Below are 56,049 nucleotides of genomic sequence, written 5' to 3'. Positions count from 1 at the left end.
GCAGGTCGATATGGCGCGGCGCAATGCCGTTTTCGACAAAGGTCGGACAGGTCGACAGCGACAGCGTCGGTTGTGCGATGTACGCGTGGGGCTTGGCCTTGATCCGCTCGCGGAACGCATCGATTTCCGCAGTCGTCGCCGCCGGCCCCACAAGCATCCCGTAACCGCCGGAGCCCTGGGTTTCCTTGACCACCAGATCCGCAAGATTGGCCAGCACGTGGGAAAGTTCAGACGGGTTGCGGCATTGCCAGGTCGGCACGTTTTTCAGGATCGGTTCTTCGTCGAGGTAGAAACGGATCATTTCGGTAACGAACGGATACACCGATTTGTCGTCCGCCACGCCGGTGCCGATGGCATTGGCCAGCACCACATTGCCGGAGCGATACGACGACAGCAGTCCCGGCACGCCGAGCATCGAATCCGGGCGGAACGCCAGCGGATCGAGGAACGCATCGTCGAGCCGGCGGTAGATCACGTCCACCGCTTTCGGGCCGTCGGTGGTGCGCATGAAAACCTTGTCATCACGCACGAACAGATCCGCGCCCTCCACCAGCTCCACGCCCATTTCCCGGGCGAGAAACGCATGCTCGAAAAACGCGCTGTTGAACCGCCCCGGGGTCAGCACCACGACACTCGGGTTGTCGATCGGGCTTGAGCTTTTCAAGGTGTCGAGCAGCAAGTTCGGGTAATGGTCGATGGGAGCGATGCGCTGGGCCGCGAACAGCTCGGGGAACAGACGCATCATCATCTTGCGGTCTTCAAGCATGTAGCTCACGCCGCTCGGCGTGCGCAGGTTGTCCTCGAGCACGTAATACGTGCCGTCGCCGTCGCGCACCAGATCGACGCCGGAGATGTGCGAATAGATATCGCGGTGCAGATCCAGCCCTTGCATCGCCAACTGGTATTGCTCGTTGGCCAGCACCTGCTCGGCGGGAATGATCCCGGCCTTGATGATGCGTTGCTCGTGGTAAAGGTCGGCGAGGAACATGTTCAACGCCTTGACCCGCTGAATGCAGCCGCGCTCGACAATCCGCCATTCACTGGCGGGAATGCTGCGCGGAATGGTGTCGAAGGGAATCAGGCGCTCTGTCCCTTGCTCGTCCCCGTAGAGCGTGAAAGTGATTCCGGCGCGATGAAACAGCAGATCGGCCTCGCGTCGCCGCTGGGCCAGCAGTTCATCAGGCGTCTCGGCCAGCCAGCGGGCAAACTCCCGGTAATGCGGGCGGATCTGGCCGCCGGCATCGTACATTTCATCAAAATAGGTGCGGATCATGCCGTACTCCTTGTCACTCCGGACCTACAGGCCTTCGCAAGGCCCGTGCCATCGGCATAAACGCTTTGATTTCAATCGGTTGGATATTGACGCCGCATGCACCGCACCATTCCTGTGCGGCAAATGCTCCCACCTGATCGCCCCCGCCTCATTGCGACGCAGTCACGTCGCCTATCACCAGCATAGTCAGAGTTGATTTCACTGCCCGTCGGCGGCTGCGGATAATCCGCGCATCCGCTGCAAAAACGTCGCTGACGAAGCACGCAGCCTCACTGTTCCGGCTTGCCTTGGCAGCCCTCCCGGCCTTAACTCTGACCGGTTTCCTCTCCTTGCGGTCTTCCCTTTCAGCCACCTCTTCAGGTGGCTTTTTTTTGCGCCGGTTTCTTGTTTCAGGGTTTTGCCATGCAGCTTTCGCAACGGCAGACACGACAACGGCCGACCCGAAGGTCAGCCGTTGCTCGACGTGTTGCGTCAGTTATCAATTCAAACGATGCCGGTTGCGGATCTCCTGTTTCACGCCCCAGCCCTCGATGATGCCGCCCAAGGGCTCGACCACCGCCGAAAAGCCCTGCTCGAAATCGCCAATGTCATCGTAGGTTGCGTACATCACCTTGCTCAACTCCAGAGACCAGGCGCCGTCGTCGCGCGCACTGACCTGGGCATTGATGGATTCACCGCGAAACTTGCCTGCCGCCCTGCGCGCCCGCTCCTCGTCCGGGAAAATGGCGTAGAACTCGATGGGATGGAATCGTGAAAAATCGAAACCGCCTTCTTTCATGCGGCGCAGCACGCTGCTGCTGATGTCTTCTTGATAGGCTGTGCTCATGAATCGTCCCCCTCGCATAGATGGATAGACTTTCCGTATTCCCTGCACCGGCCCCATGGCCTTGGTGCTACGACAACCGCGTTGCCGGCGGGAAACAAGCATGTAGCTGACAAGACCAGACCTTAGCGATCCGTTCGCTGATCTCGCTTGCAGAGTAGCCCCAAGATAGAGCCGCTGCCAAGGCCTGGTACGTAATGTAAAAGAAGATTCAGATTGGGGTGATGCTGCGGATTTCGATGCTGTTCTGGGTTTTCAGGTTTTTAACGCCGGCATCGGCGGTGCGCCCTTCCAGATCGTTCAGGTCAAGCTCGGCGGCGACCGGCAGCAATCGTTCTTTGATGAGGCGGGCTGCCCGTTCATGGCTGGGGCATTCCTCGCACTCGAAGACTTCGTTGATCGTTTCACCATGATCGTCCACGAAAGTGACTTTCCACTTTGACATCAGAGCCTCCTCGACCAAACCCGCAAGTGGGCTTACTCCTATCTCGACTTTTGTCAGGACTGATCGTTCAAAAGGTTTACATCGCTGCAACATGAAAAAAGCCGAGGCCGGCGTGATTTCGCACACCGGCCTCGGCTTTTTCTTTACCCGCGAACGATCAGTCGTTGCTTGGCTTGTTCACCGCTTGCAGCACGTACTGCGGCAAGGCAAAAGCACCGATGTGGATTTCCGGGTTGTAGTAGCGGGTGACGATGCCGCTGCCGATGAAGCGCTGTTGCAGAACTTCACGGCTCAGCTTGCGGTAGGCCGGATTGGTCGAGCCCCAGGCGAACGTCATCGAACCGCCGATGTAGGTCGGCACGGCCGCCTGATAGAAGTGCCAGTCCGGGAACAGGCTGCGCAGGCGACCGGCGGTGGTTTTCACTTCTTCGATCTGCATGAACGGCGTGCCGTTCTGGGTCACGAGGATGCCGCCCTCGTTCAGGCAGCGGTGGCAGGCCTGGTAGAAGTTTTCCGAGAACAGCACTTCGCCCGGGCCGATCGGGTCGGTGGAGTCGGAAATGATCACGTCAAACTTCTCGGTGGTGGTCGCGACAAAGCGCATGCCGTCGTCGATCACCAGGTTCAGGCGCGGATCATCGTAGGCGCCGCTGGAGTGGTTCGGCAAAAACTCTTTGCACATGTCGACCACGGTGCCGTCGATCTCGACCATGGTGATGTGCTCGACGCTGGCGTGTTTGGTCACTTCGCGCAGCATGCCGCCGTCGCCGCCGCCGATGATCAGCACGCGCTTGGCGGTGCCGTGGGCGAGGATCGGCACGTGGGTGAGCATTTCGTGGTAGATGAACTCGTCGGCTTCGGTGGTCTGGATCACGCCGTCCAGCGCCATCACCCGGCCCATGCGAGGGTTCTGGAAGATCACCAGATGCTGGTGTTCGGTGCGCACTTCGTGCAGCAGTTTTTCCATGCGAAAACGCTGGCCGTAGCCTTCGTAGAGGGTTTCCAGGTATTCGCTGGTCTTGGTGACGGTCATGGTGAAGTGCTCCGATGAATGCGCGGGCGCCAATCGTCAGGTTCGATTGCCCGGGAAAGGCGCGCATTCTACGTTGCCGAAGATGACAGGTCGAACCTCAGTTCATCGGCCCGACCCCATCAGGGTGCGAACGGTCAGATCCGCACATTGCCCCGCGGTCCGGCAATCGCCCAAATGATCAGGCCGAGCACCGGCAGCAGGATGATCAACAACACCCAGAGGATTTTCATCCCGGTCTCGGCGCCGCTTTTCAGCACATTGATGATCGCCCAGATGTCGAGCGCAAGAATGATCAGGCCGACCAGGCCGTTGAACGTGGAACCCATGGTGTCGCTCCAGAATAGTGGCGTGCACTTTTAGGATAGACGGTCGCGCCCAGGGTTCCCTTTTATTGCGTTCAGACGTGAACGGCGACCTTCAGGGCTTCCAGCGACGGCGCGGCGGCAATGCCGGCTTCGGCGCACAGTTCCAGCACGCGCGGTACATCGTTGCCGTAGACCAGCACCACTTGCAGCTCATCGTCGAGCAACTGGCTGAAGTTCATCAGCGTGTAACCGCCGTTTTCCTTGTTCAGGCTGCTCATCTGCACCTGGATACGATTGAGCGCGGTCAGCGCCTCGGTCTTGGCCAGTTGCTTGGGCTTGAGGTTGAACTCGACGCCCGGGCCGAACGACGCGACGATCTGCGCGAACAGGTCAACGTAGGTGTCGGCCTGAAACAGCACGGTCTCGGGCAGACTGCCGACCACCACCCACTCGCCCAGCGGAATCGGGAAAGTGTCGTCGTAGTTGATGTCCGGATTGGCGGTCAGAAATGCGTCGGCATCGGCGTAGGCCTGCGCCGCTTCATCGGCGACCTTGAGGATCTCGTCTTCGCCCATGCAGCCGGAGCTGATTTTGCTGATGAGTTCGGCGAGTGCGGCTTTCATGGGGGCGGATCCTGTGGCGAAGAAAATTTGAGGGCGCGAAGGATAGCGCATTCTCGCCTTCGCCACAGAGCAGGTTCCGGCCAGCGGCTTCAGCCCAGCAGCTTTTCCAGCTGTGCGGTGGTGTCCACGGCGCCCATGGTCCGGGCCGCGTCCAGGGCGGTGACGCCATTGGCATCCTTGGCTTTCGGATCGGCGCCCTGGTCGATCAGGTAATCGACGATTTCAACCCGGTTGAACATCGCCGCCATCATCAGCGCCGTGCGGCCATCGAAGGAGGCGCCTTCAATCTGCGCCCCACCCTCGACCAGAGCCTTGACCACGGCCAGATCTCCCTTGAATGCCGCGCCGGCAATCGGACTCTGGCCGTTGCCGTTGCGCTGTTCCGGATCGGCCTTGTGCTTGAGCAGCACTTGCACCGCGTCCACGTGACCGTAGTAACTGGCGAGCATCAGCAGAGTGTCGCCCTTGCTGTTGGTCAGGTTCACCGGCAGACCGGCAGTGATCAGGCGATCGAGCATCACCGCATCACCCTCGCGCGCCTTGTTGAATACCTGCTCGGTGAATTCGGCGGCTTCTTCGGGGGTCATCTGGCGGCTTTGGTCGGACATGGGGCAACTCCACTTTCGGTCAATCGGAAAGCCGACAGTTTCCCGAGCGCAGCGATAGCTGTCATCCCCTTTTTTCCAAGACCGTCGATAGCCAATATCAATAGCGGTACTTGCCTGCCCGGATATCCGCGAGGATTTCATCTGTCACCTGCACGTAGGTTTCGGTCCCCGGCAGCCAGGCATAAATCGGGTCATCCCCCGTCAGGCCGGGGTCGAAGCCTTCGTTTTTCAGGCGCGTCTTCTGGTATTTGAAGGTGCCGGTGGTTTCCATCTTGACCTTCACCCGCAGGAACAGCGGCACCGCGTAGGCCGGCATGCGTTGGCGGGCGAAGGCCAGCAGCTCGGCGAAATCCAGGGTCGCCAGCGACTCGGCCGGGGTGATCGCCGCCATGCCGGCGCGGCCATTGGTGTTGGGAATTTCCACGCCATAGGCCACCGCTTCGGAAATGTGCGGGTGCTGGAGCAGCAGATTTTCGACCTCGGTGGTCGAGACGTTCTCGCCCTTCCAGCGATAGGTGTCGCCGAGGCGGTCGACAAACTGTGCATGACCGAAACCGATGTTGCGCAGCAGGTCGCCGGTGTTGAAGAAGCGATCGCCCTTGGCGAACACGTCCTGCAGCACGACCTTGGCGGTTTTCTGTGGATCGGTGTAGCCGTCCAGCGGCGCCTTGTCGTCGATCCGCGCCAGCAACAGGCCCCGCTCGCCCCGGCCGACCTTGCGCATGAATCCGTCATCACCACGAATCGGCTCGCCGCTGTCCTGGTCGTAAGCCACCAGCTCCCAGGCCATCAGCGAGAAACCGATGGTGTTGTCGAAATTGAGAATATTGGTGAAGCCGATATTGCCGTCGCTGGCCGCGTACAGCTCGCAGATGTGATCCACGCCGAAGCGGGTCTTGAACTCGGCCCACGCACCGGGCCGCAAACCGTTGCCAATCATCTTGCGCACGTCGTGACGGCTGTCGTCGGCGCTGAGCGGCTGATCCACCAGATACCGGCACAACTCGCCGACATAACCGATGGTGGTGGCGCGATAACGCCGCACATCGCTCCAGAACTGCCGGGCGCTGAACTTGCGACGGATGGCGAAGCCCGAAGCGCCATTGACCGCCGAACCCCAGCACACACAAAGTCCGGTGGCGTGGTAGAGCGGCAAGGTGCAATAGACGATGTCGTCCGGGCGCATGTCGAGGGCGATCAGGCCGAAGCTCGCCGAACTGCGCATCCAGCGGCCGTGTTTGAACACGCCAGCCTTGGGCAAACCGGTGGTACCGGAGGTGTAGATATAGAAGCAGGGGTCGTCGAAAAAAATCTGCCGACTGCTGGCCGGGTTGTCGCCGCAAGCGTCGGCACTGGCGCTGATCAGGTTGATGTAGCCCTCGGGCGCGATGCCCGGATGGCTGAAGGTATCCTGATCGGCGACGAACCAGGCACGCGCCGCCGGTATCGATACTTGCTCGCGTACCGCCGCAAATGCCGGCAGCAACTCTTCACCGACGACAATCGCCGCCGGCGTCACCAGATTGATGCTGTGGATCAGCGTATCGCGGGTCTGCGAGGTATTGAGCAGCGCGCTGACGGCGCCCACTTTGGCCAGGGCCAGAATCGTCACCAGCAATTCCGGGCGGTTTTCGATGAACACCGCCACCACATCGCCCTTGCCGATGCCCTGCCCGATCAGGTAGTGGGCGATGCGGTTGGCCCACTGGTTGACCTGCGAATAACTCAGCACCACCTCGCCCGACAGCAGCGCGGGGCCCTCGGGATTGCGCAGGGTCGCCTGCTCGAAAGTCCAGCCCAGGCCACAGGTCTGGGTCGGATCCGTGACGTTGGCCACCTTCATGCCTTTCACCACCCGAGGGATGGCTTTGGCAATCATCGGCAGTTTGCGGAGCATCATGCCCCAGGTAATCGTGTCGCTCGGCGCGTGGCGCATGGCAGCTCCCGTTCGACCTTGACGTGCAGGCCGGATTTTTATTGTCGGGCAATCGGGTGAGGAAACCGGCGCTTCTTGCGCGAGGGTCGAGGCGGAAAATACGTCAGGCCTTCGCGGGCTGTACACGCGGTTTTTGCAATGTTTTGTATCCGCCCCGGCGCTACTACACGCAGCGTGATTACCGCCGGGGGTATTGGTTCCATCGGATCGACCATGATCCCGCAAAATGCAGGATGCACGATGGCCATTCATGCAGATTGCACGACAACCGAAATGAACTAAATTCACAACCTATTGATTTATATAGATTTTTAAAAAATAACCATACTGGCACAATCGCTGCAACTCCCTATGCATGCTTGCCATTCAAGTGCATACGGAGCTGAAAGACATGAACCTGATCCAAGAAAAATTTACTTCCCTGTTCTCCAACTTCGCCGTCACTACCCAGCCACGTCCCGATGGCGGGATCCTGCTAACGCTGAAGAGTGCCGATGGCAAAGTATTCAAGCGCGCGCTCACCTATCAGCAATTGCACACCGGTGACCAACTGTCGTGGGCGATCAGCGCGATTCGCCGTGATCTGGCGGAACAAGCCAGCGAGCTGCCGCAGATCGGCATGCTGCAAAGCCAACAGCGTTTTGCCCTGCCGACCTATCATTCGATGTAATTCGAACACCGTATATACAAACAGGCCGTGGAGCTTTCGCTTCACGGCCTGTTTTTTTTACTCGTCGAGTGTGTGGACTCAGAACGCTTCCGGTTCGATCCCGGTGAAACTGTCGACGGTCACATGCCCTTCCAGTTCCCCGCCCTCACGGGCGAGCCCGCAGGTTTGCAGGCCGGCAGCCTGGGCAGCGTCGAGTTCCTGGACAATGTCGGACAGGAACAGGATCTCCTGCGGTTCGACTCCGATGGCCTGCTGGATGTTGCTGTACGACTGCGCGTCGCGCTTGGGCCCCGACGTGGTGTCGAAGTAGCCGCTGAACAATGGCGTCAGATCCCCTGCTTCGGAGCAGCCGAAAATCAGCTTCTGCGCCTGGATCGAACCGGACGAATAAACAAACAGTTGATAGCCGGCCTGATGCCAGCGCTGGAGCGCTTCAACGGCGTCCGGGTAAACATGCCCCTTCAACTGCCCGGCCTGATACCCCTGTTCCCAGACCATGCCCTGCAACGCTTTCAGCGGTGTGGCCTTGCGGTCTTCGGCGATCCAGCTCAGCAGAATTTCCACGACCCGCTCGACGTCAGCCTGCGGTTCGTTGCTGTCGCGGCGCACCGCGTCCAGTTGTTCGGCAACATCGGCGCGCTGGGCGTTCTGGCGAACGAAGTCCGGCAGGTGTTTGGCGGCATACGGAAACAGCACGTCGAACACAAAACTCACCGCGCTGGTGGTGCCTTCGATGTCGGTGAGAATGACCTTGATCGACATCGGCTCAGTCCTCCAGACGCGGGAAGCGGCCGGCGATGTCTTCGCCGGTGAAGTTGGCGACCCAGCCTTCAGGATTGTTGAACAGACGGATCGCCACGAAATGCGGGTTCTCGCCCATGTCGAACCAGTGTTTGGTGCCGGCCGGCACCGAAATCAGGTCGTTCTTTTCGCACAGCACGGCGTAGACATAATCGTCGATGTGCAGGGTGAACAGGCCACGGCCGGCGACGAAGAAACGTACTTCGTCTTCGCCATGACGATGTTCTTCGAGGAACTTGGCACGCAACTCGGCTTTTTGCGGGTGATCGCTGTTGAGGCTGATCACATCGACCGTGATGTAACCGCGCTCGGTCATCAGTTTGTCGATCTGTTCTTTATAGGCACCGATCACTTCTTCCTGGCTGGCACCGGGCTGGATCTTTGCGGCGGCTTGCCAGCGGTCGAAGCGCACGCCCTGCTCGGCCAGGGTCGAGGCGATGTCTTCGAAATGGGTCAGCACCTTGTTCGGAATCTCGGGGCTGGAAACGTGATAGACGGACAGGCTGCTCATGGGGCATTCCTCGGTATCGGCCTTGCCGTCCGGTTCTTTCAGACCGGTCGGGCACTGCATTCATCAGGCAAATGGGCTGGTTCTGGTGAAGTCAGCCTTGGCGGTTCATGACGCTGCGGGTCTTCAACTCGCATTCAAACAGGAATTCAAAGGCCTCGATCTGGCGCAACGCATCACTCATCTGCGCGCCCCAGGTGTAGAGGCCGTGGCCGCGAATCAGATAACCCACGCAATCGGGATGGGCGTCGAGCCAAGGCTGCACCTTGGCGGCGAGGCGTGCAATGTCTTGATCGTTGTCGAAGATCGGCACCCGCACCCGGGATTCGTGGGTCGAGATGCCGCTGAAGGCTTTTTGCAGTTCGTAATCTTCGAACTCGATGAAATCTTCCGGCGTCAGGCGCGACAGCACCGTGGCGTTCACCGAGTGGGTGTGCAGCACCGCGCCGATCTCCGGGCGCCAGCTGTAGAGCTGGGTGTGCAACAGCGTTTCGGCGGACGGTTTTTTGCCCGGTTCCAGGCTGTTGCCGGACAGGTCGGTGGCGAGCACGTCGTCCAGGCCCAACTGGCCCTTGTGCTTGCCGGATACGGTCAGCAGCGCTTCGCTCGGCGACAGGCGCGTCGAGTAATTGCTGCTGGTGGCCGGCGACCAGCCGCGACCATAAAGAAAACGCCCGGCGTCGACAATTTGCCGGGCAAGCTGTTCACGGGTAAGGCTCATGGCCTGTCCTCTTGCATTCGAATGGCAATGATAACGGCAGCGGCGAGCGCTGCGAGACTGGCAATACTAAAGGTCAATGTCGCGCCAAGGGCATTCCAGCTGTAACCGGAATACAACGCGCCAAGCGCACCACCGGTGCCGGCCAACGCTGCATACAGCGCTTGGCCCTGCCCTTGCTGGCGCGCGCCGAAGCTACGTTGCACGAACGCGATGGCAGCGGCATGAAAGCTGCCGAACGTCGCCGCGTGCAGCACCTGGGCAAACAGCAAGACCCCAAGGAATTCGGCGAAAGAACCTAGCAGCAACCAGCGCAATGCCGCCAGCAGGAAACTCGCCATCAGCACCCGCCGCAGGGAAAACCGCGCGAGAATCCGGCTCATCGCCATGAACATCAGCACTTCCGCTACCACGCCGACCGCCCAGAGCATGCCGATCACGCCACGGCTGTAGCCCAGCCGTTCGAGGTGCAGGGTCAAAAACGTGTAATACGGCCCGTGACTCAGCTGCATCAGCGCCACGCAACCGTAGAACGCCAGCACCCCGGGATTGCGCAACTGCTTGAGAAAGCCCTCCCCGGTCGGCCGATTGCCTTGGGCCGGTTGCGCGTTCGGCACCCACAGACTACTGAGCACGATCCCGGCCATGATCAGCACCAGCGCCGCCGGGTAGATGTCGAGGCTGAGCCATTCGAACAGGCGACCGAGGGCGACCACGGTGATGATGAAACCGATCGATCCCCACAGGCGGATCTGGCTGTAGCGGGAAGTCTGGCTCTGTAAATGCGCCAGGGTGATGACTTCGAACTGTGGCAGCACCGCGTGCCAGAAGAAAGCGTGCAAAGCCATGACCATCGCCAGCCAGGCGTAGGTCTTGCTGACGAAAATCAGCGAGAAAGTCAGCAGCGTGCACACCGCGCCGAAACGCACGATGGCCAGGCGCCTGCCGGTGTAATCACCGAGCCAGCCCCAGATGTTCGGCGCCACGCAGCGCATCAGCATCGGGATCGCCACCAGCTCGCCGATGCGCGCGGCGCTGAATCCGAGGTGATCGAAGTACAGCGCCAGAAACGGCGCCGTCGAACCGAGCAAGGCGAAATAGAACAGATAGAAACTGGACAGCCGCCAGTACGGGAACGCCGCCACGGTCAGACCGCGACGGCTTTGAGGTCATCCATCAAAGCTGACCCAGCACCGGGGTGCTCACCCGCACATCGGCGTTCTGACCACGGTGACGCAACAGGTGATCCATCAGCACGATGGCCATCATCGCCTCGGCAATCGGCGTGGCGCGGATGCCCACGCACGGATCGTGGCGGCCCTTGGTGATCACGTCGACCGGATTGCCATCGATGTCGATCGAGCGACCCGGGGTGGTGATGCTCGAGGTCGGCTTCAAGGCCAGGTGCGCGACGATCGGCTGACCCGAAGAGATCCCGCCGAGGATGCCGCCAGCGTTGTTGCTGAGGAAACCTTCGGGCGTCAGCTCGTCGCGGTGTTCGGTGCCGCGCTGGGCGACGCAGGCAAAACCGGCGCCGATTTCCACGCCTTTGACCGCGTTGATGCTCATCAGCGCATGGGCCAGTTCGGCATCGAGACGGTCGAAGATCGGCTCGCCCAGGCCCGGCATCACGCCTTCGGCAACCACGGTGATCTTCGCCCCGACGGAGTCCTGATCGCGGCGCAACTGATCCATGTAGGCTTCCAGCTCCGGCACTTTGTCCGGATCCGGGCTGAAGAAAGCATTCTGCTCGACCGACTCCCAGGTCTTGAACGGGATTTCGATCGGCCCGAGCTGGCTCATGTAGCCGCGAATGACGATGCCCTGACTGGCCAGGTATTTCTTGGCGATGGCGCCGGCCGCGACGCGCATGGCGGTTTCCCGCGCGGAGCTGCGACCGCCGCCGCGGTAATCGCGCTCACCGTATTTGTGGTGGTAGGTGTAGTCGGCGTGGGCCGGGCGGAACAGGTCCTTGATCGCCGAGTAGTCCTTGGACTTCTGGTCGGTGTTGCGGATCAGCAAGCCGATGGAGCAGCCCGTGGTGCGACCCTCGAACACGCCGGAGAGGATTTCGACTTCGTCGGCTTCCTGGCGCTGGGTGGTATGGCGGCTGGTGCCCGGCTTGCGACGGTCGAGGTCGCGTTGCAGGTCCTCAAGGGAAATCTCCAGGCCCGGCGGGCAGCCGTCAACAATGGCGACCAACGCCGGACCATGGCTTTCGCCCGCGGTGGTGACAGTGAACAGCTTGCCGTAGGTATTGCCGGACATGCAGGACGCTCCGTGAAATCGAACCCAAATTCGTGATGCGCGCCAGTATACGCAGGCTAACCGAGTAGTTCATCCTCGAACCTTAGCGGTGTGGGTGAGTCCAACCGACACCTTGGCAAATGATGGCGTGATGATGCTGCGAGTTTTGATCTTGAGCCTTTCCCTGTTTACCGGCTTTGTCCAGGCGACTGTCCTGCAACGTCCGGTCACGTTGACCACCGACAACGGCGAACTTTTCGGCTCGCTGTTGTTGCCAAAATCCGACAACCCCGTGCCGGTTGTCCTGATGCTTTCCGGCTCGGGTCCTACCGATCGTGACGGAAACAACCCCGACGGCGGGCGCAATGACAGCCTCAAGCGACTGGCCTGGGTGCTGGCCAAACACAATGTCGCCAGTGTGCGTTTCGACAAGCGCGGCGTGGCCGCCAGCCTGGCGGCCACGCCGGACGAGCGAAACCTGTCGGTGGAAGCCTATGTGGCGGATGCCGTGGCCTGGGGTCAGAAGCTGAAAGCCGATCCGCGCTTCGGTCCGTTGATCCTGCTCGGCCATAGTGAAGGCGCACTGATTGCCAGCCTCGCGGCTCCAAAGATCGATGCGGCTGCGGTCATTTCGCTCTCCGGCACGGCCCGACCGATCGATCAGGTACTGCGCCGGCAACTGGCCCGCAGCCTCCCTCCTCCTTTGATGCTGCGCAGCAATGAACTGCTCGACAGTCTCAAGGCCGGGCGCACCGACGACAATGTGCCGGCGCCGTTGCAGGTGATATTCCGTCCGAGTGTGCAGCCGTACCTGATTTCGCTGTTCCGTCAGGACCCGGCGGCAGCCTTCGCCCAGCTGAAAATGCCGGCGCTGATCGTGCAAGGCAGCAACGACATTCAAGTCCAGGTCGATGATGCGAAATTGCTCAAGGCTGCCAAACCGGACGCGCAACTGGCGCTGATCGAGGGCATGAACCACGTCTTGCGCATCGTGCCCAACGACCTGAAGCGGCAACTGGCCTCCTACAAGGACCCGAATTTGCCGCTGGCGGCGGAACTGGGGACACGCGTCCTTGAGTTTATTGACGGAATTCGCACCCGTTGAACTCTTTTTGCCCTCTAGTCTTGTAGAAAACGGCCGATAAGCCTTTGTCGCCAGCGTACTGGCTGGCGGCAAGCAGCTTGGACAGGATCTCGCCGTTATGACCGATACCCAGACTTCACCCGACACCACCGCTGAAAAAGACGCACCGCCAGCGGTCGAGCTGCCCTGGGCGGATGTCCACGTCGAGCACCACAAGATGCTCCGCCTGGCGCCGTTGCAGACCGACCGCACCACCGGCGGACGGCCGCTGCGCTTCGTCGAATTCGGTTACGCCGAGCGCAACAGTAAAGAACACAGCCTGATGCGCATGGCGATCAAGTTGCCTGCCCAGCGCGTGCGTAAAGAACAGAATCACCTGGATGTGTGGGTCGATCACACGACCAAACGTGTGCATTTCGGCCCGGACAGCGGTTTGCAGATCGAACCGCTGAACCGTGGCATCGGCCGCTTCATGGCCGCCCAAGGCATCAACTGGGCAAAAAAGCGCTGGCCCGCCTACACCGTCGACGGCATGGACCTGAACAACAAGGACGCGCTGAACGAAGACACTCGCCTGCGCCGCGATCACTTTTTGCGGGTGCATGGCTTTGATGTGGTGTACGCCGACGCCCAGCATTTGAAGGGCAGCGTCAAAGAAGTGAAGGTTGGAGACCTGCTTGGCGACTGGAACAGCGAAAAGCTGCAGATCGTCGAAATTCTGGAAGCTGCGCAGATGTTGCAACAGGCCGAGCAGAATCTGGCCGAGCAGGAAGTGAAGCTGAAGAAACAGGAAGACAAAGTCAGCAAGTTCAAGCGCGAAGACGCCGGGTTGCGGTTCACCATTACTTGCCTGGTGGCGTTTGCGGTGTTTCAGGCCGGGTTGCTGATCTGGATTGCGACGCACCGCTGACTGATCGATCCCAGGCTCTGCGTTCAGCCTGAGGTGGGGCGCGGAGCGTCCCGGGCTGCATTCCCACGCAGAGCGTGGGAACGATCAGAGCAATTTAGACGCGGGAAGCGAACAGCGCCTGATGATCGCGGCACTGTTCGGCGGTCAGCATGAACACGCCATGTCCGCCACGCTGGAATTCCAGCCAGGCGAAATCGACTTCCGGATACAGCGCCTCGACGTGTACCTGGCTGTTGCCCACCTCGACAATCAGCAAACCTTTCTCGGTCAGGTGATCCGCCGCTTCGGCGAGCATTCGGCGCACCAGGTTCAAACCGTCATCGCCGCAAGCCAGACCCAGCTCCGGCTCGTGCTGGTATTCGTCTGGCATGTCAGCGAAATCTTCCGCATCGACGTAGGGCGGGTTCGACACGATCAGGTCGAAACGTTGACCCGGCAAACCGTCGAAACCATCGCCCTGCACGGTGAACACCCGCTCATCGACGCCATGACGTTCGATGTTCTGGTTCGCCACTTCCAGCGCTTCGAACGACAGATCCGCCAGCACCACCTCAGCGTTCCGGAACTCGTAGGCGCACGCGATGCCGATGCAGCCGGAGCCGGTGCACAGGTCGAGAATCCGCACCGGCTCGTCGCCGATCCACGGGGCAAACCGGTTTTCGATCAGCTCGCCAATCGGTGAACGCGGGATCAGCACGCGCTCATCGACGATGAACGACATGCCGCAGAACCAGGCTTCGCCCAGCAGGTAAGCGGTCGGAATGCGCTCTTCGATGCGGCGCTTGAGCAGGCGCTGAAGATTGACCAGTTCATCGTCTTCCAGTGCGCAATCGAGGTAGCTGTCGGCGATTTCCCATGGCAGGTGCAAGGCGCCAAGCACGAGCTGCCGGGCTTCGTCCCAGGCATTGTCGGTGCCATGGCCGAAAAACAGATCCTCCCCATGGAAGCGGCTGACGGCCCAACGGATGTGGTCGCGCAGGGTACGAAGTCGGGAAGTGATCACGGGGCAGAACTCCAGAAAAAACGACTGGCGATTCTAGCAGCCAAAACGCGCCACGACGACGCAGGAAAAACTCCGAGGCGACGGTAGGACTCTTCCGATTTTCTCTTCAGCTATTGAACAGATCGTGTAACTTGACAAGGCTGCAGGCCAGCAACGACGGTGCCTACGATGGTAGCGATTCACAGAACCGCTCAGCCAGAGGACAATGTCGCAAAAGCCCCACCCGAAGGAGCCCCAGAATGTCCGTTCCAAAAACGATGTTTCAACTCAGCGGTCGCGGTTACGCAGCGGCCACGTTGAGCCATGCCACCGTGGTCATCATCGATGCCCAGAAAGAGTACCTCAGCGGCCCGCTGGCCCTGAGCGGCATGGACGCGGCTGTCGCGAACATCAAGCAACTGGTTGCCGCCGCCCGCACAGCCGGCCGACCGATCGTGCACGTGCGTCACCTCGGCACCGTCGGCGGTCTGTTCGACCCGCAGGGCGAACGCGGCGAGTTCATCCCCGGCCTGGAACCCCAGGGCGATGAAACCATCATCGGCAAGTTGCTGCCGAGCGCTTTCCACGGCACCGAACTCTACGATCGCCTGCAAACCATCGGCTCGCTGGACCTGATCGTCTGCGGTTTCATGAGCCACTCCAGCGTCAGCACTACCGTACGCGCGGCGAAGAACCTGGGCTTCCGTTGCACCCTGGTCGAAGACGCCTGCGCCACCCGCGATCTGCCGTTCAAGGGCCGCGTGCTCAGCGCCGAACAGGTGCAGGAAGCGGAAATGGCGATCATGGCCGACAACTTCGCCACTCTCGCGCTGACCCAGGATCTGATCTGATCGACCGTAAATGAGCGGCTCGGCCCGCCGCTCATCTGCAAAAGCCTCGCATTTGCTTCAATTACCCTAGCCTCAGGAACAACCCGGTCAACTCCCGGTCGAAGGGCCGATACCCATTGAGGAAGGTCGGAATGAAGTTATCCGATGGATTTGACGCACGCCGCTTGCGGCCCAAAGGCCAAAGCAACTGGCGATTTCGATTCGGCGCGGCGATCGCGGCCATTCTGGCGACGTTCGGCGTGTTGCTGGCGATGACCGGGGTCGCCAGCCTGCTGGGGCGCCCGCCAGCGCTCGGCGACCTGAACGCAACCCCGCTCGGCTCGGCGATCATTCTCGCAGTGGGCCTGCTGTTCCTGTATTTCGGCGTGGCCCTGTGGCGTCGTTGCCGGCGTCGCGCGCGGCAATCGCGGGAGCTGAACATGTCCCCGCACCTGATGAAAAAACACGATTGAATCGACGGCCTGGCTTTTTGCCGGGCCGTTTTGTGTCTGTTTGGGTAAACTGGCCGCCCTTCGCGGAGGCTGACATGCAAGACGACGATTTTTCCCTGTTCAAAAGTGCGATCCAAGGCGTCAAGCCGATCAAGCACGACCGCGCCGACACCGGCAAACCCAAGGCTGACCGCGCACAGATCGCCAAGCTGCGCCAGTCCGCCACCGTGCGCACCGACACCACGACCGTTGACGGCCTGTCCGATCAGTTCGTGATTGACGTCGGCCCCGAAGACGAGCTGATGTGGGCCCGCGACGGCGTGCAGGAAAGCCAGATGCGCAAGCTCAAGATCGGGCAGATTCCATTCGAAGGCAGCCTTGACCTGCACGGCATGAGCGTCGAAAAGGCCCGCGAAACCCTCTGGGCGTTTCTCGCCGAAGCCACCAAATTCGAAATCCGCTGCGTGCGCGTCACCCACGGCAAGGCTGTGCGTCTGGACGGCAAGCGGCCGATGATCAAAAGCCACGTCAACACCTGGCTGCGCCAGCATGCGCAAGTGCTGGGTTTCTGCTCGTGCCAGGCGAAACATGGCGGCGCCGGCGCGGTTTACGTGATGCTCAAACGCACCATGATGGAAGGTCGCGACGAATAAACCCGTCACACCGAACTTGCAGGGTCGTGTCCGCCACCGTACCCTTGCCCTTTGCGAAAATCCCCACAGGTAGTTTCATGTCCCTGGAACAGAATTACACCGCGATTCTCGGCCAATTGGGCGAGGACGTCTCCCGCGAGGGCCTGCTCGACACGCCAAAGCGTGCCGCCAAAGCCATGCAGTACCTCTGCCGCGGTTATGAACAGACGCTCGAAGAGGTCACCAATGGTGCCCTGTTCAGCTCCGACAACAGCGAAATGGTGCTGGTCAAGGACATCGAGCTCTACTCGTTGTGCGAACACCACCTGCTGCCGTTCATCGGCAAGGCCCACGTCGCGTACATCCCGAGCGGCAAAGTGTTGGGCCTGTCGAAGGTCGCACGGATCGTCGACATGTACGCCCGCCGCCTGCAGATCCAGGAAAACCTGAGCCGCCAGATCGCCGATGCGGTCCAGCAGGTCACCGGCGCGCTGGGCGTGGCCGTGGTGATCGAGGCCAAGCACATGTGCATGATGATGCGCGGTGTCGAGAAACAGAATTCGTCGATGATCACCTCGGTGATGCTCGGTGAGTTCCGTGAAAACGCGGCGACTCGCAGCGAGTTTCTCAGCCTGATCAAGTAATTCGCGACAGAAAAAAACCGGCGTTGATCGCCGGTTTTTTTTCGTCCATGAAAAATCGGGTAAGCTGCGCGCCTTCTTCAATGTCCCTGTGAGGCTTGTAACGTGTTCGTCAAAGCGCTTCGTGTCGGTCTCGGCCAACTGATCATCTTCGTTGATTTCCTGACCCGCCCGGGCAAGAAACAGCGCCCCGCCGCTGCCCAGGCTCAGGTTGATGCTGCCGCCAAGGACCTGACGCTGTATCAGTTCCACGCCTGCCCGTTCTGCGTGAAGACCCGCCGCAGCCTGCGCCGCCTTAATGTGCCGGTGGCCCTGAAGGATGCGAAGAACAACGAGCAGGATCGCCAGACCCTGCTGGAACAGGGCGGCAAGATCAAGGTGCCGTGCCTGCGCATTGAAGAGAACGGCCAGACCACCTGGATGTACGAGTCCAACACGATCATCGACTATCTGAACCAGCGGTTCGCCGCAGTCTGAATCAAAAAAAACCGGCCTGATGGCCGATTTGTTTATGCGGCCTGCGCGGCCTGGGCCTGGCGCACCACCGCCGCCAGACGTTTGAGCCCTTCGTCCAGTCGGGCCGGGTCGATGTGACTGAAGTTCAGGCGCAGATGCCCGGGGTTGCGATCCGGCTCGGGGAAGAAAGGTTCGCCCGGCATGAACGCCACATCGTTGGCCAGCGCGGTATTGAGCAACGTGCGGGTGTCCAACGGTTGCTTCAGGGTCAGCCAGAAAAACAACCCGCCCTGCGGCGTGTTCCAGTCCGCCAGATCGGCGAAGTGAGTTTCCAGTGCCGCTTGAAAGGCATCGCGGCGCTGACGATAGAAGCCGCGCAATTCGCTCAAGTGCTGCTGATATTGCTCACTGCCGATCCACTGCAACGCCTGCCACTGACCGATGCGGTTGGTGTGCAGATCCGCTGACTGCTTGAGTTTGAGCAGGTGCGGGAACAGATCCGGGCTGGCAATCAGATAACCGACACGCAGGCCCGGCAACAGGGTTTTCGACACGGTGCCGGTGTAGATCCAGCTGGACTTCTTCAGGCGCCCGGCAATCGGCTGGGCGCTGCCGCCGTCGAAGGTCAGTTCGCGATAAGGCTCGTCTTCGATCAGGGTCACGCCGAATTCGTCGAGCAATGCCGCGACGGCCTCGCGCTTGGCCTCGCTGTATCGCACGGCGGACGGGTTCTGGAAGGTCGGAATCAAATAAATGAACGCCGGGCGGTGCTGTTCCAGACGCTGGCGCAATTGCGCCAGGTTCGGTCCATCAGCCTCCAGCGGCACGGTCAGGCAAACGGCGCCGAACAGCTGGAAAATCTGCAAGGCCGCCAGGTACGTTGGCGCTTCGAGCAGGATTTCGGTGCCTTTGTCGATATATAGCTTGGCCGCCAGGTCGAGGGTTTGCTGGGAACCACTGACCACCAGCACCTGACTCGCCTCGCACGGCAAACCCAGCGCCCTCGCCTCTGCCGCCAGCGCTTCGCGCAGTGCCGGCTCGCCTTCACTCATGCCGTACTGGCCGAGAGACAGCGGCATGTCAGCCCACTCAACCTTCGGCAACATCGCTTCGGCCGGCAAACCGCCGGCGAACGACATGACTTCCGGGCGCTGGGCCGCGGCAAGGATTTCACGGATCAGAGAACTTTTGAGGCGCGAGACACGTTCGGAAAAAGCCATGGAAGTCACCGCTAGCGAGGCATGGGAAAAATGAGTCAAACTTGTTGACTGAAATTACGACACCCCACTCGGAAACGTCAATATGCTTGACCTTAAAAACTGCACCAGCCAACAACAAGCCATGGAAGCGTTTTTCTTCGGTTACCAGGCGTTCACCGCCAAGGCCGACGAAATGCTCGAGCGTCGTGGGCTGTCCCGCGTGCATCAACGCATCGTGTTTTTTATCGCCCGCTATCCGAATCTGAGCGTCAAGGAGTTGCTAGCGCTGCTCGGCGTGAGCAAGCAGGCGCTGAACATGCCATTGCGCCAATTGCAGCAAATGCATCTGGTGGACAGCGTGGCGTCCGAGGCCGACAAGCGTAAACGCCTGCTGGAACTGACCGTCGAAGGTGCGAAATTTGAGCAGGCGCTGCGTCGTGAACAGGTGACATTGCTTGAACGCGTCTTTGCCGAAGCCGGCGAAACGGCGGTCAACGGATGGCTGGCGGTGAATCTGGCGCTGGGAGCCAACCGCCCGAACAAGTGATATAGCTCGATCACCAGTCTTTTCGTCTACAAAACAAAAAACAATATTTGCTTTATTTGTACACAAAAGCATAATCCACTGCGTGCGAGTTCCTGACCTTATGGTCAACAAATTCGCGTATGCCTCAAAGGGCCGCTGCCACCCCTCATGGGTCCGGCCCTGGAAATAACAATAAAACTCTTGAGGAGTACTCGCTGTGGAAAGCCGCAAATCCGAAGCATCGACGCTGGAACTCTCGCCGCCGTTACGCACTGGCCTGCTTGAGCGCATCTTCAAACTCAGCTTGCATGGCACCACGGTGAAGACCGAGCTGATTGCCGGTCTGACAACCTTCATCACCATGGCCTACATCATTTTCGTCAACCCGAACATCATGGCCGATGCCGGGATCGATCACGGTGCAGCCTTCGTCGCCACCTGTATCGCCGCCGCGCTGGGCTGCCTGCTGATGGGCCTTTACGCCAACTGGCCCGTGGGTCTTGCACCGGGCATGGGCCTCAACGCGTTCTTCACCTACACCGTGGTTGGCACCATGGGCTACAACTGGGAAACCGCTCTCGGTGCGGTGTTCGTCTCGGGCGTGCTGTTCATGATCCTGACCTTTTCACGGATTCGCGAATGGCTGCTCAACAGCATTCCGGTCAGCCTGCGCTATGCAATGGGCGCCGGTGTCGGTCTGTTTCTCGGGCTGATCGGCCTGAAAACCGCCGGCATTGTCGTCGACAGTCCGGCCACCCTGATCAAGCTCGGCTCGTTGCACGAACCCGGCCCGCTGCTTGCCGCCATCTGCTTTCTGATGATCGCGATCCTCAGCTACCACAAGGTGTTCGGTGCGATTCTCATCAGCATCATCACCGTGACGCTCGCCGGTTGGGGAATGGATCTGGTGCACTACGAGGGCATCATGTCCGCCCCGCCAAGCCTGGCGCCGACCTTCATGGCCATGAACGTCGCCGGCGTATTCAACGTCAGCATGATCAGCGTGGTGCTGGCCTTCCTTTTCGTGCACATGTTCGACACCGCCGGCACCCTGATGGGCGTCGCCCAGCGCGCCAACCTGGTGAACCCTGACGGCCGCATCGAGAACCTCTCCCGTGCGATGAAAGCCGACAGCGCCTCCAGCGTATTCGGCGCGGTAGTCGGCGTTCCGCCGGTCACCAGCTACGTAGAAAGTGCCGCCGGAGTGGCCGCTGGCGGTCGGACTGGTCTTACCGCAGTCACCGTGGGTGTGCTATTTATAGCCGCGATGTTCTTTGCACCGCTGGCCGGCATGATTCCCGCCTACGCCACCGCCGGTGCGCTGATTTATGTAGCGATGCTGATGATGGGCGGCATGGCGCACATCGAATGGGACGAAGCGACCGACAGCATTCCGGCAATCGTCACCGCGATCATGATGCCGCTGACTTTTTCGGTCGCCGACGGTATCGCGCTGGGCTTCATTACCTATGTCGCACTGAAAGCCGGCACCGGTAAATACAAAGAGATCTCGGTCAGCCTGTGGGTGCTCTGCGCGATCTTCATCGCCAAGTTCATTTTCCTGTAAGCGCCAGGCCGTTCTCGCTTCAATACAGCCTCACCCGACCGGGTGGGGCTTTTGCACATTCTTGATAACGATAAAAAGGAGCACGTGATGAGTCTGGAAACCTGGCTGCTGTTCAGCGGCGCTGCGCTGGTGGTGATCCTGATTCCGGGGCCACTGTCGTTGCTGATGATCAGCAACAGTCTGAATTACGGTTTGCGTCGTTCGTACCCGGCGTTTCTCGGTGGTGTGTTCGCCTCGATCTGCCTGCTCAGTGCCTCGGCCCTGGGGCTGGGTGCCCTGCTGCTGGCGTCCGAGAAACTGTTCAGCGCCCTGAAAATCGTCGGCGCGATCTACCTGTTCTACCTCGCCTGGCAGAGCTGGCAGCAATCGCGCCAGCCTGCGGTGGGCGCCACAGTACCGGACGCAGCGCCTGTTCCGCGCTTTCGCGCACTGTTTGGGCGCGCCTTTGTACTCGGCGCCAGCAATCCGAAAGACATCCTGTTCTTTGCCGCTTTCCTCCCGCAATTCCTCAGCGCCGAGCAGCCTTTCCTGCCGCAGTTGCTGGTGATGATCGCGACCTGGACGGTACTCGATCTGCTGTGCAAGTTGACCTACGGCCTTGGCGCTCATGGCGCTGCGCGCTATTTGCGCAGCGGCAAGGGCCAGAGCTGGTTCAACCGCATCAGCGCCGGTCTGTTTGGTGGTGCGGGTGCAGCTTCGCTCCTGAGCAGTCACTGAGACCTTCGAGAGCACATGATGAACGGCAACATTTCGCCTGACACCTAGATATATGCACCGCACTGCGCAGCGTTGATTCACCGAACATCCGGGCTCTTCTGGCCAGATCAACGTGAATCGACCTTGCGAGTGAAATAATCCATGAGCCCCAAAAAACCGCTGAAACCCGGTACCAATACGCCCTCACCCGACGCCCCCTTCCACCTTTCCGACGTTGGGCCTCCAGCACTGCACCGGCTGCCACTGGACACTCATGCGGCAGACCAGGCATCTGTAGACCAGCCCGGCACGCCTGCTCAATCAACCCCCTCTCGTCCCGTGCCTCTGGAGATCGTCGACCTTCCGCTCGAAACGCATATCACCCCGGTCATTGTCCATGCGCCGATCGAGCATTTTTTTCTACCGCCCAATCAGTTATCCAGACTGCCGGCGCCGAATGCACTTTCCGGCATTCGAGAGCTCGGGACGCAAAGGCATTTCGTTGATCTTCAGGAAGGAGGAACCGTGCTGCTGGGCATCGACTCGGAAAATCATTACCGGGCCAGATTGAACAGCGACTACAACCCCTCCGGCCCACGTATCGAGCGGGTGGAAGGCACCCTCACCTGGCGCGTGAAGCCCTCCGACGAGAGCGCCGGCGACAATGATTCCAGATTGACTTTCAAGCGCCTGCGCACCCCGGATGACGATCCTGGGGAGGTTGTCGCGTCCAAACGCCCTTCCACTTCTACGGGTGATGACGGGTCAGATCCCTGGAAAAGATGGGCAGCGCCCCCTGAGCATGCGTCCTTCGGCAGCCTCGAAGTTGATGGCACCCGGTTTCTGCTGGTGCCACGCGGAACCGATCCGGATCACCCGATCGTTTACATCAAGAATCCGGAGCACTGGGTTTACGATTTCGATTACCTGGAGCGCATCCTCGACACTGACTTGATGCAGCAACCCCGGGGCGCCATCCGAGTTCCACCGGCCAATCAATGGGAAGTAGACCCGAACCTTCTCTTTCAACACCCGCTGAAACAATACGTTGCCGCCTATTTTCCGCGGTTGTCGGAGACCTCGGTGGCTAAAGTGGCGCGACACCAGTTCAGCCTGGCCAACGATGGCGACATGGCAACAGGTGTCGGCCTGACCCGCCTCCGTCAAACGTTCAATGACTGGAAAAGTGGCAACAGCGCACCTCGCCCGCGGCTGGCTGATCCCCTGCTGATGCTCCCGGTATTACCAACGTCCGGCAGCGGTTCGGGATTCTCCCGGACCCTGGATTTGCCGAACGCATCCCCGCAAGGCCCTCTGGAGCGGCTGGACTTCGATCTGACGAGGCAGGAATGGGACCATTTCACGAAAACGCAATCGGGTACCGAACTCAAACGGATGATGACCGGCATCCTGACACGGCAGGGCTATGATGTTTTCCCGCCGACCATGGCGAATGCCTTTCCGGCGTTGGTCTTTCGTCGAAAAAATCACCCCTTCGTCTTTTTCATCAGCCTGTATCGCGTCAAGGGCAGAAAAATTCACCAGCCTTTGAATTCCGATCCGAATGCGACCGACGCCCGGCTGAATACCCAGATCGGATACGCAGCACTGCAGGAAATCCTCCAGGCACACGCGGAGAAAAAACTGGTCTGGCTCAAGGGCGGTTCGCAGGTGCTGACTTCGCAAACGGATACCGTTTTCATTGTGAGGGATGACGAGTCGAGACTCGGAACGCTTGCCAATCTGTAATCAGGAACGCCTTTTGCGAGACGAAAAAAAGCCCGCAGTGTGAGCGGGCGAAAGACCAAAGAAGCTATATGCGCAGTCGCTTCCCGGCAGGGGCAGCTGCTTGGGGGTCAGCTGCCCCGATAGGTGGAATAGCTGTAAGGCGAGATCAGCAACGGTACGTGGTAGTGATCCTGTTCGGCAGAAATGCCGAACCGCAGCACCACCACGTCCAGGAATGCCGGCTCCGGCAACTGGACGCCACGGGCGCGGTAGTAATCGCCGGCGTGGAACTGAACCTGATAGACACCGGTACGGTAGTCATCGCCTTGCAGCAGCGGCGCATCGACCCGGCCATCGCTGTTGGTGAGTGCACTGGCGACCAATTCCAGGTGCGAACCTTCAACGCGGTACAGCTCGACCTTGATCGAGCTGCCCGGGCAACCGTGTGCAGCGTCCAAAACGTGTGTTGTCAAACGTCCCATTGATTCTGCGCGCCTGCCTGCGTGGAGCAGTCAGACCTCGCGCCTCCCGAAGTCAGTTGAAAAGGAGACCGCACCGTTTCGGAGCACGAAAAGCTGCGGCGAGCGATTGATTAAGACACTTTTCAAAAAAATTGTACACAATAAAAACGACATTTTTCCTCCTACCCCCGCCATCCTTCGATTTCCCGGTGGTTTGCCCTTCAACCTTGCATTCATTGAACCCCCAATCCATTAGCTGACTGGTCAGGCAGGTTTCTTGCAGGCTCAGGCCATTAACAGCAAAAGATGACAGCCGGTGAAAAATGCGAAAATTCAGGCTTACAAAATGAGAATAAAGTTGTATACAATCAGCCCATCGCTGTGACGCCAGCCTGCCATCCAGACCTCAGGGCGCCACACAATCTGTCAACGAATAAGAAGGAAGACTGCAGTGAGCGCTGACTACCCACGCGACCTGATCGGTTACGGCAGTAACCCTCCTCACCCACACTGGCCGGGCAATGCCCGGATCGCCCTGTCCTTCGTACTCAATTACGAGGAAGGTGGCGAGCGCAATATCCTGCACGGCGACAAGGAATCGGAAGCCTTTCTCTCGGAAATGGTCGCGGCCCAGCCTCTGCAAGGCGCGCGCAACATGAGCATGGAATCGCTTTACGAGTATGGCAGCCGTGCCGGCGTCTGGCGGATCCTGAAACTGTTCAAGGAATTCGACATTCCGCTGACCATCTTCGCCGTGGCCATGGCCGCCCAGCGCCACCCGGATGTGATCCGCGCGATGGTCGAAGCCGGTCACGAGATCTGCAGCCACGGCTACCGCTGGATCGACTACCAGTACATGGACGAGGCGCAGGAACGCGAGCACATGCTCGAAGCGATCCGCATCCTCACCGAACTCACCGGCGAGCGCCCGCTGGGCTGGTACACCGGTCGTACCGGCCCCAACACCCGCCGTCTGGTGATGGAGGAAGGCGGTTTTCTCTACGACTGCGACACCTACGACGACGACCTGCCCTACTGGGAACCGAACAACCCGACTGGCAAGCCGCACCTGGTGATTCCGTACACCCTGGACACCAACGACATGCGCTTTACCCAGGTCCAGGGTTTCAACAAGGGCGACGATTTCTTCGAATACCTCAAAGATGCGTTCGACGTGCTGTATGCCGAAGGCGCTGAAGCGCCGAAGATGCTGTCGATCGGTCTGCACTGCCGCCTGATAGGCCGTCCGGCGCGTCTGGCTTCGCTCAAGCGCTTTATCGAATACGCTAAAAGTCATGAACAGGTGTGGTTCAGCCGCCGCGTCGACATTGCGCGGCACTGGCAGGAAACCCACCCGTACCAAGGGGCTGCCCAATGAGCACCTTTCAAACCCTGCAACCGTCGACCCTGAGCCGCGACGCTTTTGTCAAAGCCTTCGCCGATATCTACGAACATTCGCCATGGGTGGCCGAGAAGGCCTTCGACCTGGGCCAGGACGCCTCGATCGACCAGATCGAAACCCTGCACCAGCGCATGAGCGACATCCTGTTGAGCGCCGATCACGCCAGTCAGCTGGCCCTGATCAACGCTCACCCGGACCTGGCCGGCAAAGCTGCCGTCCAGGGCGAGTTGACCGAAGCCAGCACCCATGAACAGGCTGGCGCCGGTATTCACCAATGCACGGCCGAAGAGTTCCAGCGCTTCACCGAGCTGAACGACGCCTACAAGGCCAAGTTCAAGTTTCCCTTCATCATGGCGGTAAAAGGCAGCAACCGGCATCAGATCCTCGCGGCGTTCGAAACGCGCATTCACAACCCGGTCGACACCGAGTTCAAGTGCGCGCTGGCGGAGATCAACAAGATCGCCCTGTTCCGATTACTGACTCTCTAGCGAGCCTGGCCCGAGAAACCTCTAGAACGCTTGTGTTTCCCAGGGCCCTGCAAGCATCCCAAGCCACTTATTTAAAGGCAGACAAGAAGAATGAAAGCTTACGCCGTACCTTTCGAGAAGTTCGTCAACCTGGCCGATGCCCGTCTGGGCACCAAAATCATCTCGGTCACCGATGACTGGTTCGCAGACGCCAATCGTCTGTTTCAGCCGACCCCGGCCGTGTGGAAGGAGGGCGTGTTCGATGACAACGGCAAGTGGATGGACGGCTGGGAGTCCCGCCGCAAGCGCTTCGAAGGCTACGACAGCGCGGTGATCCGCCTGGGCGTACCGGGTTCGATCAAAGGCGTGGACATCGACACTTCATTCTTCACCGGCAACTACCCGCCATCGGCCTCGCTGGAAGCGTGTTTCCTGGCGTCGGGCGAGCCGGATGAAAACACCCAGTGGACTGAAGTGCTGTCGGCCGTCGAGCTGCAGGGCAACAGCCACCACTACCACGAAATCAGCAACGACCAGGCGTTCAGCCACCTGCGCTTCAACATCTACCCGGATGGCGGCATCGCCCGTCTGCGCGTGTACGGCATTCCGTTCCGCGACTGGTCGGCCGTTGGCGACAACGAGCAAGTCGACCTGGCCGCAGCCCTCAACGGTGGCCGCGCCCTCGCCTGCTCCGACGAACACTTCGGCCGCATGAGCAACATCCTCAACCCGGGCCGTGGCATCAACATGGGCGACGGCTGGGAAACCGCACGTCGTCGTACCCCGGGCAATGACTGGGTGATCGTCGCGCTGGGCCATCCGGGCGAGATCGAAAAGATCATCGTCGACACCCTGCACTTCAAGGGCAACTACCCGGACAGTTGCTCGATCCAGGGCGCGTTCGTCAAGGGCGGCACCGACAGCCAGATCGAAACCCAGTCGCTGTTCTGGCGCGAACTGCTGCCGAGCCAGAAGCTGGAAATGCACGCCGAACACACCTTCGTCGAGCAGATCAAGGCACTGGGGCCGATCACCCACATCCGTCTGAACGTGTTCCCGGATGGTGGTGTGAGCCGCCTGCGCGTACTGGGCAAGGTCGCGAAGTAACACCGTAATGATCGTTCCCACGTCGAGGCGTCGAACCGTCTGCGTGGGAATGCATACCGTGACGCTCTGCGTCACAGTGGACGCGGAGCGTCCATGGCGGCGTTCCCTCGCAGAGCGTGGGAACGATCATATTCAAGAGATTAAGAAGAACAGCATGCGCACACTGACGATTGAACCGCTGACCAAAGAAGCCTTCGCCCCTTTCGGTGACGTGATCGAAACCGACGGCAGCGATCACTTCATGATCAACAACGGTTCGACCATGCGCTTCCACAAACTGGCGACGGTCGAAACCGCGACGCCTGAGGACAACGCGATCATCAGCATCTTCCGCGCCGACGCGCAGGACATGCCGCTGACCGTCAGCATGCTGGAACGCCATCCGCTGGGCAGCCAGGCTTTCATTCCGCTGCTCGGCAACCCCTTTCTGATCGTGGTCGCGCCACTTGGCGATGTACCTGTATCAGGCTTGGTCCGCGCCTTCGTCACCAACGGCAGGCAGGGCATCAATTACCATCGCGGCGTCTGGCACCACCCGGTGCTGACGATCGAAAAGCGGGATGACTTCCTGGTGGTTGATCGCAGTGGCACAGGCAATAACTGCGATGAGCATTTTTTCAAAGAGGATGAGCGTTTGATCCTCGCCCCCCACCAATAAGAGAAGGTCTGATCACTCGACAACAAGAGTGACAGGCGAGAGGTAAAGACTGTGGAAGCACATCTGTTGGAATGGCTGAACCTGAGCGTGCGCTGGGTTCACATGATCACTGGCGTGGCCTGGATCGGCGCGTCGTTCTACTTCGTCTGGCTGGAGAACAACCTCAACCGCGTCAACCCGAAAACCGGTCTGGCCGGTGACCTGTGGGCGATCCACGGCGGCGGTATCTATCACCTGGAAAAATACAAACTGGCCCCTCCGTCGATGCCGGAGAACCTGCACTGGTTCAAATGGGAAGCCTATTTCACCTGGATGTCGGGGATCGCGCTCCTTTGCGTGGTGTTCTACTCCAACCCCGTGCTCTACCTCGTGGCACCCGGCAGCGGCCTGACCGGCCCTGAAGGCGTGGCCATCGGCATCGGCTCGCTGATCGCCGGCTGGTTCATCTACGACTTCCTCTGCGATTCGCCCCTCGGCAAGAAACCGGCCCTGCTCGGCTTCATCCTGTTCGTGCTGATCATCGGCGCGGCGTATGGCTTCAGCAAGGTGTTCAGCGGTCGTGGTGCGTACCTGCATGTCGGCGCGATCATCGGCACCATCATGGTGGGCAACGTGTTCCGCATCATCATGCCGGCCCAGCGCGCACTGGTGGCCGCGATCGCCGAGAACCGCACGCCGGATCCGGCGCTGCCGGCCAAAGGCCTGCTGCGTTCGCGTCACAACAACTACTTCACCCTGCCGGTGCTGTTCATCATGATCAGCAACCATTTCCCGAGCACTTATGGCAGCCAGTACAACTGGCTGATCCTGGCCGGGATCGCCGTGCTGGCGGTGTTGGTGCGTCACTACTTCAACACCCGTCACGACAGCCACAAGTTTGCCTGGACCCTGCCGGTGGCAGCGGTAGGCATGATCAGTCTGGCGTACGTCACCGGCCCGGCGCCGATGTCGACCGCTCCGGACGTGGCCAAGGCGCCTGCGAAAATCGAGTACCAGCCGCTGCCGGAAACGGCGCTGGGTGGTGGCGCGAAACCGGCTGAAGCGGCACAACCGGCAGCACCCGCTGCGCCGGCCGCCGCTCCGGCTCAGGCGTCCAACGCCGGCCCTGCGTTCGACAAGGTGCACAACGTGATCCAGGAACGCTGCACGGTCTGCCACTCGGCCAAACCGACCAGCCCGCTGTTCAGAGCGGCGCCGGCCGGGGTAATGCTCGACACTCCCGAGCAGATCCGTCAGAACGCGGCGCGGATCCAGGCGCAAGCCATCACCACGCAGATCATGCCACTGGGCAACATCACACAGATGACCCAGCAGGAACGTGACCTGATCGGTGCATGGATCGCCCAGGGAGCCCAGACCAACTAAGCCGTAAAAACCTCGCGAGCAGGCTCGCGCCCACACGGATCATCCGGATCCTGTGGGCGCCGGCTTGCCTGCGATTGGCCGCATAAGCGGTCTGCCTGATGCAAAGAGGACAGCGGCAAGCAACCCGGCCGCTGTTCATCACAAGAATAAAAAAGATCCGAGGTGTTGCATGTCCGAGCTGTCCAAAGCGCGCATCCCCGACGCACCCGCCATTCAGCGTTTGCCCCTTTTGCAACTGATCCTGGTCGGTCTGCAACATGTTCTGCTGATGTACGGCGGCGCCATCGCGGTACCGCTGATCATCGGACAGGCCGCTGGCCTGAGTCGTGAAGAAATCGCCTTCCTGATCAACGCCGACCTGCTGGTCGCCGGCATCGCCACCATCGTGCAGTCCCTCGGCATCGGCCCGATGGGCATTCGCATGCCGGTGATGATGGGCGCCAGTTTTGCCGCCGTCGGCAGCATGGTCGCCATGGCGGGCATGCCCGGCATCGGTCTGCAGGGCATCTTCGGCGCAACCATCGCCGCCGGGTTCTTCGGCATGCTCATCGCGCCGTTCATGTCCAGGGTCGTACGCTTCTTCCCGCCGCTGGTGACCGGCACGGTCATCACCTCGATCGGTCTGTCACTGTTTCCGGTGGCCGTGAATTGGGCCGGTGGCGGTGCTGGCGCCGCTCAATTCGGTTCACCGATTTATCTGGCCATCGCTGCACTGGTGCTGGCCACCATTCTGTTGATCCACCGCTTCATGCGCGGTTTCTGGGTCAACATTTCCGTGCTGATCGGCATGTGCCTGGGCTACGTGCTCTGTGGCGCCATCGGCATGGTCGACCTGAGCGGCATGGCCAATGCGCCGTGGGTTCAGTTCGTCACCCCGCTGCACTTCGGCATGCCGAAGTTCGAACTGGCACCGATCCTGTCGATGTGCCTGGTGGTGGTGATCATCTTTGTCGAGTCCACCGGGATGTTCCTCGCGCTGGGCAAGATCACCGGTCAGGAAGTCTGCCCGCGCATGCTGCGTCGCGGCTTGCTGTGTGATGCCGGCGCGTCGTTCTTCGCCGGATTCTTCAACACCTTCACCCACTCCTCCTTCGCCCAGAACATCGGCCTGGTACAGATGACCGGCGTGCGCTGCCGCTCGGTAACCATCGTCGCCGGCGGCCTGCTGATCGTCCTGAGCCTGCTGCCGAAAGCAGCGTTCCTGGTGGCGTCGATTCCACCGGCGGTGCTGGGTGGCGCGGCGATAGCGATGTTCGGCATGGTGGCGGCTACCGGCATCAAAATCCTGCAGGAAGCCGATATCGGCGACCGTCGCAACCAATTGCTGGTGGCGGTGAGCATCGGCATGGGCCTGATTCCGGTGGTGCGTCCGGAGTTCTTCGCCCACCTGCCGTTGTGGATGAGCCCGATCACCCACAGCGGGATCGCCATGGCCACCCTCAGCGCGCTGACGCTGAACCTGTTGTTCAACATCCTCGGTGGCGCCGAACGCGCCGCGATCAACGACTGCCAGGCACACCCGCACTGATCCGAAGAGTAAAAAAGGGGCTCGCCAACGCCAGCCCCCTCGCGACAGCTTTGCCTCAAACAATAAAAACAAGAGGGAGCAACAGATGATCCGGACTCAAACCAACGTGTTGTTGAGCGGCGGCCTGCTGGCCGCCTCGCAAGCCATGGCCGGCGATTTACTGCTGTGGCAGACCAACAGCCTGAGCTACCTGTACGGCAAGAACTTTGCGATCAACCCGTCGATCCAGCAGACGGTGACGTTCGAGCATGCCGACAAGTGGAAGTACGGCGACAACTTCCTGTTCGTCGACAAGATCTTCTACAACGGCCAGGAAGACCGCAACAAAGGCCCCCACGCCTTTTACGGCGAATTCAGCCCGCGCCTGTCGTTCGGCAAGATCTTCGACAAGAAGCTGGAATTCGGCCCGATCAAGGACGTGCTGCTGGCCATGACTTACGAATACGGTGAAGGCGACAGCGAGGCCTACCTGATCGGCCCCGGCTTCGACCTCAAGGTGCCGGGCTTCAACTATTTCACCCTGAACTTCTACCGCCGCCAGACCGAAGGCCCGCGCCCCGGCGATGGCGTCTGGCAGATCACACCGGGCTGGTCCTACAGCATTCCCGTGGGCAACTCCGACCTGCTGATCGACGGCTACCTCGACTGGGTGGTTGACAACGATCAGAACTCACGCGGCACCTATCACGCCAACCTGCACATCAACCCGCAGATCAAATACGACCTGGGCAAAGCCCTCGGATGGGGTGAAAAGCAGGTGTACGTCGGCACCGAATACAGCTACTGGAAAAACAAATACGGCATCGAAAACACCCACAGTTTCGACACCAACCAGAACACCGCCAGCCTGCTGGTGAAGGTGCACTTCTAAGATGGCCCGCAACCGTGCCCCCTACCTGTCGTCGGTGCCCTGTTGCGGGGCACTTGAGGCCTGGCCGTTGAGTCAGTATTCTCCGCGGCCTCCTGAATTCGGTCTAAAAAAAAGCCCGAATTTAATTTCTGACCAAAAAGCCAACTTATCCCGGCCGCGGTCAGTACCGAGGCATCCCGAAAACACGCTCAATCGACTGTTTTTCAGCAGCCGACGGGCGTTTTTTTGCTTTTCGAAAAGCCTTGGCTCAGCTCTTGCTAACAGCATGAAAGCTGACCGGATGGATGATTCTTGCTGCAACGAAAAAAGGCGCCACACCAGAGCGCCGACTCAAAAAAATAAACGTGGAACACCTACTTTGGGAGCAACCGAATGAAACGTATGTGCACCAGCCTGATGCTTGCGGGATCGCTGCTGGCAGGGGGTCAGGCCATGGCCGACGGCCTGCTGCAATGGCAGAACAACAGCCTGACCTACCTCTATGGCAAGGACTTCCAGGTCAACCCGCGCATTCAGCAGACCGTCACCTTCGAGCACGCCGATGCCTGGAAGTACGGCGACAACTTCGTGTTCGTCGACAAGATCTTCTACAACGGCAAGGATGACGGCGGCGTCGGCTCGAACACCTACTACGGCGAAATCAGCCCGCGTCTGTCGTTCGGCAAGATCTTCGATCAGAAACTGGCTTTCGGTCCGGTGACCGACGTACTGCTGGCCATGACCTACGAATTCGGTGAAGGCGATACCGAGTCGTACCTGATCGGTCCAGGCTTTGACCTGGCAATCCCGGGCTTCGACTACTTCCAGCTGAACTTCTACCAGCGCCACACCGAAGGCTCCCGTGCCGGTGACAACGTCTGGCAGATCACCCCGGTCTGGTCCTACACGATTCCGGTCGGCGACTCGAACATCCTGATCGACGGTTTCATGGACTGGGTGGTCGACAACGACTCCAACTCCAAAGGCGACTACCACGCCAACCTGCACTTCAACCCACAGGTCAAATACGACCTGGGCAAGGCGCTGAACATTGGCGAGAAGCAGCTGTATGTGGGTGTCGAGTACGACTACTGGTCGGACAAGTACGGGATCAAGGACAGCCAGTACTTCAAGACCGATCAAAGCACCACGAGCTTCCTGGTGAAGTTCCACTTCTGATCCTGGTGTCAGTGGCGTCTGAAAGGACGCCTTCGCCAGCAAGCCCGCTCCCACACTGGTTTTGTGTCGTTCACAAAACCAGTGTGGGAGCGGGCTTGCTGGCGAAAGGCGGCACCACAAATCTCAAGCGGGAGCCACCGCCTCGCCAATCCCGAGGAACCGGCACAGCTCATCCCGCTTGGCCAAGGCATCGCGCCGGCCCAGATCGATCAATTCGCTGCAATACCCCGCCTCGAACAGCAAGTAACTCAACACCCCTGCCCCGCTCGTCTTGGTCGCTCCCGGCCCACGCAGAAACAGACGCAACGCCGCCGGCAATTCCTGACGATGCCGCGCCGCGATTTCATCGATCGGCTGACTCGGCGAAATCACCAGCACGTCCACCGGCGCCACACCCAACGCCCGGGTCGGCGTGCCTTCGGGCATCAGACGGCTGAACTGGTTGAGACGCTGAAGCAACTCGATGTCGCTTTCCAGGCTATCAATGAAGGTGCTGTTGAGCATGTGCCCGCCGATCTGCGCCAGCGTCGGCTGCTGCCCGGTATAGGCGCGCGCCAGCGGTTGCGCCGGATCGAAACCGCGCGGATTGCCACTGACACCCACCACCAGCACCCGGCTCGCGCCCAGGTGCAGCGCCGGGCTGATCGGTGCCGATTGCCGCACCGCGCCATCGCCGAAATATTCATCGCCGATCTTCACTGGCGCAAACAACAGCGGGATCGCCGAACTGGCCAGCAAGTGTTCCACCGACAACTGCGTCGGCACACCGATGCGCCGATGACGCAGCCAGGAATCGATGGTCCCGCCGCCCTGGTAGAAGGTCACCGCCTGCCCCGACTCATAACCGAACGCCGTCACCGCCACTGCGTGCAGTTGCTTGCGCGCGATGGACTCGGCGATACCGGGCATGTGCAGTTTTTCGTTGAGAAGATGATGCAGCGGCGAACTGTCGAGCAGCGCCACCGGCAGTTGGCGGCCCATGCCCAACAGGCTGTGACTGACGAAACGGCTGGCCTGGCGAATCACCCCCGGCCAGTCGCTGCGCAATACGCGATGGCTGCGAAAGCCTTGCCAGAACAGCGTCAGGCGCTCGATGGCCGCGCGAAAATCGGTCGCACCGCTGGCCAGACTGACCGCGTTGATCGCCCCGGCCGAGGTGCCGACGATCACCGGAAACGGATTGTCCGCCCCCAGCGGCAGCAATTCGGCAATCGCCGCCAGCACCCCCACCTGATACGCCGCCCGAGCCCCGCCGCCGGAAAGAATCAAACCTGTGACCGGTTCAGCTGGGCTCATCGCAACGCTCCGTGGTGCTCATGGGAATGGGTCAATCAACCGCGTTTGGCGTACAGCTTCGGCTCGCCTGGCGGACGGCTCTTGAAGCGTCGGTGTGCCCACAGGTATTGCTCGGGGCACTCACGCAACACGCCTTCGACCCACTGATTGATGCGGATGCAATCTTCTTCCTCGGTCTCGCCCGGGAAACCTTCCAGCGGCGGATGAATCACCAGACGATAACCGCTGCCGTCGGCCAGACGTTGCTGGGTGAACGGCACCACCAGCGCCTTGCCCAGCCGGGCGAACTTGCTGGTGGCGGTGACCGTTGCGGCCTGAATGCCGAACAGCGGCACAAAGATGCTTTGCTTGGCGCCGTAGTCCTGATCCGGCGCGTACCAGATCGCCCGGCCCGCGCGCAGCAACTTGAGCATGCCGCGCACGTCGTCACGTTCCACGGCCAGCGAATCGAGGTTGTGCCGCTCGCGGCCCTGACGCTGGACGAAGTCGAACAGCGGGTTCTTGTGTTCGCGGTACATGCCGTCGATGGTGTGTTGCTGGCCGAGCAGCGCCGCGCCGATTTCCAGGGTGGTGAAATGCACCGCCATCAGAATCACGCCCTTGCCTTCGCGCTGGGCCTTCTGCAAATGCTCAAGACCTTCTACGTGAGCCAGTTTCGCCAGACGCTGACGCGACCACCACCAGCTCATGGCCATTTCAAAGAAGGCAATGCCGGTGGAGGCGAAGTTTTCCTTGAGCAGACGCTTGCGTTCAGCGGCGGACTTTTCCGGGAAACACAGTTCCAGATTGCGCTTGGCGATGCGCCGTCGGTCGCCGGCGAAGCGATACATCAGGGCACCAAGAAAACGACCGATGGCCAGCAAGGCCGGATACGGCAGCTGCACGATCAGCCACAACAGCCCGAGGCCGCACCAGAGCGGCCAGAAGCGTGGGGCAAGAAATGCTTTTCGAAAACGCGGGCGATCCATTAAAGCTTCCGTAAATACAGTGGCCGCGCATTCTACATCGTTCGACCCGGCTTGCGGCCTGCGGGCGTTCTCGTTATAAGTCTCGGCACTTTTAGTGACAAGCCGTTGTATGCCGACATGAGCCAAACCGAACCGAAAGACCAAGATCCCGTGTTCCAGCTGAAGGGCAGCATGCTCGCCGTTACGGTGCTGGAGCTGTCCCGCAACGACCTGGACAGCCTCGATCGGCAATTGGCCGCCAAAGTCGCCCAGGCACCGAATTTCTTCAGCAACGCGCCGCTGGTTCTGGCGCTGGACAAACTGCCGCCAAGTGAAGGCGCTGTTGACCTGCCGGGCCTGATGCGCGTGTGCCGTCAGCACGGCCTGCGCACCCTGGCAATCCGCGCCAGCCGCATCGAAGACATCGCCGCTGCCATCGCCATCGACATCCCGGTGCTGCCGCCCTCCGGCGCCCGCGAGCGACCGCTGGAAAGCGCTGAACCCGTCGCACCGAAAAAACCGGAAAAGCCGCCGGAGCCGACCGTCAAAGCGACCCGCGTCATCACCACGCCAGTACGTGGTGGCCAACAGATATATGCGCAGGGTGGCGATCTGGTCGTGGTTTCCTCGGTCAGTCCGGGGGCGGAACTTCTCGCCGATGGCAACATCCATGTATACGGCCCGATGCGCGGTCGTGCGCTGGCCGGGGTCAAGGGCGACACCAAGGCGCGGATTTTCTGTCAGCAATTGAGCGCTGAACTGATCTCCATCGCAGGCCATTACAAGGTTTCCGAAGACCTGCGTCGCGATCCGATGTGGGGTTCGGGCGTACAGGTCAGCCTGTCGGGCGACGTGTTGAACATCATTCGGCTTTAACGGATACTGCCGCATTTTCCAAGCATCTCTAAAACGTAGCGAAAACGGCTCAAACGAAGTAGGAAAAAGGCCAAAAGCCGAATTCCAGCCAAGGCTGTCCGACTGCAGTAGTTTTCTAGAGATGTTTTTCAGGGGCTGAACAGTCCTTCTTCCTTAGGGGTGAAACACCTTGGCCAAGATTCTCGTGGTTACATCCGGCAAGGGTGGTGTGGGTAAGACCACCACCAGCGCCGCTATCGGTACCGGCCTCGCTCTGCGCGGCCACAAAACAGTCATCGTCGACTTCGACGTGGGCTTGCGTAACCTCGACCTGATCATGGGTTGCGAGCGCCGCGTGGTGTATGACTTCGTCAACGTCGTGAACGGCGAAGCCAACCTGCAACAGGCCCTGATCAAAGACAAGCGCCTGGAAAACCTTTACGTGCTGGCCGCCAGCCAGACCCGCGACAAAGACGCGCTGACCCAGGAAGGCGTGGAAAAAGTCCTGATGGAGCTCAAGGAACAATTCGAGTTCGTCGTCTGCGACTCCCCGGCGGGCATCGAAAAAGGCGCGCACCTGGCCATGTACTTCGCTGACGAAGCGATCGTCGTGACCAACCCTGAAGTGTCTTCGGTACGTGACTCCGACCGCATGCTCGGCCTGCTGGCCAGCAAGTCCCGTCGCGCCGAACGCGGCGAAGAGCCGATCCAGGAGCACCTGCTGATCACCCGCTACCACCCGGAGCGCGTCGAAAAAGGCGAAATGCTCGGCGTCGAAGACGTCAAGGAAATCCTCGCCGTGCGCCTGCTGGGCGTCATTCCGGAATCCCAGGCCGTGCTCAAGGCCTCCAACCAGGGCGTACCTGTGATCCTCGATGATCAGAGCGACGCCGGCCAGGCCTACAGCGATACCGTTGATCGCCTGCTGGGCAAGGAAAAAGAACACCGGTTCCTGAATGTCGAGAAGAAGGGATTCTTCGAGCGTCTGTTTGGAGGTAGGTAATGAACCTTTTTGACTTCTTTCGTGCCAATAAAAAGCCAAGTACCGCCTCGGTCGCGAAAGAGCGTCTACAGATCATCGTGGCGCATGAACGCGGCCAGCGCAGCACACCTGACTACCTGCCATCCTTGCAGAAGGAACTGGTGGAAGTGATCCGCAAGTACGTCAACATCGGCAACGACGACGTGCACGTGGCACTGGAGAGCCAGGGCAGCTGCTCGATTCTGGAACTCAACATCACCCTGCCAGACCGCTGAGTCGATCCGGCAGGAACGACGGCGGCTCAGGGCCCTTCCGACACCGGAAGGGCCCTGAGCCGCCGTTGGCATTTGTTACGAGGCTGTTTTAATGCCGTTGTCCAACGTCCAAATCATTCATCAGGACGCCGCCGTTCTGGTGGTGAACAAACCGACCCTGTTGCTCTCCGTCCCCGGCCGGGCCGATGACAACAAGGACTGCCTGATCACCCGCCTGCAGGAAAACGGCTTCCCGGAAGCGCGTATCGTCCATCGCCTGGACTGGGAAACCTCGGGGATCATTCTGCTGGCCCGTGACGCCGACACCCACCGCGAACTGTCGCGCCAGTTTCACGATCGTGAAACAGAGAAAGCCTACACTGCGCTCTGCTGGGGTCAGCCGGAACTGGACAGCGGCAGCATCGACCTGCCCCTGCGCTACGACCCGCCGACCAAACCGCGCCACGTGGTCGATCATGAACATGGCAAACACGCGCTGACGTTCTGGCGCGTGCTGGAACGTTGCGGCGACTGGTGCCGTGTCGAACTCACCCCGATCACTGGCCGTTCGCACCAGTTGCGGGTGCACATGCTGTCAATCGGTCATCCGCTGCTCGGTGACGGACTCTATGCCCACGAGCAAGCCCTGGCTGCCTGGCCGCGTCTGTGCCTGCACGCGAGCATGCTCAGTTTCACCCACCCGCAGTCCGGCGAACGCTTGCGTTTCGAATGCCCGGCACCGTTTTAAGCACTGTCGGACCGACAGCTGCCCGATTTATAGGATTTTGTTCCGGATGAGTTGTACCGATTCCCTGGCAACACCCGTCAAGAAGACACGTCATCAATTGCTCTACCTGATTTACGGCAATCAGGATGTCTACCGGCGCGAAGCCAAGTTCAGCATCCTGACCGCCCTGTCCCAGGCCAAAAACGGCAAACGCCCGGCGATCAGGATTCTCACTGACCGGCCGCAGGATTACGAAGGCTGGCCAGTCGACACCGTGTTGCTCGATGAAGCGACCCTGACTCGCTGGCAGGGACACAACGGCTATCACCATCGGCGCAAGGCCTGCGCGATCGCCGCCGGCCTGCAACTGGCCGAGAAAACCCTGTTCGTCGACACCGACACGCTGTTCACCAGCCACCCGAACAGCCTGTTCAAATACATCGATGCAAAACAGTCGGTGATGGATCGCTTCGAATACGACTGGAAAGACGTCTTCGAACGGCCGGACTATCTGAAGCTCGCTCGCGACCTCAGAGCCCATGGCGTTTGCCCACAGAACGGTTTCAAGCTCTACAACAGCGGCCTGTGTGGCGTCACCGACCGCGATTTGGCGCTGTTCGAGGAATCGATCCGCCTGATCGATGAGTGGACGGCCGGCGGATTCGAGATTCATACCATCGAGCAGATCGCCCTGTCTTACGCAATGCGCGAACGGCCGGTGGTGGAAGCGCGCAAACACGTCTACCACTACTTCGCGGAAAAACGCTTCTTCCATGCGATGCAGGCGTTTTTCTTCGCTCAGCACGGCGAGAAATTCAGCCAGCGGCTGGTAGACCTGTGCACTGACGTGCCCCGGGTCAAACCGTTCCCGTCCGCCTGGCAGCGCCTGAAGATCAAGTGGAAATTGCGCAACCAGAGCGGCACCCTGCGCAAGGTCGGCCGGGACCTGTTGTACGGCAGCGCCGCGCCGGATCACCCCTACTACAGCGCCTGTCGTCATGAGTGGTGGGAATGCGCCTCACGGGAAATCCTGCGCTGGGACGAAAGCCGGCAGAAAAAGCTTCTGGAACACGATCGTTGGCCAAAGCAGCTGCCTCGTCCCGACAAGCCTGAAGACGAAAAAGTGATCATGAACTACCTGAAAAAACGCGTGGCCGCCGCTCGTTGACGCGAGCGGCACATGTCATGTCCCAAGCATCAGGCCGATGCGTTAAACTCCCGCCCATTGCTGTCTGGAGCTTCTTATGCGCGAAGAGTTGAACCAAGGCCTGATCGACTTCCTCAAGGCCTCCCCTACCCCGTTCCACGCCACCGCCAGCCTTGTTCAACGCCTGGAGGCCGCCGGTTATGTGCGCCTCGACGAACGCGAAACCTGGCACACCGAAGCCAATGGTCGTTACTACGTGACCCGTAACGACTCCTCGATTGTCGCGATCAAGATGGGCCGCAACTCGCCGCTGCACGACGGCATCCGCCTGGTCGGCGCCCACACCGACAGCCCGTGCCTGCGGGTCAAGCCACAACCTGAATTACAGCGCCAGGGCTTCTGGCAGCTCGGCGTCGAAGTCTATGGCGGCGCACTGCTGGCGCCATGGTTCGACCGCGACCTGTCGCTGGCCGGCCGCGTCACCTTCCGCCGTGACGGTAAGGTCGAGAGCCAGTTGATCGACTTCAAGGCCCCGATCGCGATCATTCCCAACCTCGCGATCCACCTCAATCGTGAAGCAAACCAAGGCTGGGCGATCAATGCCCAGACCGAACTGCCGCCGATTCTCGCGCAGTTCGCCGGTGACGAGCGCGTGGACTTTCGCGCGGTGCTGACCGATCAACTGGCCCGCGAACACGGCCTCAACGCCGACGTGGTGCTGGATTACGAGCTGAGCTTCTACGACACCCAGAGCGCTGCGGTCATCGGTCTGCATGGCGACTTCATCGCCGGTGCGCGCCTGGACAACCTGCTGTCGTGCTACGCCGGCCTGCAGGCCCTGCTGACCGCCGACACCGAAGAAACCTGCGTGCTGGTGTGCAATGACCACGAAGAAGTCGGCTCCTGCTCGGCCTGCGGCGCCGACGGCCCGATGCTGGAACAGACCCTGCGGCGTCTGCTGCCGGAAGGTGACGAGTTCGTACGCACCATCCAGAAATCCCTGCTGGTCTCGGCCGACAACGCCCACGGCGTGCACCCGAACTACGCCGAGAAGCACGACGCCAACCACGGCCCGAAACTCAACGCCGGCCCGGTGATCAAGGTCAACAGCAACCAGCGCTACGCCACCAACAGCGAAACCGCCGGCTTCTTCCGTCATCTGTGCATGGCCGAAGAAGTGCCGGTGCAGAGCTTCGTGGTGCGCAGCGACATGGGCTGCGGTTCGACCATCGGCCCGATCACTGCCAGCCATCTGGGCGTGCGCACCGTCGACATCGGCCTGCCGACGTTCGCCATGCACTCGATCCGCGAACTGTGCGGCAGCCACGACCTGGCTCACCTGGTCAAAGTGCTGAGCGCGTTCTACGCCAGTCGCGAATTGCCGTAGGACACCGCCAGGATCGCAGCGTTGAGCTGCGATCCTCGGGCCTGTAGAACCGCCTCATTTCTGATACACATCAGCACCGTCCAGCGAAAACCCACCTAGACTTAAAACATTCTCTTCGACAAGGCTGTCGCCATGATCTCGATGTCTGCGTTCCACTCCATGCTCATTCCCATCCTGAGTGGAATGATTCTGCTGGCCATCGGCTTCAACTTCCGTGACAAGAATGCCGGCGTGTTCGCCATGTGGATCGGCATGCTGATGATCCTGGCCACCGTGGTCTACAAGATCCTCGCCAAACTCAACGAATAAATCCGCGCCCGGCTCGCATTGAATCCGGCGGGCTCGTACACTCGCCCGATCCGCCCCTTGCGAGGTTGACCGCCTAGTGTTTGCTCGTCTTTTTGCCCTGCCCTGTCTTCTTCTCGTCTGCCTGATGACATTGATGTCGCCGGCACCTGCCGATGCCGCCGGCCTGCCGGGAATGCTCACGGGCGCCGGCAAGGCTCAGCCTGAAGCTCAGGAACCGCTCGGACAATCACTGGACGAAGTCATCAAGTCCCTGGAAAACGACAAGCAACGCGCCCAGTTGCTGACCGACCTGAAAAAACTGCGCGACGCCACGAAAAAAGCCCAGGCCACCCCGGAAGAAGGCGTGCTGGGACTGATCGGCGGCACCCTCTCCACCTTCGAAAAACAGTTCACCGGCGCCGACAGCCCACTCCATCGCTGGTCTGCCGAATTCGACATGGCCAAGGACGAGCTCAAAGGCCTGATGTTGCCGGCCAGCGAATGGCTGCCGATCATCTTCGCCTTCGCCGTGATCCTCGCCGTCTGGAGCCTGCTTGCCGCCGCGCTGATCTGGCTGGGTCATCGGGTACGCATGCGCTTCGGTCTGACTGAAGAACTGCCGCAACATCCCCGAGCCCTCGACATGCTGCGCTTTGCCCTGCGCAAGCTCGGGCCGTGGATGATCGCCCTGGTCATCACGGTGTACATGAGTTACGCGCTGCCCTCATCGCTGGGCAAAAGCCTGGCCATGGTGCTGGCCTACGCGCTGGTGGTCGGCACCTGCTTCTCGGCCATCTGCGTGATCGCCTTTTCCGTACTCGACGGCCCGCACCGCCACCGGGCGCTGTATATCCTGCGTCACCAGGCCTTCCGCCCGCTGTGGCTGATCGGCAGCTTCGCTGCATTCGGAGAAGCCTTGAACGATCCGCGCCTGGTGGCCGGCCTCGGCGTACATCTGGCCCACACCGCCGCCACCGTCGCCAATGTCCTCGCGGCGCTGTCGACCGGCCTGTTCATCCTGCGCTTCCGCCGGCCCATCGCCCACCTGATCCGCAACCAGCCACTGTCGCGCCGCCTGACCCGTCGCGCCCTCAGCGACACCATCGAAATCCTCGGCACCTTCTGGTACGTCCCGGCGCTGGTGCTGGTGGGCATTTCGCTGTTCGCCACCTTCGTCTCCGCCGGCGACACCAGCACCGCCCTGCGCCAGTCGCTGATCTGCACCGTGCTGCTGGTGTTGTGCATGGTCATCAACGGCCTCGTCCGCCGCCACGCCCTCAAACCCCAACGCGGGCCGAAGCGCCACGCGCTGTATTCCGAGCGCCTGAAAAGCTTCTTCTACACCCTTGCCCATTTGCTGGTGTGGCTGGCGTTCATCGAACTCGGCCTGCGGGTCTGGGGCATGTCGCTGGTCGGCTTCACCGAAGGCGAAGGCCACGATGTCAGCGTCAAACTGTTCAGTCTGATCGGCACGCTGATCTTCGCCTGGCTGATCTGGATCCTCAGCGACACCGCCGTGCACCACGCCCTCACCCGCTCACGCAAAGGCCTGGCCAACGCCCGCGCACAAACCATGATGCCGCTGATCCGCAACGTGCTGTTCGTGGCGATCTTCATCATCGCCCTGATCGTCGCCCTGGCGAACATGGGCATGAACGTCACGCCGTTGCTGGCCGGTGCCGGCGTGATCGGTCTGGCGATCGGCTTCGGCGCCCAGTCACTGGTGGCCGACCTGATCACCGGCCTGTTCATCATCATCGAAGACTCCCTGGCCATCGACGACTACGTCGACGTCGGCGGCCACCTCGGCACCGTCGAAGGCCTGACCATCCGCACCGTACGCCTGCGGGACATCGACGGTATCGTCCACACCATCCCGTTCAGCGAAATCAAAAGCATCAAAAACTACTCCCGCGAATTCGGCTACGCGATCTTCCGCGTGGCCGTGCCGTTCAACATGAGCATCGACGAAGCCATCAAACTGATGCGCGACGTCGGCCAGAAAATGCGCACCGACCCGCTGCAACGGCGCAATATCTGGTCACCCCTGGAATTTCAGGGCGTGGAAAGCTTTGAATCCGGCAACGCGATATTGCGCGCCAGGTTCAAGACCGCACCGATCAAACAATGGGAAGTTTCACGAGCGTTCAACCTGTCGCTGAAACGGCATCTGGATGAGGCCGGCCTGGACTTGGCGACGCCAAGGATGAATGTGCAAGTAATAACCGCAGGCGGTGGCGGCCAAACTCAGGAATAGCCCAGCCTCACCACTCACCACTCACCACTCACCACTCAAAACGATGAGCGTTAGCTCGAGTACCGCTTTTGACGTGCCGGCCCCATCGGAAGGCTGAGTGGAGGGATTTATCCGGGGGTGGGAGCGCAGCGACCGTGCGGCGAAGCCGCATGCATCGAGAGGAGGTGCAGCGAAGCAAACCGTAGGCGATGCCCCCGGATGAATCCCGGAACGAAGGAACACCGAGCCTCAGCGAGGTGCCGAACGCCGGGGCCAAGCGTTTTGCTTACTTTTGGGCGTCTGCAAAAGTGAGTCGCTGTAAAAGCGAAACCGCCAGCCGCAACACCCGAAGCAACGGATATTCACCCAAAACAACCCAAAACCTGGTCGGCCCAGCGGCCGCCAAGGTCAAACAACGTCAAACAACATCAACACCGACGTGAATCGCATCATGCCGCCAAAACTCCAGATCACAATCAATCAACCGCCCAAACTGATCATAATTAACCCGAGCAATCCTCAACCCCGGACTCCCCACCGACACCCGTAAAGCCGCCGCCGCATCGACCGACAAAGACGTCGGCACAATCTCGAACCGCACCCGCCCATAGTGCAAATCGTAATGCCGCGCATACAGCTCGGTAATTGACTGATTCAAATCAAACTCCAGAATCCCCGGGAAGTACTGCGGATTCAGATAATGCTCCACATACAACACCAGCCGCCCATCGATCCGCCGCGACCGGCAAATCTGAATCACGCTCGACAGCGCCGGCAACTGCAACCACGCACAGACCGCCGCTGAAGCCGGCTGCAACCGCGCCGAAATCACCTCGGTCGACGGCACCCGCCCCTGCGCGCTGACCATCGCGTGAAAGTGACTGCGCTGCATCAGGTTGTAGGCCAGACGCGGCGGCGACACGAACCAGCCCCGACGCTCCTCGCGATAAATCTGCCCCTGCGCCTCCAACTGCAACAAGGCTTCCCGTACCGTAATCCGCGTCGTGCCGAACAGCTCACTGAGCTTGCGCTCGGCCGGCAGCTTGCTCCCCGCCGCCAGCAACCCATGGTCGAGTTGCTCCTGGAGGATCTGGCCAATGGCTGTCACCGCTTTTGTTGCCTCATCGCGCATCAACGTTACCTATCTGGACTAGACCAGCACTGTTTCGGGGCAAAACCGCACGGTTATTTCGCCGTTCGATCACGTTGCAAGCCTAGGCAGTGCAGATGACCGAGAGATGACAAAACTACCGAACGGTCGTCATGACAACTTGCAATACATCGGCCAAGTCCCTTGCCCACCGGGACTTGGCGGGTGGTCTACGCTTACCGGGCAGCCGTCGATACCGGAGGAATAAAACGCGGATCGGACATCTGCCGACATCAAAGTGTCATCCAGCCCCCCTACATTGGCTCAGGTATTGCTGACCTAGACCAACACAAACCGCAATCGCAGCGTTGAACACGACCAAGGAGCTTCGGAATGAAACAGCTTTTCCTGGCAACACTGTTAGGCTCGACCATTGCCATGTGCACCGCCGCCATGGCGGCTGACGATCTGAAAACCCTCGAAGCCGCTGCGAAAGCGGAAGGCGCCGTCAACAGCGTCGGCATGCCCGATGACTGGGCCAACTGGAAAGGCACTTGGGAAGACCTGGCCAAGAAATACGGCCTCAAACACATCGACACCGACATGAGCTCGGCCCAGGAAATCGCCAAGTTCGCCGCTGAAAAAGACAACGCCACCGCCGACATCGGCGACGTCGGTGCGGCGTTCGGCCCGATCGCGGTCAAGCAAGGCGTGGTGCAACCGTACAAGCCAAGCACCTGGGACCAGGTGCCGGACTGGGCCAAGGACAAGGACGGCAACTGGGCGCTGGCCTACACCGGCACCATCGCCTTCATCGTCAACAAGAAGCTGCTGCACGGCTCCGAAGTGCCGACCAAATGGGCTGACCTCAAGGGCGGTAAATACAAGGTCTCGATCGGTGATGTGAGCACTGCCGCACAAGCTGCCAACGGCGTACTCGCCGCAGCACTGGCCAACGGCGGCGACGAGAAAAACATCCAGCCGGCCCTGCTGCTGTTCGCAGACATCGCCAAGCAGGGGCGCCTGTCGATGGCCAACCCGACCATAGCCACCATGGAAAAAGGCGAGATCGAAGTCGGCGTGGTCTGGGACTTCAACGGTCTGAGCTACAAGGCCAAGATGGCCAACCCGGATGATTACGTGGTGCTGATCCCGTCCGACGGCTCGGTGATTTCCGGCTACACCACCATCATCAACAAATACGCGAAGAACCCGAACGCCGCCAAGCTGACCCGCGAATACATCTTCAGCGACGCCGGCCAGACCAACCTCGCCCGCGGCAACGCTCGCCCGATTCGCGCCGAGCACCTGCAACTGCCGGAAGACGTGAAAGCCAAACTGCTGCCGAACGAGCAGTACAAGAAAGTTACGCCGATCAAGGACGCCGATGCGTGGGAGAAAACCTCCAAGGCCCTGCCGCAGAAGTGGAACGAAGAAGTCATCGTCGAGATGAAGTAAGGCAGCAGCTCACCCTTTTGTGATCTGCTGAAGATCCAAATGTGGGAGCGGGCTTGCTCGCGAATGCGGTGGATCAGTCAAAAAATTATCGACTGACACTCCGCTTTCGCGAGCAAGCCCGCTCCCACAGGGGGATCCGGGTTGAACCTGAAATTTTCTGTTTCGCGGAGTTTTTGCCCCTATGAAGCACACTGTCATCCTTGTCGTGCTCGACGGCCTCAACTACGAGGTCGCGCGTCACGCCATGGGGCATCTGCAGGCTTACGTTGGCGCAGGACGCGCCGCGCTCTACCAGTTGGAGTGCGAGCTGCCGGCCCTGTCCCGACCGCTTTACGAATGCATCCTTACCGGCGTGCCACCGATCGACAGCGGCATCGTCCACAACAACGTCTCGCGCCTGTCCAACCAGCGCAGCATCTACCACTACGCCCGCGATGCCGGCCTGAAAACCGCTGCCGCGGCCTACCACTGGGTCAGCGAGCTCTACAACCGCTCGCCGTTCGTGGCGGCACGGGATCGGCATACCGATGACCCGACGCTAGCGATCCAGCACGGCCACTTCTACTGGAACGATCACTACCCGGATTCGCACCTGTTCGCCGACGCGGAAAACCTGCGTCTGCGTCATGCGCCGGACTTTCTGCTGATCCACCCGATGAACATCGACGACGCCGGGCACAAGCACGGCCTCGACACCCCGCAATACCGCAACAGCGCCCGCAGCGCCGACATCATCCTCGCCGACTACCTGCAAGGCTGGCTCGACGCCGGCTGCCAGGTGCTGGTGACCGCCGATCACGGCATGAACAACGACCGCTCGCATAACGGCCTGCTGCCGGAAGAACGCCAGGTGCCGCTGTTCGTGCTCGGTGACGCCTTCAGCCTGAACGCCGATGCCGCACCGAAGCAGACCGACATCTGCGGCACCGTGTGCGAACTGCTCGGCGTGCCCCACGACAAACCTGTGTGCCGGGAGTTGCTCAAGTGAACTCAATGACCCGCGGCAAATGGCTGGCGGCCCTGTGCCTGGTGCCTTTCGCGCTGTTCTTTATCGTGTTCGAAATCGCCCCGCTGATCTGGGTGATGATCAACAGCCTGCAATCGGAAGAGTTCGGTTGGGGTTTCGCCAACTTCAGCAAGATCTTCAATTCGAAGTTCTATCTCCAGGCGATCCAGTACAGCCTCGAAATCAGTTTCTGGTCGAGTGTGTTCGGGATCATCATCGCGGTGCTGGGTGCGTATTCTCTGCGCCGGGTCGATTCGAAACTGCGCAACTTCGTCAACGCCTTCGCCAACATGACCAGCAACTTCGCCGGCGTGCCCCTGGCGTTTGCGTTCATCATCCTGCTCGGCTTCAACGGCAGCATCACCATCATGCTGAAGCAGGCCGGGATCATCGAGGACTTCAACCTGTACTCGAAAACCGGGCTGATCATCCTCTATACCTACTTCCAGATTCCCCTCGGCGTCTTGCTCCTGTACCCCGCGTTCGACGCCCTGCGTGAAGACTGGCGCGAATCCGCCGCATTGCTCGGCGCTGACGGCTGGCAGTTCTGGCGCCACATCGGCCTGCCGGTACTGACTCCGGCCCTGCTCGGTACCTTCGTGATCCTGCTGGCCAACGCCCTCGGCGCCTACGCCACGGTCTACGCGCTGACCACCGGCAACTTCAACGTGCTGCCGATCCGGATTGCGGCGATGGTGTCCGGCGACATTTCCCTCGATCCGAACCTGGCCAGCGCCCTGGCCGTGGTGCTGGTGGCGCTGATGACCCTGGTGACCGTCGTGCATCAACTGCTGCTGAAGAGGAGCTACCATGTCTCGCGCTGAATCCGGCCCGGCCGGCGTCTACCACCGCGTCGTGGTCTATCTGTTGTTCGCCATCCTCCTGCTGCCGCTGGTGGGCACGCTGATCTACTCGATCGCCAGCAGTTGGTCGGCCACCATCCTGCCCAGCGGTTTCACCTTCAAGTGGTACCTCCAGTTGTGGAGCGACCCACGCTTTCTGCACGCCTTCGGCCAGTCGCTGCTGGTGTGCGTCGGGGCGCTGATCCTGTCGGTGGTGCTGATTCTGCCGCTGCTGTTCGTGGTGCATTACCACTTCCCGAAACTCGATGCGCTGATGAACATCCTGATCCTGCTGCCCTTCGCGGTGCCGCCGGTGGTGTCGTCGGTGGGGCTGTTGCAGCTCTACGGTTCCGGGCCGTTTGCGATGGTCGGCACGCCATGGATTCTGATCGGTTGCTACTTCACCGTGGCACTGCCATTCATGTACCGGGCGATCACCAACAACCTGCAAGCGATCAACCTGCGCGACCTGATGGACGCCGCCCAACTGCTCGGCGCCAGCACCTTTCAGGCGGCCTTCCTGGTGGTACTGCCAAACCTGCGCAAGGGCCTGATGATCGCGTTGCTGCTGTCGTTCTCGTTCCTGTTCGGTGAGTTCGTGTTCGCCAACATCCTGGTCGGCACCCGCTACGAAACCCTGCAGGTCTACCTCAACAACATGCGCAACAGCAGCGGCCACTTCACCAGTGCGCTGGTGATTTCCTACTTCTTTTTCGTGCTGGTCCTGACCTGGGTCGCCAACATCTTGAACAAGGACAAAAGCGAATGAGCTATGTCAGCGTCCAACACCTGCAAAAAAACTACGCCGGCACCACGGTGTTCAGCGACATCAATTGCGAAATCCAGAAGGGTGAATTCGTCACCCTGCTCGGCCCGTCCGGTTGCGGCAAATCCACCCTGCTGCGTTGCATCGCCGGCCTGACGCCGGTGGATGGTGGCAAGATTCTGCTCGATGGCGTCGACATCGTTCCGCTCACCCCGCAGAAACGCGGAATCGGCATGGTGTTCCAGAGCTACGCACTGTTCCCCAACATGACCGTCGAGCAGAACGTCGCCTTCGGTTTGCGCATGCAGAAGGTCAACGCCGACGACAGCCACAAGCGGGTTGCCGAAGTGTTGAAGCTGGTTGAACTCAACGATTTCGCCAGTCGCTATCCGCATCAGCTGTCCGGCGGTCAATGCCAGCGTGTCGCCCTTGCCCGCTCGCTGGTGACCCGTCCGCGCCTGTTGTTGCTGGATGAGCCGCTGTCGGCCCTCGATGCGCGGATTCGCAAACACTTGCGGGAACAGATCCGGCAGATCCAGCGCGAGCTCGGCCTGACCACGATTTTCGTCACACACGATCAGGAAGAAGCCCTGACCATGTCTGACCGGATTTTCCTGATGAATCAGGGAAAGATCGTACAAAGCGGCGATGCCGAAACCCTCTACACCGCACCGGTCGACGTGTTCGCCGCCGGCTTCATCGGCAACTACAACCTGCTGGATGCCGAGAGCGCGTCGAAGCTGTTGCAGCGGCCGATCAACCATCGCATCGCGATTCGCCCGGAAGCCATCGAACTGAGCCTTAGCGGCGAACCCGATGCGCAAATCCGCAGCCACAGCCTGCTGGGCAACGTGATTCGCTACCGCGTCGAAGCCCGGGGCGTGGAATTGGTCGTGGATGTACTCAACCGCTCGGCGGCGGATCTGCATCCCGACGGCCAGCGCCTGTCACTTTCCATCGATCCCACCGCCCTGTGTGAGGTAGCCTGATGACTTCGCTGACACCCAAGAGGGAACTGAACTGATGGCCCTGGCAATTTTTGATCTGGACGACACCCTGATCCACGGCGACTGCGCCACCCTCTGGAGCGAGCAGATGGGGCGCCTGGGCTGGGTCGATCCCGAGTCGTTCATGCGCCGGAACAACGAGCTGATGGACGCCTACAGCCATGGCAAGTTGCGCATGGAAGACTACATGGACTTCAGCCTCGAACCGCTGATCGGCCGTACCCCAGAAGAAGTCGAACATCTGGTCGGGCCGTGGGTGGAAGACTTTATCGAGCCGATCATCTTCAGCGACGCGACCAAAACCATCGCCGCCCACCGCAAGGCCGGCGACCGGATCCTGGTGATCTCGGCCTCGGGCACGCACCTGGTCAAACCGATTGCGGATCGACTGGGCATCGACGAGGTGCTGGGAATCGAACTGGAAGTGGCGCACGGTGTATACAGTGGCCACACCGTGGGCACCCTGACCTACCGCGAAGGCAAGATCACCCGCCTGCTGGAATGGCTGGACGCCGAAGAGGAAAACCTTGAGGGCGCGAGTTTCTATTCCGACTCACGCAATGATCTGCCGCTGCTGTTGAAGGTCGACTACCCGCACGTGGTCAATCCGGATCCGGTGCTGCTGGCAGAGGCCGAGAAATCCGGCTGGCCGATCCACCTCTGGAAATAAGCGATGGTCTTGTGGGAGCAAGCCTGCTCCCACAAACGTCGATGATCAGCTCAGGCTTTCGTCGATCACCAGCACCAGCTTCCCGGCCACCGTGTTGCTCGCCAGCTCCGCAAACGCCGCCTCGGCATCCTTGATCGGGAACGCCTTGGCCAGTTGCGGCTTCAGGCGCCCTTCGGAAAACAGCGGCCACATGTGCTGGCTCAGATCGCTGAACAGGTCGGCCTTGAACTGATCGTCACGGCTGCGCAGGGTCGAACCCAGCAGTTGCACCCGCTTGGCCAGCACCTGGGCCAGATCCAGTGTTGCCTCACGGCCGCCCATCAGACCGATCAGCACCCAGCGTCCGTCCTGCGCCATCAGCTTGAGGTTCAACGCCGAATAGTTGCCGCCCACCGGATCCAGGATCACATCGAACGGCCCGAAATCCCGCAGGCTCTCCAGGTCGTCGGTGCGCACCACCCCGCCCTGGGCGCCCAGCGATTCGCAATAGGCCAGCCGTTCAGCCGAGCCGACGCTGACCCAGCACGGATTGCCGAAAGCCTTGCACAGTTGAATGGCGGCCGAGCCAATGCCGCTGGCCCCGGCGTGCAGAAGAACTTTCTCACCCGGTTTGAGCGCAGCGAGTTGAAACACATTCAGCCAGACGGTCGCGTAAACCTCGGGCAAGGCAGCGGCCTCGATCAGCGATACGCCTTCCGGAACCGGCAGCACATGCCGTCCGTCGACGACCACCTCTTGTGCCATCCCGCCCCCGGCCAGCAAGGCGCAGACCCTGTCGCCGACCTGCCAGGAAGAACCCGCACCGACCTCGCTGATCACCCCGGAACACTCAAGACCCAGTACCTGGCTGGCACCCGGAGGGGGTGGATAAAGTCCGGCTTTCTGTAATAAATCCGCGCGATTGAGTCCCGCTGCCGCCACCCGGATGCGAACTTGTCCTACATCACATGTAGGACTTGGTTCATCAACCCATGCCACTTGACCTTCAACGCCTTGCAATGCCTTCACAGTGCCTCCATAGTGAGTCTGGACTGAGCCCGAAGCTGTAGCGCCGGGCTTTTTGCATTATGCGACCGGCCCTGGGGTCTGAACGAACGCTGAACAGCAGTTATCGTACAGAGCGTAGAGGTACCGGCGACTTCAAAGACGGCCTAATATGCGTTATCAATTGTCCCTGCGTCGAATCAGCATGAAGCATCTGCTCCCCAGCACCGCCCTCGCTCTTTTCATCGGTATCGGCCTGTTGCCGGTGTCGGGCACCACATTCGCAGCCAACAGCTGGGACAAGTTGCAGCCTGATCGCGACGAAGTGATCGCCAGTCTGAACGTCGTCGAGTTGCTCAAGCGTCACCACTACAGCAAGCCGCCGCTCGACGATGCGCGCTCGGTGATCATCTACGAAAGCTACATCAAGCTGCTCGACCCGTCCCGCAGCTACTTCATGGCCAGCGACATCGCCGAATTCGACAAGTGGAAGACCCAGTTCGACGACTTCCTCAAGAGCGGCGACCTCAACGCCGGGTTCACCATCTACAAGCGCTATCTGGACCGCGTGAAGGCGCGTCTGGACTTCGCCCTTGCCGAGCTGAACAAAGGCGTCGACAAGATGGACTTCACCACCAGGGAAACCTTGCTGATCGATCGCAAGGACGCACCGTGGCTCAAGTCCACCGCCGAACTCGATGACCTGTGGCGCAAACGCGTCAAGGACGAAGTGCTGCGGCAGAAGATCGCCGGCAAAGATCCGAAGCAGATCCAGGAAACCCTGACCAAGCGCTACAAGAATCAACTGGCGCGTCTGGACCAGACCCGCGCCGAAGACATCTTCCAGGCGTACATCAACACCTTCGCCATGTCTTACGATCCGCACACCAACTATCTGTCTCCGGATAACGCGGAGAACTTCGACATCAACATGAGCCTGTCCCTCGAGGGCATCGGTGCCGTGTTGCAGAGCGATAACGACCAGGTGAAAGTCGTGCGTCTGGTGCCGGCAGGCCCGGCCGACAAGACCAAGCAGGTTGCTCCGGCCGACAAGATCATCGGCGTTGCCCAGGGCAACAAAGAGATGGTCGACGTGGTCGGCTGGCGTCTGGACGAAGTGGTCAAGCTGATCCGTGGCCCGAAGGGCACCGTGGTACGTCTGGAAGTCATCCCGGCCAGCAATGCGCCGAACGACCAGACCAGCAAGATCGTGCCAATCACCCGTGAAGCGGTGAAGCTCGAAGACCAGGCCGTGAAGAAGTCCGTGCTGAACCTGAAACAGGACGGCCGCGACTACAAGCTCGGCGTGATCGAGATTCCGGCGTTCTACCTCGACTTCAAGGCCTTCCGTGCCGGCGATCCGGACTACAAGAGCACCACTCGTGACGTCAAGAAGCTGCTGACCGAACTGCAGAAGGAGAAAGTCGACGGCGTGGTCATCGACCTGCGCAACAACGGCGGCGGTTCCCTGCAGGAAGCCACCGAGCTGACCAGCCTGTTCATCGACAAGGGCCCGACCGTGCTCGTGCGTAATGCCGACGGCCGGGTCGACGTCCTTGAAGATGAAAACCCGGGCGCGTTCTACAAAGGCCCGATGGCGCTGCTGGTCAACCGCCTGTCTGCCTCGGCTTCGGAGATCTTTGCCGGTGCCATGCAGGACTACCACCGTGCGCTGATCATCGGTGGCCAGACCTTCGGCAAAGGCACCGTGCAGACCATCCAGCCGCTGAACCATGGCGAACTGAAACTGACCCTGGCCAAGTTCTACCGGGTTTCCGGTCAGAGTACCCAGCATCAGGGCGTACTGCCGGACATCGATTACCCGTCGATCATCGACACCAAGGAAATCGGCGAGAGCGCACTGCCGGAAGCCATGCCGTGGGACACCATCCGCGCGGCGATCAAACCGGCGAGCGATCCGTTCAAGCCGTTCCTGGCCCAGCTCAAATCCGAGCATGACACCCGTTCCGCCAAGGACGCGGAGTTCGTGTTCATCCGCGACAAGCTGGCCCTGGCGCAGAAACTGCTGGAAGAGAAAACCGTCAGCCTCAATGAAGCCGAGCGCCGTGCCCAGCACGCCGACATCGACGCCAAGCAACTGGCGATGGAGAACATCCGTCGCAAGGCCAAAGGCGAAGAACCGCTCAAAGAACTGAAGAAAGAAGACGACGACGCCCTGGCAGCCGCCGAGCAGGACAAAGTCAAACCGGAAGACGACGCCTACCTGAGCGAGACCGGGCGCGTGCTGCTGGATTACCTGAAGCTGAGCAACCAGGTCGCAAAGAAGTAAGGTGATGGCAATTTAATGCTGACGATCCCCGGATCGTCATCAAACAGTCATCATTCTGTCGTGCAATAAAGGACTGGGAGCGGTTCTCTTCATCGAGAACGCTCCCAGTCCTTTTTTTATCGCCAGAGATTGCCATGACCACGACCGAACAGCTGAGTGCCTTGAGCTCGATCCTGACTCAAAGCGGTTTACACAGCCTGTTCCAGCCGATCATTTGCCTCTCCGAACGACGCATTCTCGGCTACGAAGCCCTGACCCGCGGCCCGTCCAACAGCCCGCTGCACTCCCCCATCGCCCTGTTCGCCGTGGCCCGCCAGGCCGGACGCTTGAGCGAACTGGAAATCGCCTGCCGCCAGAGTGCCTGTCGTCGTTTCAACGAACAGCAGTTGCCGGGCAAGCTGTTTCTCAACGTCTCTCCCGAATCCCTGCTCGAAGCGGCGCACCAGCCGGGGCGCACGCTGCAGCTGCTTCAGGATTTCGGCATTCCACCGAGTCAGGTAGTGATCGAACTCACCGAACAGACACCAATCGATGATTTCCAGTTGCTGCAAACTGCGCTGCATCACTATCGGGCAATGGGGTTTTCAATTGCCCTCGATGATCTTGGCGCCGGTTATTCGAGCCTGCGTCTATGGTCGGAATTGCGACCGGATTACGTGAAGATCGACCGGCACTTTATCGACGGCATTCACCAAGACGCATTGAAACGCGAGTTCGTCGGATCGATCCTGCAAATCGCCAAGGCCTCAAGGGCACAGGTGATTGCCGAAGGCATCGAACTGCCGGAAGAGTTGGCGGTGTTGACCGAAATGGGGGTGGATCTGGTACAGGGCTATCTGCTCGGACGCCCTCAAGAGCACCCGCCGCGCGATGCCCGGGCCTTGATGCCCAAACACGACAGCAGCGCCGTTGCGCTGAACGATGAAGGCAGCGACCTCAGCGCCCTGCTCAACGATCAACCGGCCGTGAATCGCGAAACGCCGACCGCCACCGTACTTGAGGCCTTTCGTCGCCAGGCCAATCTCAACTCGCTGGCGGTGCTCGACGAACAGGGCCAGCCCTGCGGCATCGTTCATCGTCACTCGTTGTCCGATGCGCTGCTCAAACCGTTTGCCACCGACCTGTTCGCCCGCAAACCGATCAGCCGCCTGATGAACGACGACTTCCTGGCCGTGGAAATGAGCCAGTCGCTGCAACAGGTCAGCCGCCTGATCACCAGCCGCGCCCGGCAACGCATCGAAGAAGATTTCATCATCACCCTCAACGGCAGCTACCTGGGTCTGGGCCGGGTGATTGATGTGCTCAAACTGATTACCGAGCTGAAAATCCAGCAGGCCCGCTATGCCAATCCGCTGACGTTGTTGCCGGGGAATGTGCCGATTCAGCAATGCCTGACGCGGTTGCTGCAACAGGGACGGGAGTCGGTCATTTGTTATGTCGACATCGACAGCTTCAAACCCTTTAACGATATCTATGGGTATGGGCGTGGGGATGAAGTGTTGCTGTGTCTGGCGCAATGCCTCAACGAACGCGTCGACCCGTCCCGCGACTTTGTCGGGCATATTGGGGGGGATGATTTTCTATTGGTGCTCGGCCCTGAGGATTGGCGCAAACGACTTAACCAATTGCTTGATGACTTCCAGAGCCAATGCCGACGCTTCTATCGCCCGGAACATCTGGAGGCTGGATGTTTTGTTGCGCCGAATCGCCAGGGTATACGTCAGGAATTTCCGTTGCTGTCACTGTCCATTGGCGTGGTGCATTTGCATCCTGAAGCGTGTGCGCAGTTGGATGCAAGTCAGTTGGCAGAGATGGCTTCGCAGGCGAAGCATCATGCGAAGAATGTTCCGGGGTATAGCGTGCATGTTATCGATAGTCTTTCCCTGTCTAGCCTCCATGAATCACAGTTAATCGAGCAACGCTAATTTCTTCAATTGCACGAAATAAATAGGCCAATCAAACTCACCATTGAGTTTGATCTTCAAGACTCGCCCGAAGCAAATCATCCCTCCACAACTTACTGACGATCTCATATATATGTTCAAAAAAACCACGAGAGTCTATTATTTCAGTTTCATCCCACGCGAGCACTCTCGGATCATCATAGTCGCTCTCAAACTCTCCAGAAAAATCAAAATCAGTATCCTGCAAATGATTTTCAAGGAGTTTATAAATTAAAAACCTATGGCGATAGGTTAAATAATCAAACTCCGGAACAATGAAACTCTTAATTATTTCTTGTTGATCCTCATACTTATTAGGATCATAAACCCACAACGCCTTACCAAGCGTCTCTTCCCGATCGTAAATCGATATCCCACTCAAAACATGAGAGAGTCGGGGTTCATATGGAAGTCTTGTAAATGGCAGCATCAACATAATCTTACCTATCGTGGAAAGCCAGTAAATGGTCGTTTAACATCTCGCTTATCAAATTTCACTTCCGCCCCATCCAAGCTATCTATATATCGAGGATTGCTTAGATCTCTTTCATTGGGCTTGTAACCACGGCCTGCTCCTGGCAGTTTCATCCTAACAATAGGGTTTTGATCAGCATCATATCCTGTCGGCTCAGGAATTTTTTTATGCATCCTAGATAAAGCAAAATGCAACGCCCGAAACTGCATCATCCAACTACTGAATTGAGAACTTGGCCCCACCATCCCTCTAACGCCTTTTTTTGTTGGATGCGATCCGTCTATAGACCTCTGCTTTAAAGCTGCATCATCAATTTCTGGCCCATGTTTTTCTACAGAGTGCATTCTGTATTGTCGGTTCCAAGCTAATACCTGACGCTTAGCTTCAGCTTCATTTTGTGGCCCATCTTTGCCAACGGCCGGAACGATAGGCAACCCTTGATTGACGTTAGGTCTGTTAGCCTGAGTTGGTACAGAGCACTTCTGGATCTTATTGTTTTTGGGTGGCGGACAATTGGACGTCAACCCCAACGGATCCACCCACCCCGTCGGATTCGGTACATAACGGTACTGATTCAGCCCACCCGCCAGCTTCACCGGATCCGGCGTCAGATACCGTCCCACGTCCGGGTCGTAATACCGGTGCCGGTTGTAATGCAGCCCGCTTTCGTCATCGAAGTACTGCCCCTG

General features: G+C 60.0%; 58 protein-coding genes (1 of these 58 only partly in view). 36 read left to right on the top strand and 22 right to left on the bottom strand.

What is annotated here, in order from left to right; genetic code table 11:
* From ACKJSM_RS25630 to ACKJSM_RS25595, 8 genes are all read right to left on the bottom strand, one after another.
* On the bottom strand, positions 1 to 1,273 hold the 5' portion of the coding sequence (locus ACKJSM_RS25630) for a circularly permuted type 2 ATP-grasp protein (RefSeq protein ID WP_236182946.1). Its footprint begins 137 nt before the window's first position; the window shows 1,273 of its 1,410 coding nt (coding positions 1-1,273); its start codon is at positions 1,271 to 1,273; its stop codon lies beyond the left edge, outside the window.
* Positions 1,274 to 1,751: 478 nt separating this feature from the next.
* Positions 1,752 to 2,099, bottom strand: coding sequence for a ribonuclease E inhibitor RraB (locus ACKJSM_RS25625; protein WP_007959978.1), 348 nt, complete (start codon positions 2,097 to 2,099; stop codon positions 1,752 to 1,754).
* Between the two features lie 208 nt (positions 2,100 to 2,307).
* The gene (locus ACKJSM_RS25620) at positions 2,308 to 2,541 is read right to left on the bottom strand and encodes a hypothetical protein (RefSeq protein ID WP_236182449.1); all 234 of its coding nucleotides are present in this window, start codon (positions 2,539 to 2,541) and stop codon (positions 2,308 to 2,310) included.
* Between the two features lie 157 nt (positions 2,542 to 2,698).
* Positions 2,699 to 3,574 (bottom strand): polyamine aminopropyltransferase, encoded by an 876-nt coding sequence (gene speE, locus ACKJSM_RS25615; protein ID WP_011333216.1) that lies wholly within the window; start codon positions 3,572 to 3,574, stop codon positions 2,699 to 2,701.
* A gap of 134 nt (positions 3,575 to 3,708) precedes the next feature.
* A complete protein-coding gene (locus tag ACKJSM_RS25610) occupies positions 3,709 to 3,900 on the bottom strand; it encodes a PLDc N-terminal domain-containing protein (RefSeq protein ID WP_007959984.1) in 192 nt (63 codons plus the stop codon).
* A gap of 71 nt (positions 3,901 to 3,971) precedes the next feature.
* Positions 3,972 to 4,502, bottom strand: coding sequence for a hypothetical protein (locus tag ACKJSM_RS25605; protein WP_410239222.1), 531 nt, complete (start codon positions 4,500 to 4,502; stop codon positions 3,972 to 3,974).
* A gap of 89 nt (positions 4,503 to 4,591) precedes the next feature.
* Positions 4,592 to 5,110, bottom strand: a complete 519-nt coding sequence (locus ACKJSM_RS25600) for an ankyrin repeat domain-containing protein (RefSeq protein WP_039769928.1) — start codon at positions 5,108 to 5,110, stop codon at positions 4,592 to 4,594.
* A gap of 97 nt (positions 5,111 to 5,207) precedes the next feature.
* Positions 5,208 to 7,046, bottom strand: a complete 1,839-nt coding sequence (locus ACKJSM_RS25595) for a long-chain-acyl-CoA synthetase (RefSeq protein ID WP_410239221.1) — start codon at positions 7,044 to 7,046, stop codon at positions 5,208 to 5,210.
* A gap of 391 nt (positions 7,047 to 7,437) precedes the next feature.
* Between ACKJSM_RS25595 and ACKJSM_RS25590 the strand changes: the two genes are divergently transcribed.
* Entirely contained in the window at positions 7,438 to 7,716 is a 279-nt protein-coding gene (locus ACKJSM_RS25590) for a DUF3509 domain-containing protein (protein WP_039769924.1), read from the top strand.
* 78 nt (positions 7,717 to 7,794) lie between these two features.
* Here the strand turns inward: ACKJSM_RS25590 and mtnC are convergent, their stop codons facing one another.
* The 5 genes from mtnC to aroC all read right to left on the bottom strand — a co-directional run bounded on the left by mtnC (position 7,795) and on the right by aroC (position 12,011).
* On the bottom strand, positions 7,795 to 8,478 hold the full coding sequence (gene mtnC, locus ACKJSM_RS25585) for an acireductone synthase (RefSeq protein WP_236182453.1): 684 nt from the start codon (positions 8,476 to 8,478) through the stop codon (positions 7,795 to 7,797).
* A gap of 4 nt (positions 8,479 to 8,482) precedes the next feature.
* Positions 8,483 to 9,028 carry a 1,2-dihydroxy-3-keto-5-methylthiopentene dioxygenase gene (locus ACKJSM_RS25580; RefSeq protein ID WP_039770173.1) on the bottom strand — a complete coding sequence of 182 codons (546 nt, stop codon included), beginning with the start codon at positions 9,026 to 9,028 and terminating at the stop codon, positions 8,483 to 8,485.
* Positions 9,029 to 9,119: 91 nt separating this feature from the next.
* Entirely contained in the window at positions 9,120 to 9,746 is a 627-nt protein-coding gene (locus ACKJSM_RS25575; RefSeq protein WP_134825973.1) for a methylthioribulose 1-phosphate dehydratase, read from the bottom strand.
* Positions 9,743 to 10,888, bottom strand: a complete 1,146-nt coding sequence (locus ACKJSM_RS25570) for an MFS transporter (protein ID WP_236182455.1) — start codon at positions 10,886 to 10,888, stop codon at positions 9,743 to 9,745. Before ACKJSM_RS25570 ends, ACKJSM_RS25575 begins: the two co-directional genes overlap by 4 nt.
* 31 nt (positions 10,889 to 10,919) lie before the next feature.
* Entirely contained in the window at positions 10,920 to 12,011 is a 1,092-nt protein-coding gene (aroC, locus tag ACKJSM_RS25565; RefSeq protein WP_011333207.1) for a chorismate synthase, read from the bottom strand.
* Between the two features lie 130 nt (positions 12,012 to 12,141).
* Between aroC and ACKJSM_RS25560 the strand changes: the two genes are divergently transcribed.
* The gene (locus ACKJSM_RS25560; RefSeq protein ID WP_236182456.1) at positions 12,142 to 13,095 is read left to right on the top strand and encodes an alpha/beta hydrolase; all 954 of its coding nucleotides are present in this window, start codon (positions 12,142 to 12,144) and stop codon (positions 13,093 to 13,095) included.
* 97 nt (positions 13,096 to 13,192) lie between these two features.
* A complete protein-coding gene (locus ACKJSM_RS25555; RefSeq protein WP_410239220.1) occupies positions 13,193 to 13,984 on the top strand; it encodes a hypothetical protein in 792 nt (263 codons plus the stop codon).
* A 94-nt stretch (positions 13,985 to 14,078) separates the two neighbouring features.
* Here ACKJSM_RS25555 and prmB read toward each other — a convergent pair whose 3' ends face one another.
* On the bottom strand, positions 14,079 to 14,987 hold the full coding sequence (gene prmB / locus ACKJSM_RS25550; RefSeq protein ID WP_410239219.1) for a 50S ribosomal protein L3 N(5)-glutamine methyltransferase: 909 nt from the start codon (positions 14,985 to 14,987) through the stop codon (positions 14,079 to 14,081).
* A gap of 239 nt (positions 14,988 to 15,226) precedes the next feature.
* On the opposite strand from prmB, the gene ACKJSM_RS25545 reads away from it, so the two are divergent.
* The 5 genes from ACKJSM_RS25545 to ACKJSM_RS25525 all read left to right on the top strand — a co-directional run bounded on the left by ACKJSM_RS25545 (position 15,227) and on the right by ACKJSM_RS25525 (position 17,998).
* Positions 15,227 to 15,817, top strand: coding sequence for a cysteine hydrolase family protein (locus ACKJSM_RS25545; RefSeq protein WP_236182459.1), 591 nt, complete (start codon positions 15,227 to 15,229; stop codon positions 15,815 to 15,817).
* A 131-nt stretch (positions 15,818 to 15,948) separates the two neighbouring features.
* Positions 15,949 to 16,269 (top strand): hypothetical protein, encoded by a 321-nt coding sequence (locus ACKJSM_RS25540; RefSeq protein ID WP_410239218.1) that lies wholly within the window; start codon positions 15,949 to 15,951, stop codon positions 16,267 to 16,269.
* A 74-nt stretch (positions 16,270 to 16,343) separates the two neighbouring features.
* Positions 16,344 to 16,901: a Smr/MutS family protein gene (locus ACKJSM_RS25535; protein ID WP_273900165.1), complete on the top strand. Its 558-nt coding sequence runs from the start codon at positions 16,344 to 16,346 to the stop codon at positions 16,899 to 16,901.
* Positions 16,902 to 16,978: 77 nt separating this feature from the next.
* Positions 16,979 to 17,524 carry a GTP cyclohydrolase I FolE gene (gene folE, locus ACKJSM_RS25530; protein WP_003204506.1) on the top strand — a complete coding sequence of 182 codons (546 nt, stop codon included), beginning with the start codon at positions 16,979 to 16,981 and terminating at the stop codon, positions 17,522 to 17,524.
* Positions 17,525 to 17,626: 102 nt separating this feature from the next.
* The gene (locus ACKJSM_RS25525; protein ID WP_236182462.1) at positions 17,627 to 17,998 is read left to right on the top strand and encodes a glutathione S-transferase N-terminal domain-containing protein; all 372 of its coding nucleotides are present in this window, start codon (positions 17,627 to 17,629) and stop codon (positions 17,996 to 17,998) included.
* A 32-nt stretch (positions 17,999 to 18,030) separates the two neighbouring features.
* Here ACKJSM_RS25525 and ACKJSM_RS25520 read toward each other — a convergent pair whose 3' ends face one another.
* Complete coding sequence (locus ACKJSM_RS25520; protein ID WP_410239217.1) at positions 18,031 to 19,197, bottom strand: PLP-dependent aminotransferase family protein; 1,167 nt, start codon at positions 19,195 to 19,197, stop codon at positions 18,031 to 18,033.
* A gap of 82 nt (positions 19,198 to 19,279) precedes the next feature.
* Between ACKJSM_RS25520 and ACKJSM_RS25515 the strand changes: the two genes are divergently transcribed.
* The 4 genes from ACKJSM_RS25515 (at position 19,280) to ACKJSM_RS25500 (ending at position 23,714) form a co-directional block, all read left to right on the top strand.
* A complete protein-coding gene (locus ACKJSM_RS25515; protein WP_410239216.1) occupies positions 19,280 to 19,723 on the top strand; it encodes a MarR family winged helix-turn-helix transcriptional regulator in 444 nt (147 codons plus the stop codon).
* A gap of 196 nt (positions 19,724 to 19,919) precedes the next feature.
* On the top strand, positions 19,920 to 21,269 hold the full coding sequence (locus ACKJSM_RS25510; RefSeq protein ID WP_236182465.1) for an NCS2 family permease: 1,350 nt from the start codon (positions 19,920 to 19,922) through the stop codon (positions 21,267 to 21,269).
* 87 nt (positions 21,270 to 21,356) lie between these two features.
* On the top strand, positions 21,357 to 21,986 hold the full coding sequence (locus ACKJSM_RS25505; RefSeq protein WP_192564082.1) for a LysE family translocator: 630 nt from the start codon (positions 21,357 to 21,359) through the stop codon (positions 21,984 to 21,986).
* A 141-nt stretch (positions 21,987 to 22,127) separates the two neighbouring features.
* Positions 22,128 to 23,714 carry a hypothetical protein gene (locus ACKJSM_RS25500; RefSeq protein WP_410239215.1) on the top strand — a complete coding sequence of 529 codons (1,587 nt, stop codon included), beginning with the start codon at positions 22,128 to 22,130 and terminating at the stop codon, positions 23,712 to 23,714.
* 107 nt (positions 23,715 to 23,821) lie between these two features.
* Here the strand turns inward: ACKJSM_RS25500 and uraH are convergent, their stop codons facing one another.
* A complete protein-coding gene (gene uraH, locus ACKJSM_RS25495) occupies positions 23,822 to 24,175 on the bottom strand; it encodes a hydroxyisourate hydrolase (protein ID WP_011333195.1) in 354 nt (117 codons plus the stop codon).
* A gap of 430 nt (positions 24,176 to 24,605) precedes the next feature.
* Here uraH and puuE point away from each other — a divergent pair, with 430 nt between their 5' ends.
* The 8 genes from puuE to ACKJSM_RS25455 all read left to right on the top strand — a co-directional run bounded on the left by puuE (position 24,606) and on the right by ACKJSM_RS25455 (position 32,710).
* Positions 24,606 to 25,532: an allantoinase PuuE gene (gene puuE / locus ACKJSM_RS25490; RefSeq protein ID WP_236182468.1), complete on the top strand. Its 927-nt coding sequence runs from the start codon at positions 24,606 to 24,608 to the stop codon at positions 25,530 to 25,532.
* A complete protein-coding gene (uraD, locus tag ACKJSM_RS25485; RefSeq protein ID WP_064594598.1) occupies positions 25,529 to 26,044 on the top strand; it encodes a 2-oxo-4-hydroxy-4-carboxy-5-ureidoimidazoline decarboxylase in 516 nt (171 codons plus the stop codon). Before puuE ends, uraD begins: the two co-directional genes overlap by 4 nt.
* A 90-nt stretch (positions 26,045 to 26,134) precedes the next feature.
* Positions 26,135 to 27,130, top strand: coding sequence for an allantoicase (alc, locus tag ACKJSM_RS25480; RefSeq protein ID WP_410239214.1), 996 nt, complete (start codon positions 26,135 to 26,137; stop codon positions 27,128 to 27,130).
* A 154-nt stretch (positions 27,131 to 27,284) separates the two neighbouring features.
* Entirely contained in the window at positions 27,285 to 27,788 is a 504-nt protein-coding gene (locus ACKJSM_RS25475; RefSeq protein ID WP_027613342.1) for an ureidoglycolate lyase, read from the top strand.
* Positions 27,789 to 27,839: 51 nt separating this feature from the next.
* Positions 27,840 to 29,153: a urate hydroxylase PuuD gene (locus ACKJSM_RS25470; RefSeq protein ID WP_410239213.1), complete on the top strand. Its 1,314-nt coding sequence runs from the start codon at positions 27,840 to 27,842 to the stop codon at positions 29,151 to 29,153.
* Positions 29,154 to 29,322: 169 nt separating this feature from the next.
* Positions 29,323 to 30,681: a nucleobase:cation symporter-2 family protein gene (locus ACKJSM_RS25465; RefSeq protein ID WP_236182471.1), complete on the top strand. Its 1,359-nt coding sequence runs from the start codon at positions 29,323 to 29,325 to the stop codon at positions 30,679 to 30,681.
* An 85-nt stretch (positions 30,682 to 30,766) separates the two neighbouring features.
* The gene (locus tag ACKJSM_RS25460; RefSeq protein ID WP_236182472.1) at positions 30,767 to 31,552 is read left to right on the top strand and encodes an outer membrane protein OmpK; all 786 of its coding nucleotides are present in this window, start codon (positions 30,767 to 30,769) and stop codon (positions 31,550 to 31,552) included.
* 372 nt (positions 31,553 to 31,924) lie between these two features.
* The gene (locus ACKJSM_RS25455; protein WP_103387058.1) at positions 31,925 to 32,710 is read left to right on the top strand and encodes an outer membrane protein OmpK; all 786 of its coding nucleotides are present in this window, start codon (positions 31,925 to 31,927) and stop codon (positions 32,708 to 32,710) included.
* Between the two features lie 123 nt (positions 32,711 to 32,833).
* On the opposite strand, the gene ACKJSM_RS25450 is transcribed toward ACKJSM_RS25455, so the two are convergent.
* Together ACKJSM_RS25450 and ACKJSM_RS25445 are read right to left on the bottom strand one after the other, a co-directional pair.
* Entirely contained in the window at positions 32,834 to 34,006 is a 1,173-nt protein-coding gene (locus tag ACKJSM_RS25450; RefSeq protein ID WP_236182474.1) for a patatin-like phospholipase family protein, read from the bottom strand.
* Positions 34,007 to 34,041: 35 nt separating this feature from the next.
* Complete coding sequence (locus ACKJSM_RS25445) at positions 34,042 to 34,974, bottom strand: lipid A biosynthesis lauroyl acyltransferase (RefSeq protein ID WP_236182475.1); 933 nt, start codon at positions 34,972 to 34,974, stop codon at positions 34,042 to 34,044.
* 117 nt (positions 34,975 to 35,091) lie between these two features.
* Here ACKJSM_RS25445 and minC point away from each other — a divergent pair, with 117 nt between their 5' ends.
* From minC to ACKJSM_RS25405, 8 genes are all read left to right on the top strand, one after another.
* Complete coding sequence (minC, locus tag ACKJSM_RS25440; RefSeq protein ID WP_410239212.1) at positions 35,092 to 35,829, top strand: septum site-determining protein MinC; 738 nt, start codon at positions 35,092 to 35,094, stop codon at positions 35,827 to 35,829.
* Between the two features lie 169 nt (positions 35,830 to 35,998).
* A complete protein-coding gene (gene minD / locus ACKJSM_RS25435) occupies positions 35,999 to 36,811 on the top strand; it encodes a septum site-determining protein MinD (RefSeq protein ID WP_064378705.1) in 813 nt (270 codons plus the stop codon).
* Complete coding sequence (gene minE / locus ACKJSM_RS25430) at positions 36,811 to 37,065, top strand: cell division topological specificity factor MinE (RefSeq protein WP_007960071.1); 255 nt, start codon at positions 36,811 to 36,813, stop codon at positions 37,063 to 37,065. Before minD ends, minE begins: the two co-directional genes overlap by 1 nt.
* Positions 37,066 to 37,156: 91 nt before the next feature.
* On the top strand, positions 37,157 to 37,792 hold the full coding sequence (locus tag ACKJSM_RS25425; protein WP_410239211.1) for an RluA family pseudouridine synthase: 636 nt from the start codon (positions 37,157 to 37,159) through the stop codon (positions 37,790 to 37,792).
* A 46-nt stretch (positions 37,793 to 37,838) separates the two neighbouring features.
* The gene (locus ACKJSM_RS25420) at positions 37,839 to 38,939 is read left to right on the top strand and encodes a hypothetical protein (RefSeq protein ID WP_410239210.1); all 1,101 of its coding nucleotides are present in this window, start codon (positions 37,839 to 37,841) and stop codon (positions 38,937 to 38,939) included.
* A gap of 76 nt (positions 38,940 to 39,015) precedes the next feature.
* On the top strand, positions 39,016 to 40,305 hold the full coding sequence (locus ACKJSM_RS25415) for a M18 family aminopeptidase (protein ID WP_007960074.1): 1,290 nt from the start codon (positions 39,016 to 39,018) through the stop codon (positions 40,303 to 40,305).
* 132 nt (positions 40,306 to 40,437) lie between these two features.
* Positions 40,438 to 40,614 carry a hypothetical protein gene (locus ACKJSM_RS25410; protein ID WP_169429504.1) on the top strand — a complete coding sequence of 59 codons (177 nt, stop codon included), beginning with the start codon at positions 40,438 to 40,440 and terminating at the stop codon, positions 40,612 to 40,614.
* 76 nt (positions 40,615 to 40,690) lie between these two features.
* On the top strand, positions 40,691 to 42,850 hold the full coding sequence (locus ACKJSM_RS25405) for a mechanosensitive ion channel family protein (protein ID WP_410239209.1): 2,160 nt from the start codon (positions 40,691 to 40,693) through the stop codon (positions 42,848 to 42,850).
* 397 nt (positions 42,851 to 43,247) lie between these two features.
* Here the strand turns inward: ACKJSM_RS25405 and ACKJSM_RS25400 are convergent, their stop codons facing one another.
* On the bottom strand, positions 43,248 to 43,961 hold the full coding sequence (locus ACKJSM_RS25400; protein ID WP_236182479.1) for a UTRA domain-containing protein: 714 nt from the start codon (positions 43,959 to 43,961) through the stop codon (positions 43,248 to 43,250).
* Positions 43,962 to 44,312: 351 nt separating this feature from the next.
* Here ACKJSM_RS25400 and ACKJSM_RS25395 point away from each other — a divergent pair, with 351 nt between their 5' ends.
* From ACKJSM_RS25395 to ACKJSM_RS25370, 6 genes are all read left to right on the top strand, one after another.
* A complete protein-coding gene (locus ACKJSM_RS25395; RefSeq protein ID WP_410239208.1) occupies positions 44,313 to 45,377 on the top strand; it encodes an ABC transporter substrate-binding protein in 1,065 nt (354 codons plus the stop codon).
* A gap of 181 nt (positions 45,378 to 45,558) precedes the next feature.
* The gene (locus ACKJSM_RS25390) at positions 45,559 to 46,365 is read left to right on the top strand and encodes an alkaline phosphatase family protein (protein WP_410239207.1); all 807 of its coding nucleotides are present in this window, start codon (positions 45,559 to 45,561) and stop codon (positions 46,363 to 46,365) included.
* Positions 46,366 to 46,370: 5 nt separating this feature from the next.
* On the top strand, positions 46,371 to 47,207 hold the full coding sequence (locus ACKJSM_RS25385; protein ID WP_197869673.1) for an ABC transporter permease: 837 nt from the start codon (positions 46,371 to 46,373) through the stop codon (positions 47,205 to 47,207).
* Positions 47,194 to 47,994, top strand: coding sequence for an ABC transporter permease (locus ACKJSM_RS25380; protein WP_236182482.1), 801 nt, complete (start codon positions 47,194 to 47,196; stop codon positions 47,992 to 47,994). The genes ACKJSM_RS25385 and ACKJSM_RS25380 overlap by 14 nt, the downstream gene beginning before the upstream one ends.
* Positions 47,991 to 48,980, top strand: a complete 990-nt coding sequence (locus ACKJSM_RS25375) for an ABC transporter ATP-binding protein (RefSeq protein WP_011333173.1) — start codon at positions 47,991 to 47,993, stop codon at positions 48,978 to 48,980. The genes ACKJSM_RS25380 and ACKJSM_RS25375 overlap by 4 nt, the downstream gene beginning before the upstream one ends.
* 34 nt (positions 48,981 to 49,014) lie before the next feature.
* Positions 49,015 to 49,668: an HAD family hydrolase gene (locus ACKJSM_RS25370; RefSeq protein ID WP_236182483.1), complete on the top strand. Its 654-nt coding sequence runs from the start codon at positions 49,015 to 49,017 to the stop codon at positions 49,666 to 49,668.
* 45 nt (positions 49,669 to 49,713) lie between these two features.
* On the opposite strand, the gene ACKJSM_RS25365 is transcribed toward ACKJSM_RS25370, so the two are convergent.
* Entirely contained in the window at positions 49,714 to 50,676 is a 963-nt protein-coding gene (locus ACKJSM_RS25365; RefSeq protein ID WP_410239206.1) for a zinc-binding dehydrogenase, read from the bottom strand.
* Positions 50,677 to 50,857: 181 nt separating this feature from the next.
* Here ACKJSM_RS25365 and ACKJSM_RS25360 point away from each other — a divergent pair, with 181 nt between their 5' ends.
* Both ACKJSM_RS25360 and ACKJSM_RS25355 read left to right on the top strand, forming a co-directional pair.
* A complete protein-coding gene (locus tag ACKJSM_RS25360) occupies positions 50,858 to 52,942 on the top strand; it encodes a carboxy terminal-processing peptidase (protein ID WP_236182485.1) in 2,085 nt (694 codons plus the stop codon).
* Positions 52,943 to 53,076: 134 nt separating this feature from the next.
* Positions 53,077 to 54,867, top strand: a complete 1,791-nt coding sequence (locus ACKJSM_RS25355; RefSeq protein ID WP_410239205.1) for a bifunctional diguanylate cyclase/phosphodiesterase — start codon at positions 53,077 to 53,079, stop codon at positions 54,865 to 54,867.
* Between the two features lie 37 nt (positions 54,868 to 54,904).
* Here ACKJSM_RS25355 and ACKJSM_RS25350 read toward each other — a convergent pair whose 3' ends face one another.
* Entirely contained in the window at positions 54,905 to 55,321 is a 417-nt protein-coding gene (locus ACKJSM_RS25350; RefSeq protein ID WP_410239204.1) for a hypothetical protein, read from the bottom strand.
* 8 nt (positions 55,322 to 55,329) lie between these two features.
* Positions 55,330 to 56,049 (bottom strand): RHS repeat-associated core domain-containing protein (locus tag ACKJSM_RS25345; protein ID WP_410239203.1); only part of this gene is annotated, 720 nt, incomplete at its 5' end.

This window comes from Pseudomonas sp. PHC1, assembly GCF_046487845.1.
Taxonomy (GTDB): Bacteria; Pseudomonadota; Gammaproteobacteria; order Pseudomonadales; family Pseudomonadaceae; genus Aquipseudomonas; species Aquipseudomonas sputi.
The sequence above is the reverse complement of the archived record's forward strand: the minus strand, read 5'-3'. Positions and strand labels throughout refer to the sequence as shown.

Excerpts from the sequence above, each read along its gene's own strand:
- ACKJSM_RS25625 (WP_007959978.1), bottom strand. The coding sequence starts at position 2,099 with ATGAGCACAGCCTATCAAGAAGACATCAGCAGCAGCGTGCTGCGCCGC.
- ACKJSM_RS25620 (WP_236182449.1), bottom strand. The coding sequence starts at position 2,541 with ATGTCAAAGTGGAAAGTCACTTTCGTGGACGATCATGGTGAAACGATC.
- speE (WP_011333216.1), bottom strand. The coding sequence starts at position 3,574 with ATGACCGTCACCAAGACCAGCGAATACCTGGAAACCCTCTACGAAGGC.
- ACKJSM_RS25610 (WP_007959984.1), bottom strand. The coding sequence starts at position 3,900 with ATGGGTTCCACGTTCAACGGCCTGGTCGGCCTGATCATTCTTGCGCTC.
- ACKJSM_RS25605 (WP_410239222.1), bottom strand. The coding sequence starts at position 4,502 with ATGAAAGCCGCACTCGCCGAACTCATCAGCAAAATCAGCTCCGGCTGC.
- ACKJSM_RS25600 (WP_039769928.1), bottom strand. The coding sequence starts at position 5,110 with ATGTCCGACCAAAGCCGCCAGATGACCCCCGAAGAAGCCGCCGAATTC.
- ACKJSM_RS25595 (WP_410239221.1), bottom strand. The coding sequence starts at position 7,046 with ATGCGCCACGCGCCGAGCGACACGATTACCTGGGGCATGATGCTCCGC.
- ACKJSM_RS25590 (WP_039769924.1), top strand. The coding sequence starts at position 7,438 with ATGAACCTGATCCAAGAAAAATTTACTTCCCTGTTCTCCAACTTCGCC.
- mtnC (WP_236182453.1), bottom strand. The coding sequence starts at position 8,478 with ATGTCGATCAAGGTCATTCTCACCGACATCGAAGGCACCACCAGCGCG.
- ACKJSM_RS25580 (WP_039770173.1), bottom strand. The coding sequence starts at position 9,028 with ATGAGCAGCCTGTCCGTCTATCACGTTTCCAGCCCCGAGATTCCGAAC.
- ACKJSM_RS25575 (WP_134825973.1), bottom strand. The coding sequence starts at position 9,746 with ATGAGCCTTACCCGTGAACAGCTTGCCCGGCAAATTGTCGACGCCGGG.
- aroC (WP_011333207.1), bottom strand. The coding sequence starts at position 12,011 with ATGTCCGGCAATACCTACGGCAAGCTGTTCACTGTCACCACCGCGGGC.
- ACKJSM_RS25560 (WP_236182456.1), top strand. The coding sequence starts at position 12,142 with ATGATGCTGCGAGTTTTGATCTTGAGCCTTTCCCTGTTTACCGGCTTT.
- ACKJSM_RS25555 (WP_410239220.1), top strand. The coding sequence starts at position 13,193 with ATGACCGATACCCAGACTTCACCCGACACCACCGCTGAAAAAGACGCA.
- ACKJSM_RS25545 (WP_236182459.1), top strand. The coding sequence starts at position 15,227 with ATGTCCGTTCCAAAAACGATGTTTCAACTCAGCGGTCGCGGTTACGCA.
- ACKJSM_RS25540 (WP_410239218.1), top strand. The coding sequence starts at position 15,949 with ATGAAGTTATCCGATGGATTTGACGCACGCCGCTTGCGGCCCAAAGGC.
- ACKJSM_RS25535 (WP_273900165.1), top strand. The coding sequence starts at position 16,344 with ATGCAAGACGACGATTTTTCCCTGTTCAAAAGTGCGATCCAAGGCGTC.
- folE (WP_003204506.1), top strand. The coding sequence starts at position 16,979 with ATGTCCCTGGAACAGAATTACACCGCGATTCTCGGCCAATTGGGCGAG.
- ACKJSM_RS25520 (WP_410239217.1), bottom strand. The coding sequence starts at position 19,197 with ATGGCTTTTTCCGAACGTGTCTCGCGCCTCAAAAGTTCTCTGATCCGT.
- ACKJSM_RS25515 (WP_410239216.1), top strand. The coding sequence starts at position 19,280 with ATGCTTGACCTTAAAAACTGCACCAGCCAACAACAAGCCATGGAAGCG.
- ACKJSM_RS25505 (WP_192564082.1), top strand. The coding sequence starts at position 21,357 with ATGAGTCTGGAAACCTGGCTGCTGTTCAGCGGCGCTGCGCTGGTGGTG.
- ACKJSM_RS25500 (WP_410239215.1), top strand. The coding sequence starts at position 22,128 with ATGAGCCCCAAAAAACCGCTGAAACCCGGTACCAATACGCCCTCACCC.
- uraH (WP_011333195.1), bottom strand. The coding sequence starts at position 24,175 with ATGGGACGTTTGACAACACACGTTTTGGACGCTGCACACGGTTGCCCG.
- uraD (WP_064594598.1), top strand. The coding sequence starts at position 25,529 with ATGAGCACCTTTCAAACCCTGCAACCGTCGACCCTGAGCCGCGACGCT.
- alc (WP_410239214.1), top strand. The coding sequence starts at position 26,135 with ATGAAAGCTTACGCCGTACCTTTCGAGAAGTTCGTCAACCTGGCCGAT.
- ACKJSM_RS25475 (WP_027613342.1), top strand. The coding sequence starts at position 27,285 with ATGCGCACACTGACGATTGAACCGCTGACCAAAGAAGCCTTCGCCCCT.
- ACKJSM_RS25465 (WP_236182471.1), top strand. The coding sequence starts at position 29,323 with ATGTCCGAGCTGTCCAAAGCGCGCATCCCCGACGCACCCGCCATTCAG.
- ACKJSM_RS25460 (WP_236182472.1), top strand. The coding sequence starts at position 30,767 with ATGATCCGGACTCAAACCAACGTGTTGTTGAGCGGCGGCCTGCTGGCC.
- ACKJSM_RS25455 (WP_103387058.1), top strand. The coding sequence starts at position 31,925 with ATGAAACGTATGTGCACCAGCCTGATGCTTGCGGGATCGCTGCTGGCA.
- ACKJSM_RS25450 (WP_236182474.1), bottom strand. The coding sequence starts at position 34,006 with ATGAGCCCAGCTGAACCGGTCACAGGTTTGATTCTTTCCGGCGGCGGG.
- ACKJSM_RS25445 (WP_236182475.1), bottom strand. The coding sequence starts at position 34,974 with ATGGATCGCCCGCGTTTTCGAAAAGCATTTCTTGCCCCACGCTTCTGG.
- minC (WP_410239212.1), top strand. The coding sequence starts at position 35,092 with ATGAGCCAAACCGAACCGAAAGACCAAGATCCCGTGTTCCAGCTGAAG.
- minE (WP_007960071.1), top strand. The coding sequence starts at position 36,811 with ATGAACCTTTTTGACTTCTTTCGTGCCAATAAAAAGCCAAGTACCGCC.
- ACKJSM_RS25425 (WP_410239211.1), top strand. The coding sequence starts at position 37,157 with ATGCCGTTGTCCAACGTCCAAATCATTCATCAGGACGCCGCCGTTCTG.
- ACKJSM_RS25420 (WP_410239210.1), top strand. The coding sequence starts at position 37,839 with ATGAGTTGTACCGATTCCCTGGCAACACCCGTCAAGAAGACACGTCAT.
- ACKJSM_RS25415 (WP_007960074.1), top strand. The coding sequence starts at position 39,016 with ATGCGCGAAGAGTTGAACCAAGGCCTGATCGACTTCCTCAAGGCCTCC.
- ACKJSM_RS25410 (WP_169429504.1), top strand. The coding sequence starts at position 40,438 with ATGATCTCGATGTCTGCGTTCCACTCCATGCTCATTCCCATCCTGAGT.
- ACKJSM_RS25400 (WP_236182479.1), bottom strand. The coding sequence starts at position 43,961 with ATGCGCGATGAGGCAACAAAAGCGGTGACAGCCATTGGCCAGATCCTC.
- ACKJSM_RS25395 (WP_410239208.1), top strand. The coding sequence starts at position 44,313 with ATGAAACAGCTTTTCCTGGCAACACTGTTAGGCTCGACCATTGCCATG.
- ACKJSM_RS25390 (WP_410239207.1), top strand. The coding sequence starts at position 45,559 with ATGAAGCACACTGTCATCCTTGTCGTGCTCGACGGCCTCAACTACGAG.
- ACKJSM_RS25385 (WP_197869673.1), top strand. The coding sequence starts at position 46,371 with ATGACCCGCGGCAAATGGCTGGCGGCCCTGTGCCTGGTGCCTTTCGCG.
- ACKJSM_RS25380 (WP_236182482.1), top strand. The coding sequence starts at position 47,194 with ATGTCTCGCGCTGAATCCGGCCCGGCCGGCGTCTACCACCGCGTCGTG.
- ACKJSM_RS25375 (WP_011333173.1), top strand. The coding sequence starts at position 47,991 with ATGAGCTATGTCAGCGTCCAACACCTGCAAAAAAACTACGCCGGCACC.
- ACKJSM_RS25370 (WP_236182483.1), top strand. The coding sequence starts at position 49,015 with ATGGCCCTGGCAATTTTTGATCTGGACGACACCCTGATCCACGGCGAC.
- ACKJSM_RS25360 (WP_236182485.1), top strand. The coding sequence starts at position 50,858 with ATGAAGCATCTGCTCCCCAGCACCGCCCTCGCTCTTTTCATCGGTATC.
- ACKJSM_RS25355 (WP_410239205.1), top strand. The coding sequence starts at position 53,077 with ATGACCACGACCGAACAGCTGAGTGCCTTGAGCTCGATCCTGACTCAA.
- ACKJSM_RS25350 (WP_410239204.1), bottom strand. The coding sequence starts at position 55,321 with ATGTTGATGCTGCCATTTACAAGACTTCCATATGAACCCCGACTCTCT.